The sequence below is a fragment of the Cytobacillus eiseniae genome, from assembly GCF_017874625.1.
Taxonomy (GTDB): Bacteria; Bacillota; Bacilli; order Bacillales; family Cytobacillaceae; genus Cytobacillus; species Cytobacillus eiseniae.
On sequence record NZ_JAGIKZ010000008.1, the window covers coordinates 115,343 to 161,353 of the forward strand.

The following is a 46,011-nucleotide window of genomic DNA, read 5'->3' on the forward strand; positions in this document are numbered from 1 at the left end:
CCTAATTGATAGGTTCCTAGGCTGCCCTTGCTAATTTCACTGATGAATTCCCCATAAATTTTTGGCAGTTGTTCCACATTCCATTCTAGACTTTTTTCACCAGCATTGACTTCAATGATGACAGGTAAAGCCGCTAATGTAAGAATTAAGAGGAATATAATAATAATTTGTTGGATGATTCTTGCCACAGTCAATCCCCCTTTAATATCATGAATCTATTTTTCCACTTTCGAATAGTAATTGTCAATAAAATTATGCCAATTCATACAATTAGAATAGTAATTAAAAGCATTTTAATTGAAAAACACATAAAAAAAAGGCCTTATCGGCCAGAATAAATTTTCTTATAATAATAATTCACTCCCCGACTATACCTTTATAAATCCTCCTATTCCTTTGACAATTGAAGAAACTTGATTAACAGCATTCATCATTGACCCTGCTGTATCCACCATTTTATTAAAATCTAATGTACCATCCTGTGTCTTGAAGGAATTCATAACCGACTGAACACCTGATGGCTGTTTCGGAATAAATGATTGCTTAGGGTATGGATTCATATATGGATTTACTGTATTTGGTTGCTTTGAATGACCGTAATATGAATTCGTTTCTGGCTCTAATGGGTTCTGGAAAATACTATGTGCATAACTTTGCTGTTTCTGCTGTCCATAAGGATAAGTTTGATAATTTTGATACATATTTGCCGAGTGAAAATTCGGATTCATCATTTGCTGCTCAGGATAATGAGCTGGATATTGTGGCATATAGGGGGCTCCCCAATTTCCTGGTATGTTTGGGTAATGTGATTGTGCATGCTGTCTACTATGATTCTGATGATTCATTCCGTTATAAGCAGCGTATTGTTCAAAATGTGGTCTATGCCCTCTTCGGCCAAACATAGGCAGACTTCCTCCTTGAAATTTATTCATTACTGTAATTTATGTTCATATTGCCCAGCTTGTGAATAAAGAAAGACGTTGATCAGCAGAGCGCTCTCAGGAAAAATTATGACAAAGCACTTGTCATAATATGAAGTAATCTGTCGGAAGTCTAAATTTTTTAAAAATAATGGACAGCACCCTTTTTATGGTAGGATAAAAAAAAAGAAAAAGCAGTTTACTTAATTTTGAGGAGGGAATTATTTATGAATGTTCACGAACTATCTATGAGGTTTCTTCAAATCCGAAATTACAATCACGAAACTGTAAATGAATTGCTAGATTTCACAAAAAAGGCTTATATTCAAGACGATATTTGTATTAATGTTTATCGGCAGCTTGTTCGTGAGCTCGAAGCTCAAGGGGCCGAAGTGCCAGAAAGCTTCTAACACAGTTCCCAGGATGTTACTCAAAATTAAAGGGAGTCCTATTCTTTAGGACTCCCCTTCTTCTTTAGTTAATAAATAAATGATGTTATTTAAGACATATCTTGCAGAAACAATTGAGCTGTTAAACCTTGAACGGCTCGTATCAGGGAAAAAGGCTTGAACAGATAGAATCTCCACATGCTCATATGTTGAATCAATTTGCTGCATATGAATATTTTTTGGTTTATCTGTTTTAATCCATTTCTCTGCTTCCATTTGCCATTTATCATTAATTTCTTTTACTTCATCCGCAAATGGCTTAACTTCTTCATAGAAATCCCCTTTTTCTCCTGTTTCTTTTGCCTTTACAAACCTATTAGATAATGTTTCAAGATAGGTTAGTAATGTATGAGTAAGCTGCAAAAACTGTTTATATTCTCCCATTTATCAATCATCTCCAATTTAGAAAAGCGCAAGTAGTTCTTTCAATAACAAATAACATAAGACCTTCTAGCCAGAGCAAACTTATGATTTTGTAGCAGTTGCTGCTGAAGCAAGAAGTGAAAAGCGCATGCAACTTAGTTGCCACCGATAGACACTACTCCCCTTGATGTGTAGCATCAATCATATAAGTGCTTGTTCTAATCCCTATCATAAAATAAAAGTAGCTTTTTAAAAAAGCTACTTAGTGAATGGTTTTATTCTAATGTAATTAAAATCCAAGTTCAAGCTTCAGCCCTTTTTTTCGGTTTAATCCATTTGATAGATACATTTCTTCATCGCTTGTTTGTTTCTTATCTATTTTTCTCTCTAAAGCAGTGATTTTATTTTCACAGTCCTTCAAATTTTCTAAATGATTATCCGTCGCATTTTGGCGTGCTTTTGCAAGATTTGCTTCAAGAATATTTTCGAGATCCTCTAACTGATCAGCAATTTCCGCTAACATGTTTAACAACTCGTCCTTTAAAATTGTTTTCTCATTCATTTCTTATAGCCTCCTAGTTCAAGCAGTATATGATCCGAATTTCTCTTTGATTTGTCTTATGTATTCTCTCTAATCTCTCCCTTTCCTTTGCTGCTGACAAAACTAGAAGCGATTCGGCAAAGAAAGAAGTTTTTTTCATCTTATCTTTATATTATTTCGACAATTTCCAAGTTGAATAGGAGAGGCAAAAATTGAAAACGCTAATAGTTGGAGGTGTCAATATGAAAAGACAGGAAAAGCAAAATAAGAGCCAACCAAAAAAATTAGAGGAAAGAAAAACGGGGTATGGGGATAAAAAATTAGAAGGACCAGACCGTCCTTCAACTTAAGTGCAGGAAAAACGGAAATCAGGAAGCATCGATTTCCGTTTTTTTAATGATTATATCTTCTCTTTTAAAAATACTGCCTTGCTTATTTGCTTTTGTTTATCCAAATACCATTTCGTTAGATGGATAGGATGATGATGCTTCACACTGCTATTTATCCATGTTTTCTTTAATCTTACTGAATTTGACCAATCAGTTAATTGGTGGCGATGATGGTTGATAATCGGATAGGCACATCTTAAAAACGGGGTCGTTCTTTTCGGTTTATGAATAAAAAAATGTTCATAGTCATACCTTGACCCTGTATGAACTGTTTTTCGCGCAAACTCATAAAAAGAAGGATACAATCCCTTATTAAATAAAATTTCTGCCAGTCTTTTTCCTAAGTCAATTCGCTTTGAAACAGATTTAAAACCATTTACACTAGCACCGAATAATTCTCCTTTACATGTTGGGAAAAGTACTGCACTAAAATGAAACCAATCTTGGAACAAAAATAAGGGGGATTGAAATATGGATGAGTTATATATAGGATGCTTGATTACAGGCTTTTGGATTATATTTTGTTCATTTATAATTAAAGCGATCATTAGGCGCTGCATATTTCTTTCACGCCAAAATTGCTTCCATTCTCTTACCATGAATGTAGATACATGAAAAAACTTTAATAAATGAAACATTGGACGTTTTATTTTCGTCGAATATTGATAGAGCAGCAATTGAGGATAGGCATCACTGAAAATAAGCCAATTTGCTCGTTCATAAGTAAAAAACAGTTTCTTTCGAAAGTTTTTCTTCAATAACTTTGGAAATAGTGCACCTTTGAGATCACACATATTCCAGCCAGCATTACGAGAAACCATGCTAGCAAGAAAGGACCAAAGAATTTCTGGATTTTGATTATAATAGGAAAAATAAGCATCTGTTCTTGAAATATTATCTAGATTATTTTTATCTGTTTTATCTTTTATTTCATTTATTAATTGAATTTCAGCGAAATCGAGCTGGCCGATAGTCGAATCTTTCTTATCAAACATTGTACAAGTCTCCTCTGAACTCACATATTATTTAACATTTACAATGTTCCTCTTTTTATTCAACCAAATCGAACAGAGTTTTGGTATGATTAGTAGTAGTTTGTGAGGTGACGATGATGAATTTCCATTATCCTAACGGAAAGCGATATATACCAGCAAAGAAGGAGATAATAGGGAGAAAGAAAGAAAAAAAATGGTCATATAGTAATCGAGGCATGACTTTAGAAGAAGATATTAACGAAACGAATGAATTTTATTTGGAGCGCAATATTGCTGTCATTCATAAAAAACCAACCCCTGTTCAAATTGTTCAGGTGAATTATCCGAAAAGAAGTGCTGCAGTAATTAAGGAAGCCTACTTTAAACAAGCTTCCACAACAGACTATAATGGAGTATATAAAGGAAAATATATTGATTTTGAAGCGAAGGAAACACAGAATCCAACATCTTTTCCATTAAAAAACTTTCATACTCACCAAATCGATCATATGGATAAGATTCTTAAGCAAGGTGGAATCTGCTTCATCCTTATACGGTTTTCATTAACAGAGGAAATATTCCTTTTAGAAGCCATCCATTTACTCACATTTTGGCAAAGAATGAAAGACGGAGGAAGAAAGTCAATTACAAAAGAGGAAATAGAAACATATGGTCATCACATTCCACTCGGATTCCATCCCAGAATTGACTATATTAAAAAAATCGATTATCTTTTAAACTCGAACAAATAAAAGTCGAAGCACCTTGTTTAGGAGCCACAAGCATAAGACTGGACAGCAAAAAGGTTGCTCTTTAACCTTATTGATGGACTGGCTTATGACCTCGAGCCCCTAGGTGCTGTAGCTAGACAATGAAAAGTGGAAGCACCTTGCCCAGGGGCGACAAGCATAAGACTGGACAGCAAAAAGGTTGCTTTTTAACCTTATTGATGGACTGGCTTATGACCTCGAGCCCCTAGGTGCTGCAGCTAGACAATGAAAAGTGGAAGCACCTTGTTTAGGTACGACACACTTAACAAAAACAAAGTCTTTAGCAATCCAGAAAGGAAGAATAAATATGGCAGAAAAATATCAATCAAGAGAGGAGCGCCGAAAACAGCACTCATCTGCAAAACAAAAGAGTAAAGGAAAAAAACAACCTAAAGGCATTTTTAAACGAATCCTTTTAATTCTTATTGCCCTCGGTATTGCAGGAATGTTGATTGGAGCAGGCGCTTTTGCCTTTATGGTAAAGGATGCACCGAAACTTGATGAGAAAGCATTGAAGGATCCCATTTCATCAAAATTTTTAGATAAGGATGGGAATGCCTTTACAGAAGTAGGCTTGGAAAACCGTGAATATGTAAATTACGAAGACATTCCGAAATTAGTTGAAAATGCCTTCCTTGCTACTGAGGATGTTCGCTTTTATAAACATAATGGAATGGATATTATTCGTTTAGGCGGAGCTGTCCTTGCCAACGTTACACGTGGATTTGGTTCAGAAGGTGCTAGTACGATCACACAGCAAGTAGTAAAAAACTCCTTCTTAAATAACGAAAAGACATTGAGCCGGAAAGCACAAGAAGCATGGCTTGCCTTCCAGCTTGAACGAAAATACACGAAAGAACAGATTTTTGAAATGTATGTCAATAAAATATGGATGGCTCAAAGAAGCCATGGTGTATTAACTGCCTCCCATATTTATTTTGGCAAGGAACTTGATGAATTAGAATTACATGAAGCTGCATTGCTAGCAGGAATGCCGCAAAGTCCAGAAAATTATAATCCATTCAAACACCCAGAGCGGGCTGAGAAAAGACGAAATATCGTTCTTTCGTTAATGAACCAGCATGGATTTATTACGAAAGAAGAAATGGAAGCTGCACAGTTAATCCCTGTAGAGTCCAGCTTAGTTAAGGAAGAGGATCGGAAGCAAAATGATGCTCCATATGATTCTTTCGTTGATATTGTCATCGAGGAAGTGGAAAGGAAATATCCAGATTTAGACATCTCTTCAGATGGGTTAATCATCCATACAACTTTGGACACGAAAGCCCAAGATTATGTTGAAAACATGCTTAATTCTAATGATGTTGTACAATTCCCAAACGAAGAATTTCAAGCTGGAATCACATTGCTTGATACAAAAACAGGAGAAATTCGAGCAATTGGCGGTGGCAGAAATTTAGAGGTAAAACGAGGATTTAACTATGCCGTTGATTCAAGACGTCAGGCTGGATCAACCATTAAACCAATTATCGATTATGGTCCTGCTATTGAATATTTAAAATGGGGAACGTACTATACACTCGATGATAAGCCATACACGTACTCAAACGGGAAAGCTATTAATAACTGGGATCGTAAACATATGGGACAAATGTCATTGCGTGAAGCATTAGCACGATCACGGAATATTCCTGCATTACAAACTTTACAAGCAGTTGGCTTAGATAAAGCGAAGGAATTTACGAATAAATTAGGCATACCTATAGAAGAAGTGTACGAGTCTAGTTCGATCGGTACAGTAAATGTATCGCCATTACAAATGGCTGGAGCATATAGTGCATTTGGAAATAATGGCTTCTATACTGAACCACATGCCATTACTGAAATAGAAATGCGTGATGGAACAAAAATAAATACAACACCTGAATCTGAAGCTGTTATGCAGGATTATACCGCCTTCATGATTTCCGATGTGCTAAAAAGTGTTGTCAAAGATTCATTCGGTACAGGAAAAAGAGCAAATGTTTCAAACCTTCATTTAGCTGGAAAAACAGGTACGTCCAACTATTCATCTGAAGAAAAGGAAAAATGGCAGATTCAAAATGGCGGAGTACCAGATATTTGGTTTGCAGGATATACAACCAATTATACCGCTGCCATTTGGACTGGCTATAAGGACAGAAGCAGCTCGATTGCACCTGGAGACCAAGGAATCGCACAGCTGCTATTCAAGAATCTTATGTCTCATGTCTCTCAAGGAATTGAGACACCTGATTTTACGATGCCGAAGAGTGTTGAGAAAATTGCGATTGAAAAAGGAACAATGCCAGCTAAGCTAGCAAGTGACTTTACTCCAAAGGATCAAATTATTTATGAATATGCTGTAAAAGGTCATGCACCAAAAGAGATCTCGGATGCATACGAAAAATTAGACTTACCTGGAAACTTAGCTGGAACATTTGATGAACTAGCAAATGAAATCTTATTAACATGGGAGTATCCAGAAGAAAGAACAGACGTACAGTTTGAAGTAATCGCATCACTTGATGATGGCGCAGATCAATCATTGCAAATCCTTTCTGAAAAAGGCATTAAGGTTGCAAATCCTGTTCCTGGCGGCATCTACCGTTTTAAAGTTATTGCGATTAGTGGAGAATTACGAAGTGATCCAGCTACTGTAACGGTCGAGATTCCACTACCAGATTTTGATGATGATGAATTTGGAGATGGCGAACCGATGGATGATTATCCAGACGATACTGACGAGAATGAGCAGCCTGGAAACAATGAAAATCCGCCTGGAAATGGTCAAGGAAATGGTCAAGGAAATGGGAATGGAAACGGAAATAGCCAGGGTAATGGAAATCCGCCTGGAAATGTGGACGATCCAGATACTGATGAAAACCCAGAAGGATCTAATGGATAATTAATGAGAATGACATATAGAATAAATAGGTATATTTAACATCGCTAAATATAATAAAAACAGTGTCGAAGCGCATTAGCTTGACACTGTTTTTTTATTAAAATTAGCATTAAATATTTTTGAATTTAAGAATAGTCTCGCGAATTTATCTAGTCCCTCAAGGCTGATCAAGGTGCTTGCACCTTTTTTATCGCCATCTGCTTCACATATTGCTTTTCCATTTCGATTATAAGTTCACTTACTTGTACAAATGAATGATACAATGAGGGTCGCTGAATAATAAACGAGATTCGCTCTTCCATATTTACAGGTTTAACAGCTAGCTTCTCATCGGAAAAACCTTCAGTAAGGTTAACAGGCATAGCATTTCCCCAAAAAACAAACTGCAAAAATAGCCCAATTCCCTTTTTCATTGGTTCGATTGTTTGAGGGTAATTTCTTTCAGCAAACAATCGTTCAAGTTTCTCCTTTTCATTCTGCCATTCTTCCTTTAACTTCGGAATCCATTGTTCAGACATTTCCCAAGGCTTTAAACCATCTATTTTTGCATAAAAGACTGCTTCATAGAGAAAAGGAATACGAAGGTCGATCGTCTGGATAACCTCGTTAGTAATAGTTAATTGATCATCCTGTGAGAAAAAGAATGGATTTTGAAGCTCAGCAGGAATGGAGATGGTTATCTGCTCGTTCATTTAGCACTCTTCTCTTTCATTCGTTTTTTACCTTCTCTGCATACATCTAATAATGGACAAACATCACATTGAGGGTTTTGTGCCTTACAATGGTATCGTCCAAAAAAGATCATTCGATGATGTGTAGCCGACCATTCTTCTTCTGGGACTTTTCTCATTAACGTCTTTTCAACTTCTAACACTGAATCCTTCCATCGACAGAAAGCCAATCTTTTACTGACACGTTCAACATGGGTATCGACCGCGATTGCAGGGATCCCATATGCAACAGAGACTACAACATTTGCCGTTTTACGACCAACCCCAGGCAGCTTTATCAATTCATCTCGATCATTGGGAACGATCCCTTCATACTCATCAAGTAATAATCGGCAAAGTTTTTGAATATTTTTTGCTTTATTGCGAAATAGCCCGATTGATTTAATGTCTCCTTGTAATTCTTCCAATGAGACATTTAAATAATCTTGGGGGGTTTGATATTTTTGAAAAAGATTTTTTGTCACTTTATTTACGAGGACATCTGTACATTGTGCAGATAATGCTACAGCAATGACAAGCTCAAATGGGTTGGAATGATTTAATTCACAATGAGCGTCCGGAAACATTTCACCCATTTGATCAAGGCAAAATCTAATTTGACTTTTAGTTAACATTTCTCTCACCACTTACATTTTTTCATTCATTATTGCTCGAGCCAATTATAAAATGGAACAGATTTTGTCGTTTGATTCATCTCTTCATTTTGCGTTCGATTATTTGATTGATGCTGTCTGAACTTTTTCCCGTAACTCTTGGCTTGTTCTATCGTTTTAATTCCATTCTTCTTCCATTCAAAAAGAATTCTGTCAATATATCGGAAATTGAGTTTACCAGAAATAACAGCCTCTCTTAAAGCTGCTTTTATAATATGTGGATCATGATGGTCATCATCCATCCACATAGCAAGCGATTCACATTCAAATGGGGATAATGGGCGTCCAAATTCCTGTTCAAAACATGTGTATAAATCTGTTTCATTTTTCTGATTTACAAGAACGGCTTCCTGCTTATTTCGAAGCAAAAAGTGTTCAATTAGTTTTTCCCACAACGGTTCTATATTATAAATTTCATGCAAAATCCCGTCACCAGTATGACCTTCTTTAATTTCAATAAATCCTTTTTGAATTAATTTTCGGAGGATATCAGTACAATCTGATACGGATATTGTCATGCGGGATGATAATTCAAAAGGAGTAGGAAATTCATTCCCATTTTCATTAAAGGAGATCACTTGCAATAATAAAACGAGCTCTTGCTCATTTAAATTCATGTCTTTGTACTGGGTAAGTAATTCTGCTGGAATAGTTAAATGGCCTTCCTTGAGCCATTTTAGCAAACTTGTTTTTGACATTTTCGAGACACCTCATAGTTAGTATAGCATGAACAAGCATAAGCTGTAAGGTGAATATATTAGGGACTATTTCCTTTTACTATTGCTTGACTTTATTTTATATAACTAAAAATAAATTGTCCTCCATTCACGAAATGTAAAAAATCCGCAAGAGCGGATTTTTCTACAGACCGAAATATAGTATATATTAATTCCGTTTGCTTTCCACAAATTGATGGATACGCTCTACGGCTTTTTCCAATAAATCCAAGGATGTTGCATATGACAGACGAATATTATTAGGTGCACCAAAACCTGAACCAGGTATGACTGCAACCATTGCTTCCTCTAATAATGCTTGTGAGAAAGCATCCACATCAGAATAGCCAGTTATTTCGCATGCTTTACTTACGTTTGGAAATAAATAAAATGCACCTTGTGGCTTAACGCATGTAAATCCTGGAATCGCCGTAATTTTATCAAATATTGTATTTAATCGCTGTTCAAAAGCATCGCGCATATCATTAAGCATATCCTGTGAACCAGCATATGCAGCAATAGAGCCGTATTGTGCTGTTGTTGTAGGATTGGATGTGCTATGACTAGCAAGGTTTGTCATTGCTTGAATGATTGCTTTATTTCCAGCAGCATAACCAATTCTCCATCCTGTCATGGAATGTGATTTGGAAACACCATTAATAATAATCGTTTGTTCTTTCAATTGTGGCGAAAGCTCCGCGATCGAAACATGCTTATGCTCACCATAAACTAATTTCTCATAAATTTCATCTGAAATAATGAGGACGCCATGAGCAATACATATCTCACCAATAGCTTTTAATTCTTCAGCTGTATAGAGCATACCTGTTGGGTTGCTTGGGGAATTAATAATCATTGCCTTAGTCTTCTCAGATATTACTGAAGATAATTGCTCAGGTGTAATTTTAAATTGATTGTTTTCTTTCCCTTCAACATAGATCGGATTTCCGCCAGCAAGCTTCACTTGTTCTGGGTAGCTGACCCAATAGGGTGTTGGGATGATAACTTCATCCCCCTCATCAAGCAATACTTGAAACAACGTATATAGTGCATGCTTCGCACCATTCGTTACGATTATTTCATTTAGGTCATATTTGATTCCTTGATCCTTTGCAAATTTATTTGCAATTTCTTTTTTCAAAGCTGGAAGTCCTGCAGATGGTGTATATTTTGTATGACCATCATTCATTGATTGTACAGCAGCTTGAATGATATGCTGCGGCGTATTGAAGTCGGGTTCTCCAGCCCCTAATCCAATTACGTCATATCCTTCTGCTTTCAATTCTTTTGCTTTTGCTGTAATTGCCAATGTTGAAGAGGGTGTTAATGCCTTTACTCTTCTTGCTAGCTGAATCTCCATTGTTTTCCTCCACCTATAAGTTTTCAATTTTCTTGCGCCAATCCCCTGTTTTAAAGTCTACATAATAATAATTTATTAAATTTCCGTCAGAACGATAATAAATTTCCCATAATGGAATTTGTTTCTCCATTCCTAGACGGACAGAAATAATTTCCATCGGATTTTTTTCCTCTAATAGTTTAGCTATTGCTTCCTGTTCTGTCACACCGTCGGATTGCTTTCGAACAATAATACTGCCTTCTTTTTCAGGGATCCATACGTAAATATCTTTTCCGTTTTCATTCTTGCCAGTAACAACATAATAAGTTTCTTGTCCATTGTATAAATGAAAATCTTCCGCCACTGTAAGCTCCGTTTCGTTCAATGCCCTTTGAAATGCTTTATCTTCTGCGGTTTTAACAGGCTTTAATGCATTTTGATAAATAATCACACCAGAAAAAAGTACAATTACAATGATGATTACTAATATAATAATTATTTTTTTCATAAAAGTCACTCTTCTTATGTACGATATATTGAAAAAATAGCTTTATTTTCATCTTCTTTATCTAGGGCAAGTCCAAACATTAAGTCTCTTTCTTTTAATGTTCGGTTTAATGCATCAACAATTTTATATAGGTCGGGACTAAGCTGGATTTTTACCGTCGATATGACTTCAATTTTACTTTCCATTTGGAAATTCCTCCTCATTTGCTACATTATTTGCAACTTATATGATTATTTATTTCGGACAAACTATATGTACGTAAGAGCTTAAGCCTTTAATTTTAGTATAACAGCTATGTGAATGGGAATGAATTACGAACATAAATATGCTTCTAATCCACTACGTTATTTTGGCTGCGCAATGCTTGCGCAGCATTTTTTTATAGCCACTCTTTAATCGTTATGATTATTTCTTTTAAATTCTTTTTTTCTACCTGTATAGGCGGGATCGATTGCAAAAAGGCATTTCCATATTTAGTCGTTACTAATCGACGATCAAAAATAAAGATCATTCCGCGGTCATTACGTGTACGAATGAGCCTTCCAAATCCTTGTTTAAATCGAATGATCGCTTCGGGCAGCGAGTAATCTGAAAATGGATTGCCGCCACTTTGCTTAATTTGATCACATTTGGCCGCCGTGATCGGTTCATCTGGAGGTGAAAAGGGCAATCGCACGATAATTAAGCTCGTTAAATCTTCTCCAGGAATATCAATCCCTTCCCAAAAGCTACTCGTTCCTAATAAAATCGCCTTTTCAAACTTCTGAAAGTTTCTTGTTAATCTTGAGCGGCTTCCACTTGAAATGCCTTGGGCAATAATAGCAAAATCATGAAGAAATCCAGACTCTTTTATTAGCTCATATGTTTTTCTCAGCATTTCATGCGAAGTAAACAATATAAGCATTCTCCCCTTTGTCTCCTCTGCTATGGAAATAATATGCTCAGTAATCGAAGCGATATATTCATCAAGCGGAATTGTGTTAACTTCTGGTAAATCCTCAGGAATAATCAATTTCACCTGTTCTTCATATTCAAATGGAGATTGAATTTGCAATGTTGAACAATCCTCAATCTGTAGCCCTAGTTCCTTTAACATATAGTTAAAAGAATTTTTCACTGATAATGTGGCAGAGGTAAGCACGACGCTTTTTTTCAAATTAAAAAATTGCGTTTGCAAATAGCTGCCTACTGTAATAGGCTGAGAAAAAATAGTCGTTGAATTTTGAACTGCTCGCATATCAATCTCAATCCATGAAACAAATTCATTCGTAGGATGTAGAAACATCTCTTTGATCGCAGCAGCTATTTCTATTAATTCATCATTTAATGTGATTAGCTCCTCCAATGATGCTTTTTCGCGAGAATTAAGTAATTCCTTCTTTGTTTTGACTAAATTTAGTCTTGCCGAAATCACTTCATTGAAATCCTTAATCAAGAAGAAAAATCGCTCTGCACTCGTTTGAAGTGCAAGCCATTCAGCATTTGCTTCATCAGCCTCTAACCGGCAGCTTATCCGATTGTATTTATTTGCTGATCTTGATTTCTTTTTCGTATAAATAGCAACCACTCTAAAAAATTCATCCATTTCATCGTTTAATGCTACAATCATTTGATTGACTTCAAATGAATGAACGAGCTCATGATTGTTCCATTCGGGTTTTTCTAAAATTTGTTCAAGCTTAAATAATAATTGCTTCTGCTCCATGAGACCAATTTGGCTTATGAGCATACGGGTAGCTAAATAATCCAATGTCAAACCAAAATGTTTGCCTGATACTTTCACAAAATGATGTCCTTCATCTATTATCACATGGCTATATTCAGGCAATATTTTATTGTCTGCAACTACATCCGTTAATAGCAATGAATGATTGGTAATAATGAGATCTGCTTTCTGAGCTCTTTTCCTTGCCCGGTAATAGAAATCTCTTGAAAGCCATGTTTTATTTGTCATAAAAACGGCTTCATCATTTTTAATCTTATTCCAATAAAGCACACCACCACTTGATAAATTTAGCTCATCCATATCCCCATTATTTGTCTCAGTCAACCATACGAGAATTTGCATTTTCGTTAAAATTGTATCGTAATTATCATCGAGGTCTCTTAAGCTTTGCTCAAACTTAGCTAAGCTAATATAATGGCTTCTGCCCTTCAGCAAGGCAGTATTAATTGAAAATGGAAGCATCTTTTCCAATTTAGGAATATCATTGGAAAGTAATTGCTCTTGCAGCTGTGTTGTATATGTGCTGACAACGATCACTTGTCCTTTATTCCGTCCATAAATTGCAGAGGGGATTAAATAGGCTAATGATTTTCCGACACCAGTCCCCGCTTCAATCAACCCATGCTTTTCCTGCGAAAACATTTCATAGACTGTATCCATCATCGAAAATTGTCCATATCGGGTTTCAAAATGTGGAAATGCCTTCTTAAGCATTTCCCCCTTTTCAAAATGACTCAATGGAAAATGAATTTGTTCTTCATTCACTAGTTCTTTGTGGATTGGAACTTTTTTAAGAGCAACTCCATTGTGAACCTCAAGATCATCAGGAAGGGTTTCTATCGAAGTCTCTTTTTTTACAATTAATTCATCTAAAAGCAAATCTAAATCACTTTTCAAGCCGCTTGAAAGCTTTTCAAGCTGTTTTAATGTAATTAGCGGCAAATGTTGGAGCCGGCCTAATAATAGTAGAAGCAGCTCAGCAGTTACGTATGCATCACTATCTGCCTGATGTGGACGTTCATGCTTTAATCCTTCTCTTATCGCAAGCTCAGACAACTGGAAGCTATCTGCTGTTGGTATTAATACTCTCGACATTTCCACAGTATCTAAAACAGGGCCATAAAAGCCATTGTAACCCGCCTCAATTAATTCTTCTTGTAAAAAGGAAAGATCGAAAAGAACATTATGAGCAACAAAATATGCACCTTCTAATAAAGTGAGTACTTTAGGAGCTATTTCCGAAAAAACAGGTGCATGTTCAACCATTTCGTCATTTAACCCTGTTAATTCTTCAATAAAAGGAGGAATTGACTGTAATGGATTAATAAGTGAAGAATATTCCTCACTAATTTGTCCGTTTTCAATGACAACTGCCGCAAATTGTATTATTTTATCGCCCTTCTTAGGGGCGTTTCCTGTTGTTTCTAAATCGACAACAACATATTTATTACCCATCTTACACACCTCAAACCTTCAGTCAATCAAACGGTATCATAAAAACGGAAAAAGAAAAAGATATATAGCTCCCTATTTCTATTTTTAGCTACATTTCCATGTATTCATACCTAGAAAAGCGGAGGCGACTGATTTGACCCGACAAGCATAAGACAAGCTGGATGGAAGGTTGTTTTTTAACCTTCTAGCCAGATTGACTTATGACCTCGAGGGGCAAGGAGCCGGAGCTAGACAATGAAAAGCGGAGGCAACTGGTCTGACCCGACAAGCATAAGACACTATCTACTCTTTTAAATAAATATGCTGACTAGATTGTCTAGTCAGCACATTTATTTAAAAAATCGTTCTTTCAGGCTCATGATCAATCATTTGTTTAATGCGATTATTCTCATCCATAATGGCCACTTTTGGTTTATGTGTATGGATTTTTTCTTCTTCGACCATGGCATAAGAAATAATAATAACGATATCTCCCTTTTGAACGAGTCTTGCGGCAGCTCCATTTAAACAGATTACACCGCTTCCTCTTTCTCCTTCGATGATATACGTTTCTAATCTTGCTCCATTATTATTATTAACGATTTGTACCTTTTCATTTGGAACCATGCCTACAGCATCAAGGATATCAGCATCAATCGTGATGCTTCCTACATAATTTAAATTTGCTTCTGTTACAACAGCGCGGTGTATCTTCCCGCTCATCATGGTGCGGAACATGATGTTTCCCCCTAATTCTATTCTAAATTCAATATAAGATTATCAATTAAACGTACGTTAGAGAACTTTACAGCCAATGCAATGATTACCTTTCCTTGTAATGATGGAAGCTCCTTCAGCATCGGATAGGAATACATTTCGATGTAATCAATGACTCCATCCGAATTTTCCGTAATCATGCCTTCTATAACCGATGAAATCATTTTCGGATCTCTCTCACCTTCAAGAATAAGTCGTTCTGCATGTAATAAGCTTTCATATAGAACGGGCGCCTGCTCACGTTCTTTTTCTGTTAAACGGACATTTCTTGAGCTTTTAGCAAGCCCATCATTCTCGCGTACAATTGGTACAGGAATAATTTCAATTGGAAAATGAAAATCATTCACTAACCCCTCTACAACGGCAAGCTGCTGAGCATCTTTTAAACCAAAATATGCACGGTCAGGCAGAATAATATGAAATAGCTTCGTCAATACGGTTGCTACACCATCGAAATGGCCCGGTCGTGACTTTCCACATAATACGTCTGTTCTTTCATTCACTGTTACTGTAACAGAAGATGGGCGCGGATACATTTCTTTAACAGAAGGATAGAAGATATAATCGACATGTTGCTCGTTTGCAAGCATACTGTCATGCTCAAAATCCCTTGGATAGGAATCAAGGTCCTCATTTGGACCAAATTGAAGCGGATTAACGAAAATACTAATGACAACTAGATCATTGTCTTTTCGAGCTTGTTTCATCAATGCTAAATGGCCTTCATGCAAAAAACCCATTGTTGGAACATAGCCGATTGATTTCCCGTTTTTCCGCTCCTTATTCATTATCGTTTGCATTTCATCTATGGTTGTAATAACTTTCATGCTTTCCCTCCATACAAATTCAACAATTCCTCTTCTTTCATTGAAAAACTATGGTGTTCCTCAGGGAATGTCCCCTCTTTTACATCTGTAATATAGGATTTTACCCCTTGCTCAGTGACTTCATTAAGGTTTGCGTATTGTTTAACAAATTTAGGCACCCTATTCACCCCATATGTTAATACATCATGATAGACGAGTACTTGTCCATCTGTATGAACACCTGCACCAATGCCAATTGTCGGAATACGAATTGATGTGGACAATTCTTTCGCCAGCTGTTTTGGCACACATTCAAGGACAAGCGCCAAAGCTCCTGCCTCTTCACATTTTTTTGCATCTTCCATTAGCTTTCTTGCCGCTTTTGCATTTTTCCCTTGCACACGGTAGCCTCCTAGGACACCAACCGATTGAGGCGTAAGTCCAAGATGAGCAACAACAGGAATCCCCGCTCTAGTTAAAGCTTTGATTTGATCAATTACTTCATCTCCGCCTTCAACTTTGACCGCATTTGCTCCTGTTTCTTGCATAATTCTAGCACCATTCAACAGTGTATCCTTCGTGGACAGATGGTAGCTTATAAATGGGAGATCTACGACAATGAATACGTCCTTCGCACCGCGCTTTACCGCTTTTGCATGGTGGATCATATCTTCCATTGTAACTGGAACAGTTGAGTCATAGCCTAAGACGACCATCCCAAGTGAATCTCCAACTAGAATCATATCTACTCCAGCTTGTTCAGCAAGCTTAGCTGATGGGTAATCATACGCTGTGAGCATGACAATTTTTTCCCCGTTCTCTTTCATCTTTACAAAATCGGTTGACTGTTTCATTTCATGTCCTCCTTTTTTAAGGAAGAGGGCGATATTGTAGGGAGAGCTTTATCAAAATATAAAAATCCTTCTAAAAAAAGCAGAAGGATTGTAAGGTTAGCTCATCATTTGCGATTCATCCCTCTGTCCCGGTCCATTTTCGGATCTAGGCAGAAAATCATTTTAATTGAATAGAAATAATGGTGCAGTTCAACAAATGGATACTGCCCGAAAAAAACAATTTGTTTTTCAAATAGAGTATAACAAATAGCGAGTTGAATGAATATAAAAACTTTATTTATTTTTCTAGTTCAATATCAGCTGAATACACATGATGAAGCTCACCTAGGTCATCTTCAATTATTAGGACGCCATCCTCAGTAATTCCTTTTGCTTTACCTGTGATGCTTCCCGTGAGCATTCTAGCAGTTATGTTCTTTCCAATGCTAATTGCATAGCTTTCCCATAATAATTTAATTGGATAGAACCCTTTATCTAAATAAAGTAAATAAAGCTTTTCTAATTTATATAGGACTTCTTTGATTAACTCTGCTCGTTCTAGCTTTTTTCCTAATTCAATGGATAGTGAAGTAGCAATGGACTCTAGTTCTTCAGGATAATCCTCCCTCTGTTGATTCACATTGATACCAATTCCAATAATGACGGAAATGATTCGATCTGCATCAGCTTGCATTTCAGTAAGAATCCCTGTTAGCTTCTTCCCATTCAGCAGAATATCATTTGGCCATTTTATTTGAGGTGTTACATTCGTTAATTCCTCAATTGCTTGAACAATTGCAACTGCTGTAATTAGTGTCAGCTGTGGTGCTTTCGCAGGAGGAAGATTCGGTCTTAAGATGACGCTCATCCATATGCCTGAATATTTAGGAGAATGCCACTTACGGCCCATTCTCCCTTTTCCAGCTAACTGCTCCTCTGCAATGACAATCGTCCCTTCAGGTGCCTCTTCTAATACGAGACGCTGGGCAATTTTCTGTGTCGACTCCACACTTTCCTCATAATGAATATGCCTGCCAATAAAGTCTGCTTTCAATCCAAGTCGAATTTCATCAGCAGAGACACGCTCAGGCGTATGAATAATTTTATAGCCCTTCCTTCTAATCGCTTCGAATTCAAAGCCTTCCTTCCGTAATTCCTCAATATGTTTCCAGACAGCTGTTCTTGAACATCCGCTTAAATCAGCTAAGCGCTGCCCAGATACATATTCATCCTCACTCGTTGAAAATACATCAAGCAGCTTTTTTCTTAGCTCTGTTTGCATTTGTCTAGCCACTCCTTAATTGATTCCTTATGGTTAGATATTTTTTGATTAATCACAGCCTCTTCCACCTGATTAATTGTTTCTTTAATCCATGGACCGGGCGTACGTTGAAACCAAGTTTGCAAATCTGTTCCTGTTACTTGTAATTCGCTCCGATTTTTAATTGCAAGACTTTCATATTGATCGATAAGTCGTTCTACATGCTTTGTTCCCTCAGTTATCTTATGTATAGTGTTAAATAGTTTTTCAACTGCAAGAACTGCTTCTTTTCCGGCATGATAAATCGTCTCATCCGTCCATTTTTTATCCACTCGAAAATAGAGCCATCTCACTATATGCTGAATATATTTAATTCTTTTCATTGGCAGCTTCCAGCTTTTCAAAAAATTTATTCTTCCCTTTTCATCCAAGCTGAATTGATAAATAATAAGCCCCCACATTTCCTCAATCGTAAGTCTGGAGCAATCATATGTAAGCACGTGGGCTAATTCATCTTTTCGTGATGTCAAATTCGGCAAATACTGGTAAAGGCCTGTTATACAGATCATTTTTAATGCTTCGATACGGTTTTCTCCAGCAAGAAGTTTTTCAAACTCTACTAATTTCCTTTCCGTAGAAATATGCTCAAGTAAAGGAGCATACGTAATAAGGGCCTCTCTTGTTGATGCTTCGATTTCAAAACCGAGCTGACTATAAAATCTGACAGCACGCATCATTCGCAGGGCATCCTCCTGAAAACGTTCCTTTGCCTTTCCTACCGTTTGAATCGTTTGATTCTCTATTGCTACCTTTCCTTGAAAGGGGTCAATCAATTGTCCTTCCTTATCCATTGCTATCGCGTTCATTGTAAAATCTCTGCGCTGCAAATCTTCCTCTAGTGAACGAATAAATTTCACTTCTTTTGGGCGTCTGAACGCTTCATATTCAGCCTCTGATCGAAAGGTTGTTACTTCGTATGGGATCCCATGAAATAAAACGATGATTGTTCCATGCTCTACCCCAACATCAATCGTTTTCGGAAAAATTGCTTTGATTTCCTGAGGGGTTGCTGAAGTAGCAATATCTACATCAGAAATTTCTCGTTCGAGTAATAAATCTCTAACAGAACCACCAACGAAATAAGCTTCAAAACCAGAAGCTTCAATTTCGATTAATAGTTGTTTAGCAGCTAAAAAAGGGTCCTTCATTTGACTTCACCATTCTTTATTAGATCATAATAAATTTTTTCATATTGGGAAACAACAAAGGTTGATCCAAAATTTCTATAAGCTGTGTTTACTGCTTCCACTGAAAACTTTTGATGCAGGCTTTCGTCTAATAGCAAGGAGGCTCCCTTTTCAGCAATGGTTTCGATATCTCCTAATGAACATAAATAGCCGTTCTTGCCATCATTAATCACCTCAGGAATTCCTCCAACATTTGTCCCAATACAAGGAACACCACAAGCCATCGCTTCAAGCGCAACAAGACCGAAACTTTCCTTTTCAGAGAGGAGAAGCATAAGATCACTCAGTGAATATAATTCTTCTAAATTATCTTGTTTTCCAAGAAAAATCACTTTCTCACTTATTCCTAATTGATTGACAAGCTTACAGATCGAGTTCATTTCAGGTCCATCACCGACAAGAAGCAGCTTAGCAGAAACGGATTCAGCCATAATCGCAAAGCTCTTGACAACATCTTGTACTCTTTTGACTGCACGGAAGTTAGACACATGTATGACGACCTTTTCTTCATTTAAAATACCAAATTCCTTCCGTAAATAAGAAGAATCAGTTAGCCGATAAACCCGCTCATCAATAAAATTATAGACAACGTCAATCGGTTTATCTGGTTTAATGACATCATATGTTTGGGCAACTAATGATTTTGATACTGCTGTTACTGCATCCGATTTCTCAATTCCAAATCGGATCGCTTCTGTAAGTGAAGAATCATAGCCTAAGACAGTAATATCTGTCCCATGTAATGTAGTAACAATTTTTATTTCTTTATTGCACATTTGTTTTGCAAGTATTGCACATACTGCATGAGGAATGGCATAGTGAACATGTAAAAGATCAAGGTTTTCCCGATTAATTACTTCTGCCATTTTACTAGCTAAAGCAATATCGTAAGGTGAATATTGGAATACAGAATACTGATTAACTTCTACTTGGTGATAGTAAATATTAGGGTTCATTTTATTTAAGCGAAATGGCACACTTGAAGAAATAAAGTGGATTTCATGTCCACGCTCCGCCAGCATTTTTCCTAGTTCGGTTGCAATTGCACCTGACCCGCCTACAGACGGGTAACAAGTAATACCAATTTTTAATTTTTTCTCTTTCATTCTGCATCTCCAAATAAATCATCATTTAAAATGAGTGGTTTCTTGCGTTTAAAGCCTTCCGCATATTTAACACCCGCTTGATTGCCAAACAATCTTTCTCTTGCTTCAATCATTTCAACATACCCATTCACTAATGGGGTGTCGAATGTTTCAGTCGTTTTTGTGAATTGGCTTTTATATGCTTGCAGGCTAGCAATCTTCTGCTCCATAAATAAGGAGATATCAACGACAAAGTCTGGCTCATGAAAGCCATTGATCATATAATAAAAAGAATTTCTAACTTTATAAGGCATGAAATCTTCATCTGTCTGAAATTTTTTAATTCCCGCAGAAAAGATCGCTTCATCAACAAGTTGAGCACAATTCCCATGGTCTGGGTGACGATCCAGGAAATACGGAGCAAAAATAAGCTCCGGCTGATATTTCCGTATGACGCCAGCAATTTTTCTTATGTATTCCTCTTTAAAAAATAAACCTCTATCAGGTAAATCAAGGGTTTCTCTGACCTCAGCACCTATTATATTTGCAGCCAGCTTTGCTTCTTCTTGTCTAATTTCCACCGTGCCATTCGATGAGAGTTCTGCCTTTGTTAAATCACAGATGCCAATTTTCTTGCCCCTGGCAGCAAATTTGGCAATTGTTCCACCCATGCCAATTTCCACATCATCTGCATGGGCCCCAAAGGCAAGGACATCAAGCTTAATTGTTCTCAATTATTTCACCACTTTTGCCATTTACAATCGTTCTCCAAGCTAAATCCCCACGCTCAAGGCCTTTAATCAAAATTTCTGCTGTACCTAAATTCGTTGCAAGTGGAACAGCGTAAACATCACATAAGCGTATCAATGCAGTAATATCCGGCTCATGTGGTTGAGCAGTTAAAGGGTCTCTGAAAAAAATGACAATATCCATTTTATTATTTGCCACCAATGCCCCAATTTCTTGGTCCCCACCGTATGGACCTGATTGAAATCGATGAACAGTCAAGCCTGTTTCATTCATGATTCTAGACCCAGTTGTTCCAGTTGCAAACAAGTTATGATTAGACAAAATCCCCTTATATGCAGTTGCAAAGCCAACAAGCAAATCCTTTTTATTATCATGTGCAATTAACGCTATATTCATAGTTGTCCCCCTATTCTATAATGTTTTCAAGTCCATAGACTAATGTATCAAGATTCATGACTGTATCAACAGAAAGTTTTATACCAGACATAAATGAAGCACGATTATAAGAATCATGACGAATCGTCAATGTTTGTCCTGCTGAACCAAACATCACTTGCTGATGCGCGATCAAGCCGGGCAAACGGACAGAATGAATGTGCATGCCATCAAATTCTGCTCCTCTTGCTCCATTCATTGTTTCCTTCTCATTCAAATGGCCTTGTTTCTTACTCTTTCTCACTTCCGCAATCATTTCTGCTGTTTTCACTGCTGTACCAGAAGGTGCATCAAGCTTCTCATCATGATGAAGTTCGATGATCTCAACATCTGAGAAATACTTACCTGCTAATTGAGCAAATTTCATCATCAAAACAGCACCAATAGCAAAATTAGGTGCAATGACGCAGCCTAGCTCTTTTTCCTTACAAATGATCTCTAATTCTTTTAAATTTTCTTTCGTAAATCCAGTCGTGCCCACGACAGGTCTAATTCCAGATGCCAAAGCAGCTTTTGTATGATGCATTCCAAATTCAGGTGTCGTTAAATCAATAAATACATTGGCAGCAGTCTTCTGAAAGCATTCTTCTATATTCGAGAATATTGGAACATCTAGGCCATGAAACCCGTCAAAATCACTTAATAATCCGCCATCATTTTTATGATCGACAACTGCTGCTAGATGGTAATTTTCCGTTACTTGTACGAGTTTCACTGCCTCTCTCCCCATTCTTCCGCGAGGTCCAGCAATTACAATATTGATTTTTTCCATTCCACTTCTCCTCTACTCCTCATTTCTTGTCCAACGGTCTTTATCACGAGTATTGAATTTATTCATCACCATATCATGTGCCTCTTCAAGATCAATATTTAATGAATTAGCTAAGCAAATGAGTACGAACAGCATATCACCCATCTCTTCCTCAATCGCTTTCTCTGTTTCTGTTGATTTTTTTGGCTTTTCTCCGTATTGATGATTTACTTCTCTTGCAAGCTCTCCTAATTCCTCTGTTAAACGAGCAAGCATCGCTAGAGGACTGAAGTATCCTTCTTTAAATTGACCGATGTATGTATCTACTTCTGCTTGAAGTTCTTTCATTGTTTTCCTAGACATTTCAATCACCCTTTTTGATTGTTTTCCTTCTATTATGTTAGCTAATCAACGATTTATTTACAAACATTTTTATTGCCCATCATTTCTTTAGTGGACAAACTTGACTTTAACCACATATTACAGGCACAATTATCTAGATAAAAACGAGGCATTGGAGGTATTTATATAAAAATGGGACTAAAATTTAAAAATATATTTTTTATCCTTTTAGGATCTGCAATATTTTCATTTGGTATTGTTCATTTCAATATGCAGAATAACTTATCAGAAGGCGGATTTACTGGAATTACTTTATTATTATATTTCCTTTTCAATTGGGATCCATCTTATACAAACTTAATTTTAAATATCCCTCTCTTTTTCGTGGGTTGGAAACTACTTGGCCGTAATGTATTTTTATACACAATTATCGGAACAGTAAGTGTTTCAATATTTTTATGGATTTTTCAAAGGTACCAGATTAATATGCCCTTAAGTGAAGATTTAACATTAGCAGCGTTATTTGCAGGAGTATTTATCGGTGTAGGTCTTGGTATTATCTTTAGATTCGGTGGAACAACTGGTGGAGTAGATATCATTGCACGTTTAGTGAATAAGTATGCAGGCATCAGCATGGGGAAAACAATGTTTATGTTTGACTTTGTCGTCATAACTGTTTCCTTAATCTTTTATTTATCCTACCAAGAAGCAATGTACACACTTGTTGCTGTTTTCGTTGGTGCACGAGTGATTGACTTCATCCAGGAAGGTGCATATTCTGCAAGAGGTGCCATGATTATATCTGAGTTTAATGATGAAATTGCCAATAAAATCTTAAATGATATGGAACGTGGTGTAACAGTGTTAAAGGGCCATGGTTCCTTTACAAAAAAGGAACGAGAAGTGCTTTATTGTGTAGTTGGTAAAAATGAAATCGTTAAATTAAAAAATGTGATCACTTCTGTCGATCCTCATGCTTTTGTATCTGTTAGTGTTGTCCACGACGTCCTTGGTGAAGGATTTACTTTAGACGAAAATAAAAAACCGATTGAACATTAAATTGGCACCATGATTATGATACGAAGAAACGACAAAAACCAGCCAACACGGCTGGTTTTAATCATTTCTTTGCATCCCTGTATAAATTAAAATGAGACGAAGCAGTTCCATTACAGCTACTGCTGCTGCAGCAACATATGTTAAGGCAGCTGCATTTAATACTTTCTTCGTTTCTCTCTCTTCTTCATTCCGGATAATCCCAAGTGAGACCACTTGCTCCATTGCACGATTGGAAGCATTGAACTCCACTGGCAATGTGATAAGTTGAAATACAACAGCTGCGGCCATGAAGAGAATTCCTAGGAGAACAAACCCACTGTAGCCTGCAAGAAATCCGATCATAATAAGTACCCACGAAAAATTCGATCCGATATTCGCTACTGGAACGAGTGTATGGCGAAAACGTAAAAAAGCATAATCCTGTTGATCCTGGATCGCATGTCCAACTTCATGTGCAGCAATTGCTGCAGCTGCAACAGAATAACCATGGAAATTAGCCGATGATAAGCGAACTACTTTTGAACGTGGATCATAGTGATCCGTTAGATGCCCACGAGTCTCTTCCACACCTACATGATACAAACCGTTCTCGTCTAAGATTTTTCTTGCCACTTCTGCTCCCCTAGTATGTGAAGAAGAAGGGACTTTTGAATATTTTTTATATGCGCCTTTTACCTTCATCTGTGCCCATAGCGGCACTAATATAATAATGGCAAAATAAATGATGTATGCACCCATTTTCTACCTCCTGCTAGTCCGTACTTGCTGTCAAAACACTATGTTTATTAGTGTTATTTTATTCAAATAGAAAAATGAAGTCAATTTTTTTGCCCTCTCGAGCGATTCTTTTCCCTGCTTTTTTCTCGATCACCTTTATATTTTCTCCATCCTACATACGATAATGTAAGAATAATGATACTTCCTGTTGATATAATTACCCACCAGAGAGAGGGATCTGCTTCATCATCAGACATTTGATCAAATAAAATTTGTAAATCAGCTTCTAATGCTTCAAGTTCCTGTTGACTAGCCTCATCTGCTAGAACTTGCAGTCGATAGCTATCAATAAAGTGAATTCTTGTATCCAATCTTTGAATTTGTTCAATATCTACATTAATTTTCATACTCGGATATATGACATCATAAAGAGACAAAAACGTATTCAATTGTGAATGAAAATGCTCCTTATCTCCACTATATACCGCTTCTTTCACCTCACCAAATACAGTCATTATCGGAGATTCCATTTCTGTCCAAAGTGGTTGATTGGGGGATGTAATTGCATCCATCACAAGTCGAAATTTTGTGACACGATTAATTTTTTCATTATGATTGATCGTTCCATTTGCTGTAGCCTGAACGGCCTCATCATATGAGTTCGTTATAATCCGAAGTTCATCCGCAGTCAATGGCCTTCCTTTTCCTGATTGACTGATTTGTTCGGAAAAATAATCTAGAAGCCTTTTAGCGTCTTCATATCTATGTAGCTTGACCATTTGAAGTGCTTCGTCTGATAATTGTTCCAATCTATCAATAGGTGTTGTTTCTTCTGCAAATCCTATTGTTGGCAATAAAAGAATAATCATTATAGCAATCAACAATCTTGCTTTCATACTTGTCCCCCCTCAAACTACTATTAAATATGTATGAGAGATTGGACAAGGTTAGACCAGAAATCAACGAGAGTTGTACTAAACCCGGAAGAATTCCCTATCTATTTATATCTAGTTGAAAGTGATTTTTTCTAATGCATAAATAAGCAGTAAGCCCAATAGAAGCCATACTTAACCAAAATGTAAAATACCCGATTTGAGGAATGTATAAATCTAGATGTGAATACTGTGGCAACATAAAGAAGACATAATCAATCACATCATTATGTAAAGTCCAAATAGCTGCAACAACTAGATGCCATACTTTCATCCGATAGAATGGAGAATAAAGCACTCCTTGAATTGCCATTGCACCATGAGAACCAATTAGCATTAGACCAATCCAATCAAGCTCCCCTGTTACATTAAACACTAATAAATTCATTACAACAGCCCATATTCCATATTTAACTAAAGTGATAATAGCTAATGCTTCAAATAATGGCCAATTTTTGCCTAATAAAAAGGCAATTAAAACAAAAACAAAGAAAAGACTCGCCGTTGGACTATCAGGAACAAAAGGTAAAAAGATTGCAGGTGTTTCAACAAGCTGATACTTATACCAATCATATCCATAAATAGTACCTGCAATGTTAATAATTAATAGGAGCCACAATACTGATCGATTTGCTAAAATCGGATAAACCCACTTCATTTTCGCCCTCTTTTCTATTAAATATTTCTATTCTTCACTATATCATATTGATTTTAATCATATTCATACAATCAACAAAAGAAGCTGACGAATTCGCCAGCTTCTTATTAGTTATTTACTTGTTAAGCCAGAAATAAATTCTGCTAATTTGTCAAACTCTTCGTCACTGCCAGAAAATAATCCCGCTGGCATTGCGCCTCTACCATTAGTAACAACATCTTTAATCTCATCAGGAGTTAACCCAGTATCAATTAAAGCAGGTGATCCTGCTCCGCCTGTTAAGTCTCCGCCATGACAAGATAAACAAGTATTCGCTTCTAAAATCTTGTAGCCTTCAGCTTCAGTATCGATGTCTACTTCTGCTACAATTTTCCCTTGGTTTGCAGCAGCTTCCCAGTCATGGTTAGCAACTGATTCCCAAGTCAAATATGTAATACCTGCTACAGCTAATAGCATAAAGCCTGTTGCTAATGGACGCTTAGATGGACGACGCTCAGGTCCTCGGTCAATAAATGGAGCAAGCAATAATGCTCCGAATGCTAGACCTGGAATGATAAGTGCACCTACTATATTAAATGGACCAGATGCATAAGTATACTTAAGCAATTGGTATAAGAATAAGAAATACCAGTCTGGTAGTGGAATATATGCTGTGTCACTTGGATCCGCTATTTTTTCAAGCGGAGGCACATGAGCAATTGTCAAACATAAAAATCCGATCAAGAAAACAGCGCCTATCATCCATTCCTTTAATAGGAAGTTTGGCCAGAAAGCCTCTGTTTTCCCTGGGTATTCCGAATAATCTTTCGGAATGTTCGGTTTACGTTCAGCAGAAACACGAGAGTCTCCTACGAATTTCATACCTTTACCACGATGCATTGGGCGATTCCCCCTCCTTTATCAAAAAAATCCTCTACAAATATTTTTACAATGGGCCAGAAATACCTTGTTTACGAATCATCACAAAGTGAGCTGCCATTAATGCAAACAATGCTGCTGGCAAGAAGAATACGTGGATCGCAAAGAAACGAGTAATCGTTTGCGCACCAACGATATCTGCTGATCCAGCAATAAGGATTTTCAGATATTCCCCGATAAACGGAACAGATTCAATAATTTGCATTGTAACCTTCGTTGCAAATAATGCTTTCATATCCCAAGGTAATAAGTAGCCTGTTAAACCAAGTGCAAGCATAACGAAGAAAATCAACACTCCGACAACCCAGTTTAATTCACGTGGCTTCTTGTATGCCCCTTGGAAGAATACGCGTAACGTATGTAGGAACATCATTACGATAACTAAACTTGCTCCCCAATGGTGCATTCCACGAACAATTTGTCCAAATGCAACATGGTTTTGTAAGTAATACACGGATTCCCATGCATTTTTGATATCTGGAACATAATACATTGTTAAGAACATTCCAGATAAAATTTGAATGACAGTAACGAAGAACGTAAGTCCACCGAAACAGTAAACAAAAGCAGAAAAATGATGTGCAGGGTTAACATGCTCAGGCACCTCATGATCCGCAATATCGCGCCATAAAGGCGTAATATCTAAACGTTCATCAACCCAATCATAAATCTTGTTTAACAATGATTACGCCCCCTTCTTTGGCTCAGCTTTACCTAGATGCAGGTAACCGTCTTTTTCAATGTAAGGATATACATCAAGTGGTGCAAATGGTGGTGTTCCCGGTACATTTGTGCCATCCTTCGTATATAATCCTCCATGACATGGACAATAGAAATGATTCTGGTTAGCTTTGTCTGAGTTCCAGTCAACAACACAGCCCAAATGCTTACATACAGGTGAAAGTGCAACAATTTCTCCCTTATCATCCTTATACACCCATGCAGTTCCTGTCTCTTCAGATGTATACCATGCATCTTGTTGTTCAAATTTGAAATCAACACGAGTTGGTACATCCGTGATATCTGCAACCTTTTGTTGAGTAGGAATGAAATCACTTGATGCTTTTGGTTGTAATACTGGATCAACCGCAAAGCGCACCATTGGCATTAACATTCCAGCCGCCATGAAGCCGCCGACACCTGTAAGTGTATAACTTAGGAATTGACGTCTTGAAACTTTATTTTTGCTCATACTTTTCCCCCCTCTATTATGAAGTTAAGTCCAACGGACAAAATTCAACACAATATAAAACTAGGACATAACCATGATATATCAATCTTTATTGAAGGTCAATACAATCCTTTGACGAAAACATGTCAACTGTGTGACTAAAATTGCCGCTTATTCAGCTGATTGCCATTTTTGTAGAAATAAACTTAGCAGCTGCTTAACCTGATCCTCAAGTATGGATGTTCGATAATTTTCATCCATATGTTCTAACGGCAAAGATGGCAGCCAAATAAGTCCACCGTCTAGCTTATTCTCTACCGCTTTCCAGAAGCTATCTGAAGTGAGGTAGAAAACATGTGTAAAGTCTTTGGCATATAATTCCTTCTCCCACTCCTTCAAGTCGCTAACAAGCTTGTCCTCACTATTACCTTTTAAATATGAAAAGCCTGGAAGCATAATTAATCTTCCCCTAAATTGTCTCTCCAATTGAATACTTAACAAAGAAATGAATTCTGACATTGCAACACTTTGTTTTACGTCATTGCCTAAAGATACTGGCAACAACGGAAGGACTATTGTATCCACATATTCCTTCGATTTCAAATACATTTCTATATCCTGTGATACCCACTTCATCCATTTCACTCCATAACATAAATTTGTCCCATTGAACCTATTTACATACAATAAATCTACTGTTTAATGTACCTTATTCATCATACCATTATAAATGGTCAGCTCAAAAGAGGATTTGTGTACAAAATAAAAAATAAAAGCTTGCTAAATTAGCAAGCTTTTATTTCTATTTAGAAAACTATAAATTCGCATTTTGTGTATAGCTTTGTGAATAAGTATGTTTCCGTCCAGCTCCACAAGGAATACTTCGGCAGCATATGCATCGCACGAGTATAAGTGATCTTCTTATAGGAGGAGCGCCTATCGCCTATCAAACTTCAGTACTGCTCCGCAACGATTGCGTCAACATCGGTTCGCTCACTCTCACCGTGTTTCCTTTATCGAAAGAACCAGTCCTTCCAGTTTGTACGGCGAGACCTTAGGCGCTTCCGCTTTTGTTCTTCTATTTCAGTCTTTTTAATTGCTCTGTTAACTTTAAAAAGCTATTTCTGTCTTGATTGTCTAATGCTTCGTCGATTTTTTTCAATAAATAATTTCGTTGAAATTTCTCCAAGCTATTACTGAGGAATCTTTCTGCAATCATTCGATCCTTTTCAGTAATTTGCAGCTTTTTTGGCATAAATGGATTTTCTTCTAGGACAGCTGCAAATTGATGAGCCTTGTTTGATGCATGAAAATTTAATTGAATATAAATTTCCTCTTCCCGATTTAGTCTAATATCATGAAATGATTTTTCCGCATCCGTTGTCATCACGTTCTCCTTATAAAAACGGAAGGGCACTTCTTCCACACAATGTGTAGACATAACTAAACCTTTTGGACAATATTGCGCCTGTTCAACAAAATGCACTTTTGCCATTAATTGATCATGGCTCATTAAATAATTTAAAATCCACACACATTCTCGTCTTTTTAATTGATAATGATTTAAAAACCAGCGAATAAAATCTTTTTTCTCGTTGACAGATACAGGGGCTGACATAATTGGATTCCCTCCTCTGCAAAAATGAAATGCGGAAGCGGCTCGCCCACCCCCGACAAGCACAAGACGAGCCTCTCGGAAAGGTGTTCTTTACCTTTCTGGGAGGATTGGCTTGTGACCTCGAGGGGGTAGCCGCTGGAGCTAGACAGTTATCTATTTTGATAACCTCTAACTTTCCTGTAAGACACATAATTGATTATTCCGAGAGTCTTTGAACTATATCTTGATACTCTGGGTTGTTAGGTTCTAATTTGATTAGTATATTAAAAATTTCGGCAGCCTCTTCCCTTTTTCCTTCTTCGATTAAAAAATAACCATAATCTGAAAGAAAATCTGGCTGTTCTTTAAAATAAGTATATGCGTCATTGTATTTGTTTAATGCCTGTGAAAATTCTTCAAGTTCTTGATAGGCAATTGCTGCATCCCATAGCAGTCTCGGTTCTTCTTCTTCAAAGTCATTCATCATTTCAGTAATTTCCAAAACATCATCATATTTTTCCTGTTTCAGAAAAAGCTTCGTTAACATGACAGCTGCTTCAGTAAATTCAGGGTCCAAAGCCAATGATTCTCTAAATAATTGCTCTGCTTCTTCTTCTTTGCCAATCTTTAATGCAAGTTTTCCTCCATAGATATAAAGGTCTTTATTGTATTCATCTTGCATAATACCCAATTTTATCGCTTGAAATCCATTTTCTAGCTCTTCTTCACGCTCATATGCCTTTGCAAGATGTAAATATAATGAATGGAACTCTGGATCCAGCTCCTTTAACTCATTAAATTTCTCGATCGCTGTCCGATTGTATCCAGCTTGCAATGCTGTAAAGGCAAAACTAAATAAAGTATTAATTTCTACTTTCTCATCCATTGCTTTTTCGTAATAGGGCAGTGCTTCTTCAAATGCTCCGCCAACACTAAGGACTTCTGCCATTCGTTGATTTACATTCACACCAGCAATTAAATCTTCATTTTGCAAAACCTTTTCATAGGCCTTTGTAGCCTCCAAGAATTTACCTTGCTCAGCATAAAGCTCTCCAAGTGCAAAATCAATAATCACTTCATCTGGTAAAATTACTTTAGCCCTCAAAAGCTTTTGTTCACTCACCTCATAAAGACCTTCCATTTGATATAAATCAGCTAGTAATAAAAGTGATTGCGGAAAACTTGGGTCATCCTCCTGCAATCGTTCTAAAACAAGAACGGCTTCATCCTCTTGTCCAAGATCAATATGGCATTCTGCTAAAAGGACAAGTAGCTCCCCTTCTTCAGGATAGGATTCAAGTAGTCTTTCAAATAATTGTTTAGCTTCTTCAATAAAACCATATTGAAATAGCTCTTCTCCAAGAACAAATCTTTCCTCATGTGATCCATTTAATAATATTTCTTTTTGTATTTTCATTGCTTCTTCATGCTGTGCGTTTTCTAGCAATGTAATCATTTTATTCACTTTATCCATAATTATTTCCTTTCAGCATTAGACAGAATTTTTCATACATCTATGGCATTTTTTCAGTTATTTTAAGTTGAGAAAAAGGAAGGAGTAGAAATTGGAATATGCTCCCCAAACCCTGGACGAAATTCTATTTGATTTTGTGCACGAATCACATTCCCTTTATGAATCGTTGTAACGAGCATATGTCTATGATAATGAAAGAGTTCAACTTCTTCAATCTTTCTGATTTCCCTGCTTTTTAAATAAAGATTATAGGATAATTCACAGCCTTGATGAATGTTTGATACTTTTGGGTAAATGCCTATTTTTGTTAGAGCTGAATACGAAATTGGTTCTTGTTCTACTATTTCCTGCTCGATAAAAGGCATCTTCTCTTCCTGCATTTTTCTTTTCCATTGTACTTCAGCATGCTTCCTCTCTCGTTCATTCTGATTGATAAAAATGGGAATGAGTGGGCTGTTATACGGAAAAATCGCTTCACGCAGCCACCCCCATGGCAAATGGTCAAGCTCGTCCACTCCAGAAACTTCAACGAATATAGCTGGTATCCTCTCCCGCTTACATGTTCTTAAAAATGCAGGAGTTAATCGTTTAATTGCAACTCTTACACCAATTATAAAATCAATCGGACTGTTTAACAGCCTTGTCTTAAGCTGTTTCACTTCTTTTAATAAGTTGTTCTCTTGTTTAACCGTTGCTAATGTAAGAAAAGTTGTACAGCCTTTAAGGATAAATTCATCAATGAAAAACTTTTTCTGTTCCTGGAAAGACATATTAAATGGAAACTCATTAAATAACAGAGTCGACGTGGGGGCCATAATATACGGAGCTGCATTCATTCGAATATAACGATATCGTTTATAAGCTGGCTTTATTGATAGAATCCTTCCATTTTCAATTAGAAGTGAATTTTTCGTAATTCTCTGGTCCTTTAAAATCGTTGCGTTTTCAATAATATATGTCATAAAACCCCCCTTTTCAAATGGTCTTATGACAAGCTATGTATAATTTTTTTTAAATATGACAATTTATTATTAAGCAAAAGGTGACTTCCACTACAGGTTGCTTACCGAACCCGCTGGGTAGCCTACTTGAGCATACCGGATCAAACGCTCCTGCATAAGTCCTAGCTGTCCTAAAACATCTAAGTAGACATTGAATATGCTTGTTAGGATTCACACCGCACAAAGGAGACGCGACAGTATTTTCGAGGATCTCGCACCTTCCTCCAATAAACCAACCTAGTTGGTAAACTATTCATTCGAACAGTTGATTTAATAACAACAATCTTTTTAGAAAAGGGCGATTATTAAAGAACAAAGCAATAAGAGCTGCCAGGGCAGCCCTTTATTAAATGAGTGATTGCAGATGGTCAAAGAAAGTAGGATAGGATACATCAATGGCTTCTTTCTTTTCAAGAGTCACATTCCTTGTACAAAGCATTGCAGCAATCGCAAGCATCATCCCAATTCGATGATCACCATGGCTCGAAACGTCGCCGCCAGTTAGCTTCGTATTTCCTTGAATAATCATCCCATCAGCGGTCGCTTCAATTACAGCGCCAAGCTTTGTTAACTCTTTGACTACCGTATCAATCCGGTTTGTTTCCTTCACTTTTAGTTCTTCTGCATCCTTAATAATCGTCACACCATCTGCTTGGGTTGCTAATAGAGCGATAATAGGAATCTCATCTATCAGTCTTGGGATGATATCTCCGGCGATTGTTACGCCCTTCAATGTCGATGTTTTTATCAAAAGATCTCCACGAGGTTCACTCGCATCCTTCTCTTCATTCATGATCGTTAAATTAGCACCCATCGCCTTCATTACTTCAATAATACCCGTTCGTGTTGGATTTAAGCCCACATTCGTTAATTTAATTTCACTATTTGGCATTATGGCTCCAGCAACTAAAAAGAAGGCTGCAGAAGAAATATCACCAGGCACTTGAACAGTTGTTCCTGTCAATGCTTGCCCGCCATTTAATCGAACAGTTTGGTCATTAATTTCAATATCCCCGCCGAATTGCTTGATCATTCGCTCTGTATGATCTCTTGTTTTTACTGGCTCAATAATAGCTGTCGTTCCATTCGCCTGTAAGCCTGCAAATAGCAGGGAGGATTTCACTTGGGCACTCGCAACCTGAAGCGTATATTCAATGCCTGACAAGTTTCCACCCTTAATTGATAATGGGGTATACTCGCCATTTTGACGCCCCTGAATAGCAGCTCCGAATGTACGCAATGGTTTCGTTACTCTTGTCATTGGTCTTTTCCCGATCGATTGATCCCCTATTAGAATGGAATGAAATGGAAGTCCTGATAATATTCCAATTAATAATCGGATCGTCGTTCCAGAATTCCCAACATCCAATACTTCGGCAGGCTCTTTTAAGCCTGAGAATCCCTTGCCAGCAATAATCACTTTCTCATCCTGCTGTTTAATATGTACTCCTAATTTTCTAAAGCACTGAATTGTACTTAAGCAATCGTCTCCAAGTAAAAAATTGGTGACAATTGTTTCCCCATTTGCGATTGCACCGAACATAATTGCGCGATGTGAGATCGATTTATCCCCTGGAATAGCTATTTCACCATTTAATCCTTTTATATTTGTAAGTAATTCCATACTCTCATACTCCTCCCCTCTAGAGATACACTTGCACGTTCAATTTAAATAGATGTTTCATAGCTAGTATTCAAATGAATACATGTATTTGCACGTTCACGATCCTCATCAGTTTGAAAGCTAATGACTAAAACACCGTAGATTTCCTCGCGTGTTTCAAGTATTCGTATATTTGTAATGCTTATCTCCTCGTGAGCAAGAATCCCCGATATTTCGGAAATCACACCTGGATAATCCGGCACATCAACAAATAAATCGTAGAAAGCCGGAATTGCTCCTCTTTGCTTTTTTGGCAACTCATCTCTAAACTGCTTTGCCTGTGCAAAATAAGCAAGAATCTCTTCTCCATTTTCTGATTGTAACATATTTTCGATTCGTTTCATTTCATGTTGCCAGTCAGTGAATAAATGTAATAGAACCGCTTTATTATGGAGCAAAATATCTCTCCACATCTCAGGGCTGCTAGAAGCGATCCTTGTGACATCTCTAAAGCCGCCAGCTGCTAACCTTGGGACAAGCTTTTGTGTTTCACTCTTTCTTTCAGCTTGGTGTACAAGCGATGCGGCGACAATATGCGGAAAATGACTGATAACCCCTGTTAAGTAATCATGCTCCTCAGGTGTCATGATTAAAAATTTCGCCTTCGTTCCAGCTAACCAATCTTGCAATTGCAAAAGCTGCTGCTCATGAATATGCTCTTCGGGAGTAAGTATGTAAAAGGCATTCTCGAATAAAATCGATTTTGCAGCAGTGACCCCACTTTTATGAGAGCCAGCCATTGGATGACCGCCAATAAATGCGATCCCTCTTTCTTTGAGCAGGTTTGATTGATTAACAATTTGCTCCTTTGTGCTGCCTGCATCCGAAATTATTACATGCGGTTGTAGCTTGGTCTTAGCTAATAACTGCAATATCCGTTCGGTCTCTTTAACAGGTGTGGCAATTAATACGAGGTCAGCATGTTCCGCTCCACTTTCAATCGTTTCAGCGATATCATCAATTATTGTTAACATTTTGGCAAGCCGCGCTTGTTCTCTATTTACATCAAAGCCAATGATCACCGCATCTTTATGCTGATTCTTTACACATAGTGCAAGAGAGCCTCCAATTAATCCTAACCCAATGATAAAAACACGGCCTTTCATCTGCCTCTCCCCTCCCTTTTAAAGAAATTCAGAGGCTAAATAGCCTCTGAATTTCTCATCCTTCTTTTATTGTTTAACTCCTTCTGAAACTTTCCTAATGGATGTTATATATTCACCCATTTCTTTTATTACCCCTTCATTTTGTGCTTGTGATCCAACTGTTACACGTACGGAAGTAGGGAATCCAAGGGCTCTCCCTGAACGAACAATATACCCTCTTTCAAGCAGGTATTGAAATACCTCATTTCCATCTGTTCTAAAGTTGATCAAAATAAAATTCGCTTGTGACGGATAGTAGTCTAAACGATTTTCATTACAAAATCGATAAAATTGATCAAGCCCATTTCTATTTTTCTCCCTACACTCCGATATAAAGGACTGATCACTTAATGCAGCTATGCCAACAGATTGGGCAATAAGATTGACGTTAAAAGGAGCTCTGACTGGCTCCAACGTACGGATTATTTCTGCACTGCTAATTCCATAACCAAGTCTTAAGCTTGCTAAGCCATAGATTTTAGAAAATGTACGAAGAATAATAATATTAGAAAATGTACTTAATAAATGAGTAGACTTACTATAATCGTCAGCCACTACATATTCATAATACGCCTCGTCAAGAACAACAAGTGTATCCGTTGGGACCCTTTCCAAAAATGACCTTAACTCGTTTTCAGCAATATAATGGCCTGTCGGGTTATTCGGATTACATATCCAAACAATTGAAGTATTGTGATCAATGGCTTCTAGCATCCGATCCAGGTCATGCTCGCCATTTCGCAAAGGAATCTCTCTTATTTCTGCATCTTCGATCACTGCATTATGTCGATATTGAGGAAAAGTTGATTCAGCCATTACCGTATTTCGCCCAGAAGATAATAATGCTCTTGAGATCATTTGGATCAATTCATCTGACCCATTTCCAAATACAAGCTGTTCTTCAGTTACGGCTAAGTGTTTGGCTAAAGCTGTACGTATGTCTGTTGCATACCCATCAGGATATAACGGAAATTCAGAATTTGATAGACTCATTGCTTGTCGTGCATTTTTCGAACAGCCAAATGGATTTTCATTGGAAGCAAGCTTAACGACCGAGTCAAGACCATAAAGGCTTTTCACTTCATCGATGGATTTCCCTGGCTGATAAGAATTTAAATGAAGCAGCTGCTCTTTCCATTTCATGATAATTCACCTATCTTAGTCAATTTATTGGGTGCTGTCCCCAGCCTGAAGATCTGGGCGTAAACGAATTGCTTCTTCTAAATAAATATGTGTTATCTCATGCTGAGCAATGGCTGTATTCACATGCATCATGACCCGTATGCATTTATCTAATGAGGATTTTACAGGTATTTCTCTCATGCACATAACAGGAACAAACGTCCAGCCAGAAATTAATCTCATTGCTTTTGCTGGAAAAGCAGCTGTAATGTCTTCCGTTACAGAAATAAAAACAGAAGCAACCATATCTGCTTCAATTTTATTTTCTTTTATCATTTTTCGAAGTAAACTTTCTGTCGCTTCAATAATTTCTTTTTCTTCATCCTTTTGAACAGTGGTCGCTCCTCTCACCCCTCGTATCATACAATCTCCCCTTTTTAAAATATTGATAGCTCCTTTAATAACTCCTCATCCGTCATTTCATATAACACAGGCTGCCCTATTTCTTTTAATAAAACAAAATTCACCATTTGCCCTACCGATTTCTTATCTTGCTTCATTCGTTCAACTAGTTTCCTTTTATCCAATTCTGCTGGCAAGTTCGTTTCATAACCAATTTGAACTAGCCATTCTTTTAATTGTTCACTATTAAAAGACAAACCAGCCTTTTTTCGACTTAGCGACAGTGCAAAGAGCATCCCTATTACAATTGCTTCTCCGTGAGTCCATTTTCCGTAACCCATCTCAGCTTCTATCGCATGGCCAAGTGTGTGTCCAAAATTGAGAAAGGCACGAATACTTGTTTCTTTTTCATCCTTAGAAACAAATTCCCCTTTTATTTCAATCCCTCTCGTTAGCATGTAGCTTAGTTCATCTTCTGTTAATTGTTCTAATGAAGAAATATGCGCCAGTAACCAGGAATAAAAGGAAGGATCTTTAATAAGTCCATGCTTAATTACTTCAGCAAAACCTGATCTTCTCTCATGGGATGGCAGGGTATGAAGAAAGGATAAATCATAAAAAACAGCTTCTGGCTGATTAAAAACACCGACCATATTTTTCCCTAGCGGATGATTTATCGCTACCTTTCCACCGACAGCACTATCATGGGCGAGAATGGTTGTCGGCACTTGAATGAATGGGATGCCCCTCATAAAAGTAGCTGCAACAAATCCACCAAGATCTCCAACCGCACCTCCCCCAAATGAAAGTACTAATGATTTACGATCAAGCTTGTTTTCAAGAGCAAATGTGATACATTCCTGATACACTTCAAATGTTTTGGCTTTTTCACCACTAGGAACAATACATGATTTTTGATTAAATGGGGTTAAAACCCTTTGAAGAGCAGGAAGATATAAATTGGCAACAGTCTCATCTGTGATGATCATTATATTTGTTAAATTAGGAAAAGCCCTATAAATAAATGCGGGCAAATGCTCGATGATTCCACTTCCAATGTGGACAGGATACACTTTAGAAGGAGTCTCAATCATCATCGGCTTCATATTAAAACTCCCTTGCAAATGTACGCTGTTGCTCGACTAGTTCCTTTAATGTCTCAAATCGATCGGAATAAAATTGCTCCACAATTGCAGATGCCAATTCCCAAGCAACGACATTCTCGGCAACAACAGCAGCAGCCGGTACGGCACAGCTATCAGAACGTTCTATACTAGCTGTAAACGGCTCTTTCGTTTCAATATCAACACTTTGCAATGGCTTATAAAGTGTTGGAATTGGTTTCATAACCCCTCTTACTATAATTGGCATCCCTGTCGTCATGCCGCCTTCTAGACCACCTAAACGGTTGGTTCTTCGATAATAGCCTCTTTCTTCGGTCCACAGGATTTCATCATGAACCTCACTGCCCGGCTTACTTGCCGCTTCAAAGCCAATACCTATTTCTACACCTTTAAAGGCATTAATACTCATGATCGCACTAGCCAACTTTGCATCCAGCTTTCGATCATAATGAACATAGCTTCCTACACCAGAAGGCATTCCTTCAGCTATGACCTCAACAACGCCTCCAATGGAATCACCTTGTTGCTTTGCTTCATCAATTGCATTCATCATCTTCTTTTCAGCTTCTGGATCCAGGCATCTAACTGGTGAGTTTTCTGTTATTTCTTTTAAGTTTTCAAGAGAATCATAAGCTTTTACAGACGAAGCTACACCACCAATTTCTGTCACATGGGAGGCAATATTAATGCCAAGCTCCTTTAACAGCTTTTTGGCAACAGCACCTGCTGCGACCCTTACAGTCGTTTCTCTTGCAGATGATCGTTCAAGAACATTGCGCATATCTCGATGGCCATATTTTATAGCGCCATTTAAGTCTGCATGTCCTGGACGTGGACGCGTCACTTTTCTTTTTACTTCATCCTCTTCATTTGGAGCAAGCGGTTCCTGCCCCATAATCTTCGTCCAATGCTTCCAATCATTGTTTTCTACAACTAATCCGACTGGCGAACCAAGTGTATATCCATGTCGAATGCCACCGACAATCTCTACTGTATCTTTCTCAATTTGCATTCTTCTGCCTCTGCCATATCCTTTTTGGCGTCTGGCTAGTTCATTATTAATGTCCGTATCGTGCAAAGGCATTCCAGCTGGAAGCCCTTCAATGATCGTAGTCAATTGCGGACCATGGGATTCACCCGAAGTTAAGTATCTCAAAACTCTTTCCCCCTTCAACTCATTAAAGGATTATGTATCAATATAACATATGATAAATAATAAAAATAGTAAAAAATAGAATATTTCTATATTTAATGCATTTTAACATGAAATGCATTCTTACTCAAAAGAACAAATGCACAAGCGCCTTGATCAGCTTCAGGCATAGAACAAGAAGAGCCTCACTAAAAAGGTGTCCTTTACCGATCTTTAGAGGATTGGCTTGTGATCTCGAGGTCGACAAAACGCGACGTCCTGTACGTCGGGGATAGGCGCTCCTCCTATAAGAAAAAAACACTTATACTCGTGCGATGCTTATGCTGCTGAAGTATTCCTTGTGGAGCTAGACGCAGAACTTGTCGCAAAGTTAACCACAACATTCTATTATAATTTCCGAAACAAAGAAAAAAGCCCAGATTTCTCTAGACTTGATTTCAAAGCTTTCTATAAAAAAAGGTATCTTCTGTTTCAAAATTATATTTGCCTGGATTAAAGATTTGCTCAGTGCTTCCAACAAAAAAGATTCCATCTTGATTTAAAGCTCCGCTAAATTTTAAGTACAGCTCATCCTTCGCTTCTTCTGTAAAATAAATAAGTACATTGCGGCAAACAATTAAATCGAATGGTCCACCAAATGGATCAGCTAATAAATTTTGTTTACGAAAAGTTACTGTTTTTTTAATTTCATCGGCTACTTTATAGAAGCTGCCTTCTTTCTTAAAATACTTTCGTTTCATTTCTTCTGGCACTTCATTCAATGATCTTTCTGGATAGACACCGATCTTCGCTCTAGCAATGACATTCTCGTCTAGGTCGGTAGCAAGAACTTGTACTTGGGAGAGCGGCAGGAATTTTGACATAATCATCGCAAGTGTATATGGTTCCTCTCCCGTCGAACAGGCGGCACTCCAAATTTTTATCCGTTTATTTTTGGCAAGTAAATTTGGCAGGATCTTTTTCTCTAGTACTTCCCATCTTTTGGCATTACGGTAAAACTCCGAAACATTAATCGTCATACGATCAAGAAATTCATTTAACAAATGTTGATCTTTGCTAATTGCAGAAAAATATTCATTAAAGGATGAAAATCCCTTCTTTTCACAAAGCGATAAGAGCCTTCTTTTCATTTGTGCTTCTTTATACAAGGAGAGGTCAATCCCTGTTTTCTTTTTTATACTGACGATAAAGCTTTGATAATCATGCGCCATTCTTTCTTCTCCTCTATACTAGTGCTAAATTGAATATGTATGATTTAAGTATAGCTGAAAAGTGAAAGAATAAGGCATATATAATTGAAATTTTTTTTACTTATTTTTACTAATTATCCTAGCTGATTCCGCCCCATGAGAAAAGCACTCGCAAAATGCAAGTGCTTTTCTCATTTATAAAAACCATTAAATATTCAGCTTTTAGTTAATCCACTCGTTGATTAACTTTGAATATTCAACTAGTTCTTCTTCTTTGAAGAATAGGCCAATTTCACGCTCTGCGCTTGTTGGTGAATCAGATCCGTGAATCACGTTTTTTCCTACTGTTATTCCGAAATCTCCGCGAATTGTTCCAGGTGCAGCATCCTTAGGATTTGTTGAACCCATCATTTGACGTGCTGTAGCAATTACATTTTCGCCTTCCCAAACCATTGCGAAAACTGGACCTGAAGTAATAAAATCAACTAATTCTCCGAAAAACGGGCGCTCTTTATGCTCACCATAATGCTCTTCTGCAAGCGCTTGCGAAATACTCATAAGTTTTCCACCTACTAGTTGGAAACCTTTCTTTTCGAAACGAGAAACTATTTCACCAATTAAGTTGCGTTGAACACCGTCTGGCTTTACCATTAAAAATGTTTTTTCCATGATCTCCACTCCTAAAGCTTATGTATAGTGAATTACCTATGATGACAATTCATACAAATATTATCATTTTTTTGATAATTTAGCAATATGAGTAGGATTTAGAATTTTCTTTTTCCGATAATCTTTGCGATGTCACTTAATGTTTTCTTTGCTCGATTCTGTGGCAACTCATTTAGAATCTTTAGTGCTTTATGCAAATACTGATCACTTATTCGTAAGGATTGTTCAATCGCACCTGATTGTTTAATTAGGACAATAATTTTTTCAATTTCTTCCCGATTTGTTGTCTCTTGGACTTGTGTGATCTTTTCTCGAATCTTATTATCCTTCATAGCCAAAAGGACAGGGAGGGTAATATTGCCCTGGTGGAGATCATCTCCTGCTGGCTTTCCAAGTTGCTTTTCCGTACTAGTAAAGTCAAGAACATCATCAATTATTTGATAAGACATCCCTACATAATACCCGAAACGATAAAGCTTTTTATGTATTTCCTCTTCTACATCTGCTGCTATCGCACCAAGCTGACAACTAACTGCAATCAATATAGCCGTTTTCCGTTTGATTCTCCGTAAATAAGTACGAATATTTTGCTCATAATTATATTTATCCTTGATTTGTTCAATTTCGCCGATACACAGTTCCACTAATGTATTAGCTAAAATTTGATGGGCAAACGGTTTTTCAACTTTTGTCATTAATTCAAGAGCACGTGCAAAAATATAATCACCCGTGTACATGGCAATACGATTATCCCATTTCGCCTTAATGGTCCGTTTGCCTCGACGCAATTCTGCATCGTCCACCACATCATCATGAACAAGTGAAGCCATATGTATTAGTTCAAGAGAAACAGCCACATTCTTTATTCGATCAATGTCGTAATCTCCAAATTTTCCAGCAAGCAAAACAAAAACGGGGCGGATTCGTTTCCCCCCGGCTTTTAATAAGTGCAGGGATGCTTGATTCAATAGGGGAGACTCCGCTTGAACTGTTTCCTCAAGTGATTCTTCTATAATCGTTAAATCTGAATTCAAAAATGAATACATCATTTTTAATTTCATATCTTTACTCACCCAGCTTATCGATCCTGTCTGCTGATTCCATATATGAGCGTTCAATTAGACAAACTATCCTATGAAAAAGCATTCAGAAAAAAAATTATTTTTCTTTTTTACCAATATGAACCGCAGCTACTCCCCCGGTATATGCTTTATAGCTAACTTCATCAAACCCAGCATTTTCAAACATATTAGCAAGCTCCTTCATTCCTGGAAAATCACGAGCAGACTCTTGCAGCCATGAGTATTCCTTATAGCTCTTTGCAAATAGTTTACCGAAAAATGGCATAATGAATCGGAAGTAAAAATAATACGCTTGTTTAAAGCCAATCATCGTAGGTTGAGATGTCTCAAGACAAACAGCTAAACCACCAGGCTTGACTACTCGATGCATTTCTTTAAGAACTTGCATATAGTCAGGTACATTTCGTAACCCAAAGCCGATCGTCACATAATCAAAGGTATTATCAGGAAATGGCAGCTCCATTGCGTTTCCATGGACTAATTGAACTTGCTTTAAGTTTTGATCTTTTACTTTTTGTTCACCAATTTTCAGCATGTTTCTACTGAAATCAAGACCAATAACTTCTCCTTTTTCACCAACAGCCTCTGCTAAAGCAATCGTCCAGTCCGCGGTTCCGCAGCAAACGTCCAATGCTTTTTCCCCTTTTTGTACATCCATTTTTTTCATCGTATCCTTACGCCATCTTAAATGCTGTTGAAAACTAATAACGGAGTTCATTTTATCATAGTTGCCATATATCTTTTCGAATACATGATGGACGCGTTCTTCTTTTGATTGCTGCATACTTCTTACCCTTCTTCCACAAATGTATTTGCTAAGGATTGACTGTCATTAAGGATTGATTGGATTCTTTTATCCACTAGTTCATCTACTTGGGGAATGTTTAACAGATTTTCCTGAATCAGCTTTCTTGAACCATTCAAATATTCATCACAAATGGCGAGCAAGTCCTTCTCATCGTTTGATAACGTTACTTTTTTTAATGCATCAAAAACGACTGATTCCCTTCCATTTAAAAACAAGTCCCTTTCTGCTTTTAACCGTTTGATGAATAAAAGGTTGGATGCAAATTCACTCCAATATGTGTCATCCAAATAAGAAGTGATTTTAACAAATAAAGAAGACTCGATCATTTTCACATCATTCATAAGCGCATCCACATGATCCATATCCTTTTGATAGAGGGAGATCTTGTGTTCATTAATATCTTTAATTCCCTCAGCTAATAGCCGAATCATTCCAATTTCATCAATTTCAGAAAGGATCTTATAATATAAACCACTGTAGTACACACCAGCTAATACAGTTAATTGTCTAGGCTTAAGATTTTCAGCATCTAATTTCTGATTGGATACGGTCTCATGGGTATCAAGGGCAATTTGAATGAGCATAATCGTTATACAGTATTGCTGCAATTTATCGTCAGGCAACCGCTCCTTGCTAAGATAAGCAATGAGAAGCAATAACATGTCTTCATCTATTATTGGCGTCTCAATATGCTTAAATAAGTAAGGGTGCTTAATCTTATTCTCGATTTGCTCTTTCACATCTGCTAATAGTATCATCATGTTTCGCATGCAATCACCCTTGTTTCCCCTGTGTTTTCTTCGTTTCTCTGCAAAATTTATATACAATAAAGGAAATTAATCCCTCTAAATTCCTATCTCTAAATATACATAAGGCAGAAATCATTATATCATAAATTATTATGCATTGTTAGAAGAATTTCGATGATTTGTGAACACATACACATTTTTCTATGCTGTTTATTTTTTCGGTTCGCTTTCAACTTCACCATGTTTTGTTAATACGGTTGCATTTCCTCTTATTTTTATCGCAGAGGTATGCTCAGTAAATTGTGCAATCAATAATTCCCCAGAATCAAGCTTTTCAGAATGATGAAATTTCGTGTCTGATCCTCTTGTCAGTCCGATTACATGAACACCATCTTCTTTTGCTTTTATCACAATATATTCATTTCCTAATTGAACACGATTCTCCATGGTAACACCCTTTTACTCATAGTCTAAATTGTTCCTAGAATTTGATTAATGAAAGCACTTCTGCTCTTGCCTTATCATCCTCAGCAAAGATTCCTCTTACAGCAGTTGTGATTGTTTGTGATCCGGGCTTCTTCACACCACGCATAGTCATGCACATATGTTCCGCTTCAACGACGACCATTGCTCCGTGGGGATCTAACGTTTCTATTATGGAATCTGCAACAGTTGATGTAATTCGTTCTTGAAGTTGGGGTCTTTTTGCAACTGCTTCAACAGCTCTAGCAAGTTTGCTTAGGCCTGTAACCTTTCCATTTCGTGGAATATAGGCAACATGTGCCTTACCGAAAAATGGGACTAGATGATGTTCACACATTGAATAAAAAGGAATATCCTTCACTAAAACTACTTCCTCATGATCCTCGCCAAAAACGGTTTCAAAGTATTCCTTTGGATCTTGATTCAAGCCTTGGAAAACTTCCTCATACATTTTTGCAACCCTTTTCGGGGTGTCGAGTAAACCTTCACGATTTGGATCTTCCCCAATTGCTTCTAATATCAAACGTACCGCTTCTTCAATCTGCGGACGATTTACTTCTGCCATCGTACTTCCTCCTCAAATTACAATGTAATCTATTATAATATGTCCATATTAGCATATTCATTTCCCATGAACAAATACAGAAAAGCGCCTTACTCATCGCTGTACAAACTACAAAAGATTGCCCCTTTCGATATACGAAACACGTGTGAGCATAAGCCATACCGTGCTTGACGAAATCGTTGTGGAGCAATACTGAAATTTGATAGCGCTCACTTATATGAAAATTACTTATACTTGTGTGATGCATATCCTGTCAAAGTGTTCCTTGTGAATTGGACGAAAGAACAAGCCATTCACATTTTATCCAAAGCAACATGCGATTGTATATTTTTCCACCTTTCAAGCAAAAAAACCGCGAGTAACTCGCGGTTTTTAACTGAAAGAAAAGCCTTTAGCACTTTATGTACTTATTTAACTGCATCTTTCAATGCTTTACCTGGTTTAAAAGCAGGTACTTTACTAGCAGCGATTTCAATTTCCTCGCCTGTTTGTGGGTTGCGTCCTTTACGTGCTGCACGTTCACGAACCTCAAAGTTACCGAAACCAATTAGTTGAACTTTATCACCATTTTTTAAAGCATCTAAGATTGCATCAAATACAGCGTCAACTGCTTTAGTAGCGTCCTTCTTAGAAAGCTCGCTGCTTTCAGCAACTGCATTAATTAGTTCTGTCTTATTCATGCCTTTCACCTCCTCCCAAAAAATAATCGAAAAACGTCTATACACTAGAAGCTAAGAAAGAATATAAACAGAAGAAAGCTACATCCTGCTAGCTCATAATGGTAATCTTACTTACATTTGTAATCAAAATTACTGATTTCTAAACGTTTTCATGAAATTTTGTTTAACCATGCACAATAATAAATCATAAACGGAGAAATTTCAATCCATTTAATTTAAAAAGTCCTTTAATAATAAGGGTTTGAACACTTTTTGAGTTAATTCAGTTAAAAGATTATCACAATCATTTAAGGTTATCAAGAATATTTCACGTATTAATGGGAAAGTTTTCTTATTTTTGCTCATATGTAGGTTTACACTGTAGTTAAGGGGGAATAAATTCTGTAGAATAGTCTCCACTAATAGCAAGTCAATTTATACGGATTTTCAATCAATAAACCTAAAAAAGAAGGCTGTATTCAAAAACTAAGTAGGTCAGTAGTGAAGTAGAAAAGACCCATTCAACAAGTCAATTTCATGCAAAATCACATACATTTAGACCAACATAGAGGCATTGCATCCTCTGCATTTTTTATCATCAAATGACCCATTCCTCAACTACCACTTCATTCGTTGGCGAGGTATTTGAATTTGCTAAAGAACGTCCTTGCATAAAAGCTCACTTACTTGTGACATGGGTAACCTTTATACAGCAAAATGAGGAGGCTTGTCCGTGATCGAACAAGTAAAATAAGCGGAATAATTCCGGTTAAATCCAGAATGAATCATATTTTTGGGGAAATAAGCGGAGATTTTCCGGTTACTCAAAGAAAAATCCCCCATTTTTGATTTTTTCGAGAAAACAGGCGGAAATTTTCCGCTTATTAACACTAGTCTTGCAAAAGACTTACAAAAAAATGGGGATTAATAGTATGTATTATTTTACAGGCATAAAAAAATCTCCTATTGTATTAATATAGACG

The 46,011-nt window shown here is 37.1% G+C and carries 50 protein-coding genes (1 of these 50 running past the window's edge); 4 read left to right on the forward strand and 46 right to left on the reverse strand.

Features of this window, described 5'->3' with window-relative positions; translation table 11 throughout:
- Together J2Z40_RS09310 and J2Z40_RS09315 are read right to left on the reverse strand one after the other, a co-directional pair.
- Positions 1 to 188 carry the beginning of an ABC transporter permease subunit gene (locus tag J2Z40_RS09310; protein WP_066395373.1) on the reverse strand. It extends 676 nt beyond the left edge of the window, so only the first 188 of its 864 coding nucleotides appear in the window; the start codon lies at positions 186 to 188; its stop codon lies beyond the left edge, outside the window.
- Positions 189 to 368: 180 nt separating this feature from the next.
- A complete protein-coding gene (locus J2Z40_RS09315) occupies positions 369 to 902 on the reverse strand; it encodes a YppG family protein (protein ID WP_083953918.1) in 534 nt (177 codons plus the stop codon).
- A 245-nt stretch (positions 903 to 1,147) separates the two neighbouring features.
- Here J2Z40_RS09315 and yppF point away from each other — a divergent pair, with 245 nt between their 5' ends.
- Positions 1,148 to 1,330: a YppF family protein gene (gene yppF / locus J2Z40_RS09320; RefSeq protein ID WP_066395376.1), complete on the forward strand. Its 183-nt coding sequence runs from the start codon at positions 1,148 to 1,150 to the stop codon at positions 1,328 to 1,330.
- Between the two features lie 45 nt (positions 1,331 to 1,375).
- Here yppF and J2Z40_RS09325 read toward each other — a convergent pair whose 3' ends face one another.
- From J2Z40_RS09325 to J2Z40_RS09335, 3 genes are all read right to left on the reverse strand, one after another.
- Entirely contained in the window at positions 1,376 to 1,753 is a 378-nt protein-coding gene (locus J2Z40_RS09325) for a YppE family protein (protein WP_066395380.1), read from the reverse strand.
- A 268-nt stretch (positions 1,754 to 2,021) separates the two neighbouring features.
- Positions 2,022 to 2,294 carry a hypothetical protein gene (locus J2Z40_RS09330; RefSeq protein WP_066395382.1) on the reverse strand — a complete coding sequence of 91 codons (273 nt, stop codon included), beginning with the start codon at positions 2,292 to 2,294 and terminating at the stop codon, positions 2,022 to 2,024.
- A 379-nt stretch (positions 2,295 to 2,673) separates the two neighbouring features.
- The gene (locus tag J2Z40_RS09335) at positions 2,674 to 3,657 is read right to left on the reverse strand and encodes a DUF2515 domain-containing protein (protein ID WP_066395385.1); all 984 of its coding nucleotides are present in this window, start codon (positions 3,655 to 3,657) and stop codon (positions 2,674 to 2,676) included.
- 116 nt (positions 3,658 to 3,773) lie between these two features.
- Between J2Z40_RS09335 and recU the strand changes: the two genes are divergently transcribed.
- Positions 3,774 to 4,388 (forward strand): Holliday junction resolvase RecU, encoded by a 615-nt coding sequence (recU, locus tag J2Z40_RS09340; RefSeq protein WP_066395386.1) that lies wholly within the window; start codon positions 3,774 to 3,776, stop codon positions 4,386 to 4,388.
- A gap of 325 nt (positions 4,389 to 4,713) precedes the next feature.
- On the forward strand, positions 4,714 to 7,293 hold the full coding sequence (locus J2Z40_RS09345; RefSeq protein ID WP_066395388.1) for a transglycosylase domain-containing protein: 2,580 nt from the start codon (positions 4,714 to 4,716) through the stop codon (positions 7,291 to 7,293).
- 167 nt (positions 7,294 to 7,460) lie between these two features.
- Here J2Z40_RS09345 and J2Z40_RS09350 read toward each other — a convergent pair whose 3' ends face one another.
- The 17 genes from J2Z40_RS09350 to J2Z40_RS09430 all read right to left on the reverse strand — a co-directional run bounded on the left by J2Z40_RS09350 (position 7,461) and on the right by J2Z40_RS09430 (position 22,708).
- Positions 7,461 to 7,985: a YpoC family protein gene (locus J2Z40_RS09350; RefSeq protein ID WP_066395390.1), complete on the reverse strand. Its 525-nt coding sequence runs from the start codon at positions 7,983 to 7,985 to the stop codon at positions 7,461 to 7,463.
- Entirely contained in the window at positions 7,982 to 8,638 is a 657-nt protein-coding gene (nth, locus tag J2Z40_RS09355) for an endonuclease III (RefSeq protein ID WP_066395393.1), read from the reverse strand. Before nth ends, J2Z40_RS09350 begins: the two co-directional genes overlap by 4 nt.
- Before the next feature lie 29 nt (positions 8,639 to 8,667).
- Positions 8,668 to 9,375: a DnaD domain-containing protein gene (locus J2Z40_RS09360; protein WP_066395395.1), complete on the reverse strand. Its 708-nt coding sequence runs from the start codon at positions 9,373 to 9,375 to the stop codon at positions 8,668 to 8,670.
- Positions 9,376 to 9,562: 187 nt separating this feature from the next.
- Positions 9,563 to 10,747 (reverse strand): aminotransferase class I/II-fold pyridoxal phosphate-dependent enzyme, encoded by a 1,185-nt coding sequence (locus J2Z40_RS09365; protein ID WP_066399387.1) that lies wholly within the window; start codon positions 10,745 to 10,747, stop codon positions 9,563 to 9,565.
- A gap of 19 nt (positions 10,748 to 10,766) precedes the next feature.
- Complete coding sequence (locus J2Z40_RS09370; RefSeq protein ID WP_066395397.1) at positions 10,767 to 11,240, reverse strand: cell wall elongation regulator TseB-like domain-containing protein; 474 nt, start codon at positions 11,238 to 11,240, stop codon at positions 10,767 to 10,769.
- A 14-nt stretch (positions 11,241 to 11,254) separates the two neighbouring features.
- Positions 11,255 to 11,425 carry a YpmA family protein gene (locus J2Z40_RS09375; RefSeq protein WP_066395399.1) on the reverse strand — a complete coding sequence of 57 codons (171 nt, stop codon included), beginning with the start codon at positions 11,423 to 11,425 and terminating at the stop codon, positions 11,255 to 11,257.
- Between the two features lie 194 nt (positions 11,426 to 11,619).
- Positions 11,620 to 14,421, reverse strand: a complete 2,802-nt coding sequence (gene dinG, locus J2Z40_RS09380) for an ATP-dependent DNA helicase DinG (RefSeq protein WP_066395401.1) — start codon at positions 14,419 to 14,421, stop codon at positions 11,620 to 11,622.
- Between the two features lie 333 nt (positions 14,422 to 14,754).
- Entirely contained in the window at positions 14,755 to 15,138 is a 384-nt protein-coding gene (gene panD, locus J2Z40_RS09385) for an aspartate 1-decarboxylase (RefSeq protein ID WP_066395403.1), read from the reverse strand.
- 17 nt (positions 15,139 to 15,155) lie between these two features.
- Positions 15,156 to 16,004: a pantoate--beta-alanine ligase gene (gene panC / locus J2Z40_RS09390; protein ID WP_066395405.1), complete on the reverse strand. Its 849-nt coding sequence runs from the start codon at positions 16,002 to 16,004 to the stop codon at positions 15,156 to 15,158.
- Positions 16,001 to 16,837 (reverse strand): 3-methyl-2-oxobutanoate hydroxymethyltransferase, encoded by an 837-nt coding sequence (panB, locus tag J2Z40_RS09395; protein WP_066395408.1) that lies wholly within the window; start codon positions 16,835 to 16,837, stop codon positions 16,001 to 16,003. The genes panC and panB overlap by 4 nt, the downstream gene beginning before the upstream one ends.
- A 277-nt stretch (positions 16,838 to 17,114) precedes the next feature.
- Positions 17,115 to 18,098 carry a biotin--[acetyl-CoA-carboxylase] ligase gene (locus tag J2Z40_RS09400; RefSeq protein WP_066395410.1) on the reverse strand — a complete coding sequence of 328 codons (984 nt, stop codon included), beginning with the start codon at positions 18,096 to 18,098 and terminating at the stop codon, positions 17,115 to 17,117.
- Positions 18,083 to 19,285: a CCA tRNA nucleotidyltransferase gene (locus tag J2Z40_RS09405; RefSeq protein ID WP_066395411.1), complete on the reverse strand. Its 1,203-nt coding sequence runs from the start codon at positions 19,283 to 19,285 to the stop codon at positions 18,083 to 18,085. The genes J2Z40_RS09400 and J2Z40_RS09405 overlap by 16 nt, the downstream gene beginning before the upstream one ends.
- Positions 19,282 to 20,430, reverse strand: a complete 1,149-nt coding sequence (gene bshA / locus J2Z40_RS09410) for an N-acetyl-alpha-D-glucosaminyl L-malate synthase BshA (protein WP_066395413.1) — start codon at positions 20,428 to 20,430, stop codon at positions 19,282 to 19,284. Before bshA ends, J2Z40_RS09405 begins: the two co-directional genes overlap by 4 nt.
- Complete coding sequence (bshB1, locus tag J2Z40_RS09415; RefSeq protein WP_066395414.1) at positions 20,427 to 21,143, reverse strand: bacillithiol biosynthesis deacetylase BshB1; 717 nt, start codon at positions 21,141 to 21,143, stop codon at positions 20,427 to 20,429. Before bshB1 ends, bshA begins: the two co-directional genes overlap by 4 nt.
- Complete coding sequence (gene mgsA, locus J2Z40_RS09420; RefSeq protein ID WP_066395416.1) at positions 21,130 to 21,555, reverse strand: methylglyoxal synthase; 426 nt, start codon at positions 21,553 to 21,555, stop codon at positions 21,130 to 21,132. Before mgsA ends, bshB1 begins: the two co-directional genes overlap by 14 nt.
- A gap of 10 nt (positions 21,556 to 21,565) precedes the next feature.
- The gene (dapB, locus tag J2Z40_RS09425) at positions 21,566 to 22,366 is read right to left on the reverse strand and encodes a 4-hydroxy-tetrahydrodipicolinate reductase (protein WP_066395418.1); all 801 of its coding nucleotides are present in this window, start codon (positions 22,364 to 22,366) and stop codon (positions 21,566 to 21,568) included.
- 12 nt (positions 22,367 to 22,378) lie between these two features.
- A complete protein-coding gene (locus J2Z40_RS09430; RefSeq protein ID WP_066395420.1) occupies positions 22,379 to 22,708 on the reverse strand; it encodes a nucleotide pyrophosphohydrolase in 330 nt (109 codons plus the stop codon).
- Between the two features lie 165 nt (positions 22,709 to 22,873).
- On the opposite strand from J2Z40_RS09430, the gene J2Z40_RS09435 reads away from it, so the two are divergent.
- Positions 22,874 to 23,746 (forward strand): YitT family protein, encoded by an 873-nt coding sequence (locus J2Z40_RS09435; RefSeq protein ID WP_157087829.1) that lies wholly within the window; start codon positions 22,874 to 22,876, stop codon positions 23,744 to 23,746.
- A gap of 57 nt (positions 23,747 to 23,803) precedes the next feature.
- On the opposite strand, the gene J2Z40_RS09440 is transcribed toward J2Z40_RS09435, so the two are convergent.
- The 24 genes from J2Z40_RS09440 to J2Z40_RS09555 all read right to left on the reverse strand — a co-directional run bounded on the left by J2Z40_RS09440 (position 23,804) and on the right by J2Z40_RS09555 (position 45,049).
- The gene (locus J2Z40_RS09440) at positions 23,804 to 24,484 is read right to left on the reverse strand and encodes a zinc metallopeptidase (protein WP_066395432.1); all 681 of its coding nucleotides are present in this window, start codon (positions 24,482 to 24,484) and stop codon (positions 23,804 to 23,806) included.
- 80 nt (positions 24,485 to 24,564) lie between these two features.
- Complete coding sequence (gene ypjB / locus J2Z40_RS09445) at positions 24,565 to 25,359, reverse strand: sporulation protein YpjB (RefSeq protein WP_066395435.1); 795 nt, start codon at positions 25,357 to 25,359, stop codon at positions 24,565 to 24,567.
- A 97-nt stretch (positions 25,360 to 25,456) separates the two neighbouring features.
- Positions 25,457 to 26,053: a lipoprotein heptaprenylglyceryl N-acetyltransferase LhaT gene (lhaT, locus tag J2Z40_RS09450; RefSeq protein WP_066395436.1), complete on the reverse strand. Its 597-nt coding sequence runs from the start codon at positions 26,051 to 26,053 to the stop codon at positions 25,457 to 25,459.
- A 111-nt stretch (positions 26,054 to 26,164) separates the two neighbouring features.
- Positions 26,165 to 26,932 carry a menaquinol-cytochrome c reductase cytochrome b/c subunit gene (locus J2Z40_RS09455; protein WP_066395439.1) on the reverse strand — a complete coding sequence of 256 codons (768 nt, stop codon included), beginning with the start codon at positions 26,930 to 26,932 and terminating at the stop codon, positions 26,165 to 26,167.
- A 46-nt stretch (positions 26,933 to 26,978) separates the two neighbouring features.
- Positions 26,979 to 27,653 (reverse strand): menaquinol-cytochrome c reductase cytochrome b subunit, encoded by a 675-nt coding sequence (gene qcrB / locus J2Z40_RS09460; protein ID WP_066395441.1) that lies wholly within the window; start codon positions 27,651 to 27,653, stop codon positions 26,979 to 26,981.
- A gap of 3 nt (positions 27,654 to 27,656) precedes the next feature.
- A complete protein-coding gene (locus J2Z40_RS09465; protein WP_066395442.1) occupies positions 27,657 to 28,163 on the reverse strand; it encodes a Rieske (2Fe-2S) protein in 507 nt (168 codons plus the stop codon).
- Positions 28,164 to 28,313: 150 nt separating this feature from the next.
- A complete protein-coding gene (locus tag J2Z40_RS09470) occupies positions 28,314 to 28,778 on the reverse strand; it encodes a YpiF family protein (protein ID WP_066395444.1) in 465 nt (154 codons plus the stop codon).
- Between the two features lie 442 nt (positions 28,779 to 29,220).
- Positions 29,221 to 29,760: a ReoY family proteolytic degradation factor gene (locus J2Z40_RS09475; protein ID WP_066395447.1), complete on the reverse strand. Its 540-nt coding sequence runs from the start codon at positions 29,758 to 29,760 to the stop codon at positions 29,221 to 29,223.
- A 196-nt stretch (positions 29,761 to 29,956) separates the two neighbouring features.
- Positions 29,957 to 31,213: a tetratricopeptide repeat protein gene (locus J2Z40_RS09480; RefSeq protein ID WP_066395453.1), complete on the reverse strand. Its 1,257-nt coding sequence runs from the start codon at positions 31,211 to 31,213 to the stop codon at positions 29,957 to 29,959.
- A gap of 62 nt (positions 31,214 to 31,275) precedes the next feature.
- On the reverse strand, positions 31,276 to 32,175 hold the full coding sequence (locus J2Z40_RS09485; protein WP_066395455.1) for a hypothetical protein: 900 nt from the start codon (positions 32,173 to 32,175) through the stop codon (positions 31,276 to 31,278).
- 385 nt (positions 32,176 to 32,560) lie between these two features.
- Positions 32,561 to 33,838 carry a 3-phosphoshikimate 1-carboxyvinyltransferase gene (gene aroA, locus J2Z40_RS09490; protein WP_066395457.1) on the reverse strand — a complete coding sequence of 426 codons (1,278 nt, stop codon included), beginning with the start codon at positions 33,836 to 33,838 and terminating at the stop codon, positions 32,561 to 32,563.
- A 44-nt stretch (positions 33,839 to 33,882) separates the two neighbouring features.
- Positions 33,883 to 34,983 carry a prephenate dehydrogenase gene (locus tag J2Z40_RS09495; RefSeq protein WP_066395460.1) on the reverse strand — a complete coding sequence of 367 codons (1,101 nt, stop codon included), beginning with the start codon at positions 34,981 to 34,983 and terminating at the stop codon, positions 33,883 to 33,885.
- 66 nt (positions 34,984 to 35,049) lie between these two features.
- Positions 35,050 to 36,165, reverse strand: coding sequence for a histidinol-phosphate transaminase (gene hisC, locus J2Z40_RS09500; RefSeq protein WP_066395467.1), 1,116 nt, complete (start codon positions 36,163 to 36,165; stop codon positions 35,050 to 35,052).
- A 24-nt stretch (positions 36,166 to 36,189) separates the two neighbouring features.
- A complete protein-coding gene (gene aroH / locus J2Z40_RS09505) occupies positions 36,190 to 36,567 on the reverse strand; it encodes a chorismate mutase (protein ID WP_066395470.1) in 378 nt (125 codons plus the stop codon).
- A gap of 14 nt (positions 36,568 to 36,581) precedes the next feature.
- Positions 36,582 to 37,652, reverse strand: coding sequence for a 3-dehydroquinate synthase (gene aroB, locus J2Z40_RS09510; RefSeq protein WP_066395473.1), 1,071 nt, complete (start codon positions 37,650 to 37,652; stop codon positions 36,582 to 36,584).
- A gap of 1 nt (position 37,653) precedes the next feature.
- On the reverse strand, positions 37,654 to 38,826 hold the full coding sequence (gene aroC, locus J2Z40_RS09515; RefSeq protein ID WP_066395476.1) for a chorismate synthase: 1,173 nt from the start codon (positions 38,824 to 38,826) through the stop codon (positions 37,654 to 37,656).
- A gap of 434 nt (positions 38,827 to 39,260) precedes the next feature.
- Entirely contained in the window at positions 39,261 to 40,034 is a 774-nt protein-coding gene (locus J2Z40_RS09520) for a CheR family methyltransferase (RefSeq protein WP_066395478.1), read from the reverse strand.
- Positions 40,035 to 40,235: 201 nt separating this feature from the next.
- Positions 40,236 to 40,682 carry a nucleoside-diphosphate kinase gene (ndk, locus tag J2Z40_RS09525; protein ID WP_066395480.1) on the reverse strand — a complete coding sequence of 149 codons (447 nt, stop codon included), beginning with the start codon at positions 40,680 to 40,682 and terminating at the stop codon, positions 40,236 to 40,238.
- A 98-nt stretch (positions 40,683 to 40,780) separates the two neighbouring features.
- Positions 40,781 to 41,743: a heptaprenyl diphosphate synthase component II gene (gene hepT, locus J2Z40_RS09530; protein WP_066395483.1), complete on the reverse strand. Its 963-nt coding sequence runs from the start codon at positions 41,741 to 41,743 to the stop codon at positions 40,781 to 40,783.
- A gap of 97 nt (positions 41,744 to 41,840) precedes the next feature.
- On the reverse strand, positions 41,841 to 42,548 hold the full coding sequence (locus tag J2Z40_RS09535) for a demethylmenaquinone methyltransferase (RefSeq protein WP_066395485.1): 708 nt from the start codon (positions 42,546 to 42,548) through the stop codon (positions 41,841 to 41,843).
- A 5-nt stretch (positions 42,549 to 42,553) separates the two neighbouring features.
- Positions 42,554 to 43,342: a heptaprenyl diphosphate synthase component 1 gene (locus J2Z40_RS09540; protein WP_066395488.1), complete on the reverse strand. Its 789-nt coding sequence runs from the start codon at positions 43,340 to 43,342 to the stop codon at positions 42,554 to 42,556.
- Between the two features lie 189 nt (positions 43,343 to 43,531).
- Positions 43,532 to 43,768, reverse strand: a complete 237-nt coding sequence (gene mtrB / locus J2Z40_RS09545; RefSeq protein ID WP_066395490.1) for a trp RNA-binding attenuation protein MtrB — start codon at positions 43,766 to 43,768, stop codon at positions 43,532 to 43,534.
- 34 nt (positions 43,769 to 43,802) lie between these two features.
- Positions 43,803 to 44,369: a GTP cyclohydrolase I FolE gene (gene folE, locus J2Z40_RS09550; protein ID WP_066395493.1), complete on the reverse strand. Its 567-nt coding sequence runs from the start codon at positions 44,367 to 44,369 to the stop codon at positions 43,803 to 43,805.
- Between the two features lie 407 nt (positions 44,370 to 44,776).
- Positions 44,777 to 45,049, reverse strand: a complete 273-nt coding sequence (locus J2Z40_RS09555; protein ID WP_053476815.1) for an HU family DNA-binding protein — start codon at positions 45,047 to 45,049, stop codon at positions 44,777 to 44,779.
- Positions 45,050 to 46,011 lie beyond the last annotated feature (962 nt).

What these genes read in the sequence shown, in the direction of transcription:
- J2Z40_RS09330 (WP_066395382.1), bottom strand. Translation starts at nt 2,294, where the DNA reads ATGAATGAGAAAACAATTTTAAAGGACGAGTTGTTAAACATGTTAGCG.
- J2Z40_RS09370 (WP_066395397.1), bottom strand. Translation starts at nt 11,240, where the DNA reads ATGAAAAAAATAATTATTATATTAGTAATCATCATTGTAATTGTACTT.
- folE (WP_066395493.1), bottom strand. Translation starts at nt 44,369, where the DNA reads ATGGCAGAAGTAAATCGTCCGCAGATTGAAGAAGCGGTACGTTTGATA.
- J2Z40_RS09465 (WP_066395442.1), bottom strand. Translation starts at nt 28,163, where the DNA reads ATGAGCAAAAATAAAGTTTCAAGACGTCAATTCCTAAGTTATACACTT.
- yppF (WP_066395376.1), top strand. Translation starts at nt 1,148, where the DNA reads ATGAATGTTCACGAACTATCTATGAGGTTTCTTCAAATCCGAAATTAC.
- J2Z40_RS09405 (WP_066395411.1), bottom strand. Translation starts at nt 19,285, where the DNA reads ATGAAGGACCCTTTTTTAGCTGCTAAACAACTATTAATCGAAATTGAA.
- J2Z40_RS09325 (WP_066395380.1), bottom strand. Translation starts at nt 1,753, where the DNA reads ATGGGAGAATATAAACAGTTTTTGCAGCTTACTCATACATTACTAACC.
- J2Z40_RS09360 (WP_066395395.1), bottom strand. Translation starts at nt 9,375, where the DNA reads ATGTCAAAAACAAGTTTGCTAAAATGGCTCAAGGAAGGCCATTTAACT.
- J2Z40_RS09520 (WP_066395478.1), bottom strand. Translation starts at nt 40,034, where the DNA reads ATGGCGCATGATTATCAAAGCTTTATCGTCAGTATAAAAAAGAAAACA.
- J2Z40_RS09350 (WP_066395390.1), bottom strand. Translation starts at nt 7,985, where the DNA reads ATGAACGAGCAGATAACCATCTCCATTCCTGCTGAGCTTCAAAATCCA.
- J2Z40_RS09400 (WP_066395410.1), bottom strand. Translation starts at nt 18,098, where the DNA reads ATGCAAACAGAGCTAAGAAAAAAGCTGCTTGATGTATTTTCAACGAGT.
- aroH (WP_066395470.1), bottom strand. Translation starts at nt 36,567, where the DNA reads ATGATACGAGGGGTGAGAGGAGCGACCACTGTTCAAAAGGATGAAGAA.
- hepT (WP_066395483.1), bottom strand. Translation starts at nt 41,743, where the DNA reads ATGAAATTAAAAATGATGTATTCATTTTTGAATTCAGATTTAACGATT.
- panB (WP_066395408.1), bottom strand. Translation starts at nt 16,837, where the DNA reads ATGAAACAGTCAACCGATTTTGTAAAGATGAAAGAGAACGGGGAAAAA.
- J2Z40_RS09335 (WP_066395385.1), bottom strand. Translation starts at nt 3,657, where the DNA reads ATGTTTGATAAGAAAGATTCGACTATCGGCCAGCTCGATTTCGCTGAA.
- panC (WP_066395405.1), bottom strand. Translation starts at nt 16,004, where the DNA reads ATGAAAGTTATTACAACCATAGATGAAATGCAAACGATAATGAATAAG.
- J2Z40_RS09535 (WP_066395485.1), bottom strand. Translation starts at nt 42,548, where the DNA reads ATGCAGCAATCAAAAGAAGAACGCGTCCATCATGTATTCGAAAAGATA.
- nth (WP_066395393.1), bottom strand. Translation starts at nt 8,638, where the DNA reads ATGTTAACTAAAAGTCAAATTAGATTTTGCCTTGATCAAATGGGTGAA.
- lhaT (WP_066395436.1), bottom strand. Translation starts at nt 26,053, where the DNA reads ATGAAGTGGGTTTATCCGATTTTAGCAAATCGATCAGTATTGTGGCTC.
- aroB (WP_066395473.1), bottom strand. Translation starts at nt 37,652, where the DNA reads ATGAAGCCGATGATGATTGAGACTCCTTCTAAAGTGTATCCTGTCCAC.
- J2Z40_RS09345 (WP_066395388.1), top strand. Translation starts at nt 4,714, where the DNA reads ATGGCAGAAAAATATCAATCAAGAGAGGAGCGCCGAAAACAGCACTCA.
- panD (WP_066395403.1), bottom strand. Translation starts at nt 15,138, where the DNA reads ATGTTCCGCACCATGATGAGCGGGAAGATACACCGCGCTGTTGTAACA.
- mgsA (WP_066395416.1), bottom strand. Translation starts at nt 21,555, where the DNA reads ATGAATATAGCGTTAATTGCACATGATAATAAAAAGGATTTGCTTGTT.
- J2Z40_RS09440 (WP_066395432.1), bottom strand. Translation starts at nt 24,484, where the DNA reads ATGGGTGCATACATCATTTATTTTGCCATTATTATATTAGTGCCGCTA.
- J2Z40_RS09455 (WP_066395439.1), bottom strand. Translation starts at nt 26,932, where the DNA reads ATGCATCGTGGTAAAGGTATGAAATTCGTAGGAGACTCTCGTGTTTCT.
- J2Z40_RS09375 (WP_066395399.1), bottom strand. Translation starts at nt 11,425, where the DNA reads ATGGAAAGTAAAATTGAAGTCATATCGACGGTAAAAATCCAGCTTAGT.
- J2Z40_RS09315 (WP_083953918.1), bottom strand. Translation starts at nt 902, where the DNA reads ATGTTTGGCCGAAGAGGGCATAGACCACATTTTGAACAATACGCTGCT.
- J2Z40_RS09475 (WP_066395447.1), bottom strand. Translation starts at nt 29,760, where the DNA reads ATGTCAGCCCCTGTATCTGTCAACGAGAAAAAAGATTTTATTCGCTGG.
- dapB (WP_066395418.1), bottom strand. Translation starts at nt 22,366, where the DNA reads ATGGAAAAAATCAATATTGTAATTGCTGGACCTCGCGGAAGAATGGGG.
- J2Z40_RS09485 (WP_066395455.1), bottom strand. Translation starts at nt 32,175, where the DNA reads ATGACATATATTATTGAAAACGCAACGATTTTAAAGGACCAGAGAATT.
- hisC (WP_066395467.1), bottom strand. Translation starts at nt 36,165, where the DNA reads ATGAAATGGAAAGAGCAGCTGCTTCATTTAAATTCTTATCAGCCAGGG.
- dinG (WP_066395401.1), bottom strand. Translation starts at nt 14,421, where the DNA reads ATGGGTAATAAATATGTTGTTGTCGATTTAGAAACAACAGGAAACGCC.
- mtrB (WP_066395490.1), bottom strand. Translation starts at nt 43,768, where the DNA reads ATGGAGAATCGTGTTCAATTAGGAAATGAATATATTGTGATAAAAGCA.
- ndk (WP_066395480.1), bottom strand. Translation starts at nt 40,682, where the DNA reads ATGGAAAAAACATTTTTAATGGTAAAGCCAGACGGTGTTCAACGCAAC.
- J2Z40_RS09495 (WP_066395460.1), bottom strand. Translation starts at nt 34,983, where the DNA reads ATGAAAGGCCGTGTTTTTATCATTGGGTTAGGATTAATTGGAGGCTCT.
- bshA (WP_066395413.1), bottom strand. Translation starts at nt 20,430, where the DNA reads ATGAAAGAGAAAAAATTAAAAATTGGTATTACTTGTTACCCGTCTGTA.
- ypjB (WP_066395435.1), bottom strand. Translation starts at nt 25,359, where the DNA reads ATGAAAGCAAGATTGTTGATTGCTATAATGATTATTCTTTTATTGCCA.
- J2Z40_RS09480 (WP_066395453.1), bottom strand. Translation starts at nt 31,213, where the DNA reads ATGGATAAAGTGAATAAAATGATTACATTGCTAGAAAACGCACAGCAT.
- aroA (WP_066395457.1), bottom strand. Translation starts at nt 33,838, where the DNA reads ATGGAATTACTTACAAATATAAAAGGATTAAATGGTGAAATAGCTATT.
- J2Z40_RS09470 (WP_066395444.1), bottom strand. Translation starts at nt 28,778, where the DNA reads ATGAAGTGGGTATCACAGGATATAGAAATGTATTTGAAATCGAAGGAA.
- recU (WP_066395386.1), top strand. Translation starts at nt 3,774, where the DNA reads ATGAATTTCCATTATCCTAACGGAAAGCGATATATACCAGCAAAGAAG.
- J2Z40_RS09555 (WP_053476815.1), bottom strand. Translation starts at nt 45,049, where the DNA reads ATGAATAAGACAGAACTAATTAATGCAGTTGCTGAAAGCAGCGAGCTT.
- J2Z40_RS09430 (WP_066395420.1), bottom strand. Translation starts at nt 22,708, where the DNA reads ATGTCTAGGAAAACAATGAAAGAACTTCAAGCAGAAGTAGATACATAC.
- J2Z40_RS09540 (WP_066395488.1), bottom strand. Translation starts at nt 43,342, where the DNA reads ATGCGAAACATGATGATACTATTAGCAGATGTGAAAGAGCAAATCGAG.